The sequence below is a fragment of the Kribbella orskensis genome (assembly GCF_004342085.1).
GTDB lineage: Bacteria > Actinomycetota > Actinomycetes > Propionibacteriales > Kribbellaceae > Kribbella > Kribbella orskensis.
The window spans coordinates 1-54,265 of sequence record NZ_SLWM01000031.1 but is presented as its reverse complement, the minus strand read 5'-3'; the positions used below and the strand labels follow the sequence as shown (position 1 = coordinate 54,265).

The 54,265-nt window shown below is 66.6% G+C and carries 59 protein-coding genes and 9 pseudogenes (1 of these 68 cut by a window edge); 33 read left to right on the top strand and 35 right to left on the bottom strand.

Annotation, left to right across the window (positions count from 1 at the left end; translation table 11 throughout):
• Positions 1–238 carry the beginning of a TetR/AcrR family transcriptional regulator gene (locus EV644_RS40150; RefSeq protein WP_132196286.1) on the bottom strand. 392 nt of this gene lie to the left of the window's left edge, so only the first 238 of its 630 coding nucleotides appear in the window; the start codon lies at positions 236–238; its stop codon lies beyond the left edge, outside the window.
• Between the two features lie 74 nt (positions 239–312).
• Between EV644_RS40150 and EV644_RS40145 the strand changes: the two genes are divergently transcribed.
• On the top strand, positions 313–525 hold the full coding sequence (locus tag EV644_RS40145) for a hypothetical protein (RefSeq protein WP_132196284.1): 213 nt from the start codon (positions 313–315) through the stop codon (positions 523–525).
• Between the two features lie 114 nt (positions 526–639).
• Here EV644_RS40145 and EV644_RS40140 read toward each other — a convergent pair whose 3' ends face one another.
• The 10 genes and pseudogenes from EV644_RS40140 to EV644_RS40105 form a co-directional block, all read right to left on the bottom strand.
• Positions 640–1,512: a universal stress protein gene (locus EV644_RS40140; protein ID WP_132196282.1), complete on the bottom strand. Its 873-nt coding sequence runs from the start codon at positions 1,510–1,512 to the stop codon at positions 640–642.
• 3 nt (positions 1,513–1,515) lie between these two features.
• On the bottom strand, positions 1,516–2,724 hold the full coding sequence (locus EV644_RS40135; protein WP_241999368.1) for an NAD(P)(+) transhydrogenase (Re/Si-specific) subunit beta: 1,209 nt from the start codon (positions 2,722–2,724) through the stop codon (positions 1,516–1,518).
• The gene (locus EV644_RS46955) at positions 2,679–2,948 is read right to left on the bottom strand and encodes an NAD(P)(+) transhydrogenase (Re/Si-specific) subunit beta (RefSeq protein WP_241999367.1); all 270 of its coding nucleotides are present in this window, start codon (positions 2,946–2,948) and stop codon (positions 2,679–2,681) included. Before EV644_RS46955 ends, EV644_RS40135 begins: the two co-directional genes overlap by 46 nt.
• An 11-nt stretch (positions 2,949–2,959) precedes the next feature.
• Positions 2,960–3,271 carry an NAD(P) transhydrogenase subunit alpha part 2 gene (locus tag EV644_RS40130; RefSeq protein WP_132196280.1) on the bottom strand — a complete coding sequence of 104 codons (312 nt, stop codon included), beginning with the start codon at positions 3,269–3,271 and terminating at the stop codon, positions 2,960–2,962.
• Positions 3,249–3,809 carry a Rossmann-fold NAD(P)-binding domain-containing protein gene (locus EV644_RS40125; RefSeq protein ID WP_158293081.1) on the bottom strand — a complete coding sequence of 187 codons (561 nt, stop codon included), beginning with the start codon at positions 3,807–3,809 and terminating at the stop codon, positions 3,249–3,251. Before EV644_RS40125 ends, EV644_RS40130 begins: the two co-directional genes overlap by 23 nt.
• Positions 3,810–3,862: 53 nt before the next feature.
• A complete protein-coding gene (locus EV644_RS40120; protein ID WP_255511462.1) occupies positions 3,863–4,231 on the bottom strand; it encodes a DUF779 domain-containing protein in 369 nt (122 codons plus the stop codon).
• A gap of 20 nt (positions 4,232–4,251) precedes the next feature.
• Positions 4,252–5,482 (bottom strand): annotated as a pseudogene (locus EV644_RS40115) (aldehyde dehydrogenase family protein).
• Positions 5,483–5,555: 73 nt separating this feature from the next.
• Positions 5,556–5,666 (bottom strand): annotated as a pseudogene (locus tag EV644_RS48235) (aldehyde dehydrogenase family protein); the annotation flags it as partial.
• Between the two features lie 529 nt (positions 5,667–6,195).
• Positions 6,196–6,651 (bottom strand): PPC domain-containing DNA-binding protein, encoded by a 456-nt coding sequence (locus EV644_RS40110; RefSeq protein ID WP_132196274.1) that lies wholly within the window; start codon positions 6,649–6,651, stop codon positions 6,196–6,198.
• Positions 6,638–8,041, bottom strand: coding sequence for an XRE family transcriptional regulator (locus EV644_RS40105; RefSeq protein ID WP_132196272.1), 1,404 nt, complete (start codon positions 8,039–8,041; stop codon positions 6,638–6,640). The genes EV644_RS40110 and EV644_RS40105 overlap by 14 nt, the downstream gene beginning before the upstream one ends.
• A gap of 441 nt (positions 8,042–8,482) precedes the next feature.
• On the opposite strand from EV644_RS40105, the gene EV644_RS40100 reads away from it, so the two are divergent.
• A complete protein-coding gene (locus tag EV644_RS40100) occupies positions 8,483–9,064 on the top strand; it encodes an XRE family transcriptional regulator (RefSeq protein WP_241999366.1) in 582 nt (193 codons plus the stop codon).
• Positions 9,064–9,540: an NUDIX hydrolase gene (locus EV644_RS40095; RefSeq protein WP_132196268.1), complete on the top strand. Its 477-nt coding sequence runs from the start codon at positions 9,064–9,066 to the stop codon at positions 9,538–9,540. The genes EV644_RS40100 and EV644_RS40095 overlap by 1 nt, the downstream gene beginning before the upstream one ends.
• Here the strand turns inward: EV644_RS40095 and EV644_RS40090 are convergent.
• Positions 9,523–10,101: an HD domain-containing protein gene (locus EV644_RS40090; RefSeq protein WP_199240296.1), complete on the bottom strand. Its 579-nt coding sequence runs from the start codon at positions 10,099–10,101 to the stop codon at positions 9,523–9,525. The two genes, EV644_RS40095 and EV644_RS40090, sit on opposite strands and share 18 nt — an antisense overlap.
• Positions 10,102–10,155: 54 nt before the next feature.
• Positions 10,156–10,893, bottom strand: coding sequence for a helix-turn-helix domain-containing protein (locus EV644_RS40085; RefSeq protein WP_132196266.1), 738 nt, complete (start codon positions 10,891–10,893; stop codon positions 10,156–10,158).
• Between the two features lie 168 nt (positions 10,894–11,061).
• On the opposite strand from EV644_RS40085, the gene EV644_RS40080 reads away from it, so the two are divergent.
• From EV644_RS40080 to EV644_RS40070, 3 genes are all read left to right on the top strand, one after another.
• On the top strand, positions 11,062–11,421 hold the full coding sequence (locus EV644_RS40080; RefSeq protein WP_132196264.1) for a hypothetical protein: 360 nt from the start codon (positions 11,062–11,064) through the stop codon (positions 11,419–11,421).
• Between the two features lie 153 nt (positions 11,422–11,574).
• Complete coding sequence (locus EV644_RS40075; RefSeq protein WP_132196262.1) at positions 11,575–12,375, top strand: class I SAM-dependent methyltransferase; 801 nt, start codon at positions 11,575–11,577, stop codon at positions 12,373–12,375.
• 130 nt (positions 12,376–12,505) lie between these two features.
• Positions 12,506–12,970 carry a hypothetical protein gene (locus EV644_RS40070; RefSeq protein WP_199240302.1) on the top strand — a complete coding sequence of 155 codons (465 nt, stop codon included), beginning with the start codon at positions 12,506–12,508 and terminating at the stop codon, positions 12,968–12,970.
• Here EV644_RS40070 and EV644_RS40065 read toward each other — a convergent pair.
• The 4 genes from EV644_RS40065 to EV644_RS40050 form a co-directional block, all read right to left on the bottom strand.
• Complete coding sequence (locus EV644_RS40065) at positions 12,913–13,086, bottom strand: helix-turn-helix transcriptional regulator (protein ID WP_241999370.1); 174 nt, start codon at positions 13,084–13,086, stop codon at positions 12,913–12,915. The two genes, EV644_RS40070 and EV644_RS40065, sit on opposite strands and share 58 nt — an antisense overlap.
• 410 nt (positions 13,087–13,496) lie before the next feature.
• Positions 13,497–14,489, bottom strand: a complete 993-nt coding sequence (locus EV644_RS40060) for an ArdC-like ssDNA-binding domain-containing protein (RefSeq protein ID WP_132196258.1) — start codon at positions 14,487–14,489, stop codon at positions 13,497–13,499.
• Positions 14,490–14,521: 32 nt separating this feature from the next.
• Positions 14,522–15,880, bottom strand: coding sequence for a hypothetical protein (locus EV644_RS40055; RefSeq protein ID WP_132196256.1), 1,359 nt, complete (start codon positions 15,878–15,880; stop codon positions 14,522–14,524).
• A complete protein-coding gene (locus EV644_RS40050) occupies positions 15,864–16,211 on the bottom strand; it encodes a hypothetical protein (protein WP_132196254.1) in 348 nt (115 codons plus the stop codon). The genes EV644_RS40055 and EV644_RS40050 overlap by 17 nt, the downstream gene beginning before the upstream one ends.
• A gap of 785 nt (positions 16,212–16,996) precedes the next feature.
• Here EV644_RS40050 and mobF point away from each other — a divergent pair.
• Together mobF and EV644_RS45750 are read left to right on the top strand one after the other, a co-directional pair.
• Entirely contained in the window at positions 16,997–20,614 is a 3,618-nt protein-coding gene (mobF, locus tag EV644_RS40045; RefSeq protein WP_158293080.1) for a MobF family relaxase, read from the top strand.
• A gap of 306 nt (positions 20,615–20,920) precedes the next feature.
• Positions 20,921–21,160 (top strand): hypothetical protein, encoded by a 240-nt coding sequence (locus EV644_RS45750; protein WP_199240294.1) that lies wholly within the window; start codon positions 20,921–20,923, stop codon positions 21,158–21,160.
• Positions 21,161–21,254: 94 nt separating this feature from the next.
• On the opposite strand, the gene EV644_RS40030 is transcribed toward EV644_RS45750, so the two are convergent.
• Positions 21,255–21,572: an antibiotic biosynthesis monooxygenase gene (locus EV644_RS40030; protein WP_132196250.1), complete on the bottom strand. Its 318-nt coding sequence runs from the start codon at positions 21,570–21,572 to the stop codon at positions 21,255–21,257.
• 126 nt (positions 21,573–21,698) lie between these two features.
• Here EV644_RS40030 and EV644_RS40025 point away from each other — a divergent pair, with 126 nt between their 5' ends.
• Positions 21,699–21,998: a helix-turn-helix transcriptional regulator gene (locus EV644_RS40025; protein WP_132196248.1), complete on the top strand. Its 300-nt coding sequence runs from the start codon at positions 21,699–21,701 to the stop codon at positions 21,996–21,998.
• Between the two features lie 590 nt (positions 21,999–22,588).
• Here the strand turns inward: EV644_RS40025 and EV644_RS40020 are convergent.
• Positions 22,589–23,083 carry an Hsp20/alpha crystallin family protein gene (locus tag EV644_RS40020; RefSeq protein WP_132196246.1) on the bottom strand — a complete coding sequence of 165 codons (495 nt, stop codon included), beginning with the start codon at positions 23,081–23,083 and terminating at the stop codon, positions 22,589–22,591.
• 374 nt (positions 23,084–23,457) lie between these two features.
• Between EV644_RS40020 and EV644_RS45920 the strand changes: the two genes are divergently transcribed.
• From EV644_RS45920 to EV644_RS45745, 3 genes and pseudogenes are all read left to right on the top strand, one after another.
• Positions 23,458–23,733: a hypothetical protein gene (locus EV644_RS45920; protein ID WP_206751515.1), complete on the top strand. Its 276-nt coding sequence runs from the start codon at positions 23,458–23,460 to the stop codon at positions 23,731–23,733.
• Positions 23,734–24,286: 553 nt separating this feature from the next.
• Positions 24,287–24,567, top strand: a pseudogene (locus tag EV644_RS46950) (Tn3 family transposase); the annotation flags it as partial.
• A gap of 3 nt (positions 24,568–24,570) precedes the next feature.
• Entirely contained in the window at positions 24,571–24,861 is a 291-nt protein-coding gene (locus EV644_RS45745; RefSeq protein WP_199240293.1) for a Tn3 family transposase, read from the top strand.
• Between the two features lie 324 nt (positions 24,862–25,185).
• On the opposite strand, the gene EV644_RS40000 is transcribed toward EV644_RS45745, so the two are convergent.
• The gene (locus tag EV644_RS40000; protein ID WP_132196240.1) at positions 25,186–25,368 is read right to left on the bottom strand and encodes a hypothetical protein; all 183 of its coding nucleotides are present in this window, start codon (positions 25,366–25,368) and stop codon (positions 25,186–25,188) included.
• An 18-nt stretch (positions 25,369–25,386) separates the two neighbouring features.
• Between EV644_RS40000 and EV644_RS39995 the strand changes: the two genes are divergently transcribed.
• Both EV644_RS39995 and EV644_RS47380 read left to right on the top strand, forming a co-directional pair.
• Positions 25,387–25,830, top strand: coding sequence for a vitamin K epoxide reductase family protein (locus EV644_RS39995; protein WP_241999365.1), 444 nt, complete (start codon positions 25,387–25,389; stop codon positions 25,828–25,830).
• Between the two features lie 95 nt (positions 25,831–25,925).
• Entirely contained in the window at positions 25,926–26,051 is a 126-nt protein-coding gene (locus EV644_RS47380; protein ID WP_255511461.1) for a hypothetical protein, read from the top strand.
• Positions 26,052–26,404: 353 nt separating this feature from the next.
• Here EV644_RS47380 and EV644_RS39990 read toward each other — a convergent pair whose 3' ends face one another.
• Positions 26,405–28,615, bottom strand: coding sequence for a PEP/pyruvate-binding domain-containing protein (locus tag EV644_RS39990; protein ID WP_158293079.1), 2,211 nt, complete (start codon positions 28,613–28,615; stop codon positions 26,405–26,407).
• Positions 28,616–28,766: 151 nt separating this feature from the next.
• Between EV644_RS39990 and EV644_RS39985 the strand changes: the two genes are divergently transcribed.
• The 5 genes from EV644_RS39985 (at position 28,767) to EV644_RS39960 (ending at position 31,703) form a co-directional block, all read left to right on the top strand.
• Positions 28,767–29,105, top strand: a complete 339-nt coding sequence (locus tag EV644_RS39985) for a PadR family transcriptional regulator (RefSeq protein ID WP_132196236.1) — start codon at positions 28,767–28,769, stop codon at positions 29,103–29,105.
• Positions 29,087–29,809, top strand: a complete 723-nt coding sequence (locus EV644_RS39980) for a permease prefix domain 1-containing protein (protein ID WP_132196234.1) — start codon at positions 29,087–29,089, stop codon at positions 29,807–29,809. Before EV644_RS39985 ends, EV644_RS39980 begins: the two co-directional genes overlap by 19 nt.
• The gene (locus EV644_RS39975; protein ID WP_132196232.1) at positions 29,796–30,374 is read left to right on the top strand and encodes a DUF2306 domain-containing protein; all 579 of its coding nucleotides are present in this window, start codon (positions 29,796–29,798) and stop codon (positions 30,372–30,374) included. Before EV644_RS39980 ends, EV644_RS39975 begins: the two co-directional genes overlap by 14 nt.
• Before the next feature lie 20 nt (positions 30,375–30,394).
• Positions 30,395–30,976: a DUF402 domain-containing protein gene (locus tag EV644_RS39970; protein WP_132196230.1), complete on the top strand. Its 582-nt coding sequence runs from the start codon at positions 30,395–30,397 to the stop codon at positions 30,974–30,976.
• A gap of 505 nt (positions 30,977–31,481) precedes the next feature.
• Positions 31,482–31,703, top strand: a complete 222-nt coding sequence (locus EV644_RS39960; protein ID WP_132196229.1) for a hypothetical protein — start codon at positions 31,482–31,484, stop codon at positions 31,701–31,703.
• 46 nt (positions 31,704–31,749) lie between these two features.
• Here the strand turns inward: EV644_RS39960 and EV644_RS48015 are convergent, their stop codons facing one another.
• From EV644_RS48015 to EV644_RS39945, 4 genes and pseudogenes are all read right to left on the bottom strand, one after another.
• Complete coding sequence (locus tag EV644_RS48015; protein ID WP_369410615.1) at positions 31,750–31,917, bottom strand: hypothetical protein; 168 nt, start codon at positions 31,915–31,917, stop codon at positions 31,750–31,752.
• Positions 31,918–32,053: 136 nt separating this feature from the next.
• Positions 32,054–32,299, bottom strand: a pseudogene (locus tag EV644_RS48010) (ATP-dependent DNA ligase); the annotation flags it as partial.
• 322 nt (positions 32,300–32,621) lie between these two features.
• Positions 32,622–33,032, bottom strand: coding sequence for a (R)-mandelonitrile lyase (locus tag EV644_RS39950; RefSeq protein WP_132196225.1), 411 nt, complete (start codon positions 33,030–33,032; stop codon positions 32,622–32,624).
• Positions 33,033–33,044: 12 nt separating this feature from the next.
• On the bottom strand, positions 33,045–33,920 hold the full coding sequence (locus EV644_RS39945) for a helix-turn-helix transcriptional regulator (protein WP_132196223.1): 876 nt from the start codon (positions 33,918–33,920) through the stop codon (positions 33,045–33,047).
• A 159-nt stretch (positions 33,921–34,079) separates the two neighbouring features.
• On the opposite strand from EV644_RS39945, the gene EV644_RS39940 reads away from it, so the two are divergent.
• The 8 genes from EV644_RS39940 (at position 34,080) to EV644_RS39900 (ending at position 42,540) form a co-directional block, all read left to right on the top strand.
• On the top strand, positions 34,080–35,099 hold the full coding sequence (locus EV644_RS39940; protein WP_132196221.1) for a zinc-dependent alcohol dehydrogenase family protein: 1,020 nt from the start codon (positions 34,080–34,082) through the stop codon (positions 35,097–35,099).
• 248 nt (positions 35,100–35,347) lie between these two features.
• On the top strand, positions 35,348–35,698 hold the full coding sequence (locus EV644_RS46945; RefSeq protein WP_241999364.1) for a cyclophilin-like fold protein: 351 nt from the start codon (positions 35,348–35,350) through the stop codon (positions 35,696–35,698).
• A gap of 26 nt (positions 35,699–35,724) precedes the next feature.
• The gene (locus EV644_RS39930; protein WP_132196217.1) at positions 35,725–37,041 is read left to right on the top strand and encodes a multidrug effflux MFS transporter; all 1,317 of its coding nucleotides are present in this window, start codon (positions 35,725–35,727) and stop codon (positions 37,039–37,041) included.
• A gap of 91 nt (positions 37,042–37,132) precedes the next feature.
• Positions 37,133–38,095: an aldo/keto reductase gene (locus tag EV644_RS39925; RefSeq protein ID WP_132196215.1), complete on the top strand. Its 963-nt coding sequence runs from the start codon at positions 37,133–37,135 to the stop codon at positions 38,093–38,095.
• A 479-nt stretch (positions 38,096–38,574) separates the two neighbouring features.
• On the top strand, positions 38,575–40,233 hold the full coding sequence (locus tag EV644_RS46940; protein WP_241999363.1) for an alpha/beta fold hydrolase: 1,659 nt from the start codon (positions 38,575–38,577) through the stop codon (positions 40,231–40,233).
• Positions 40,234–40,286: 53 nt separating this feature from the next.
• Positions 40,287–41,093 carry a strictosidine synthase gene (locus EV644_RS39910; protein ID WP_132196213.1) on the top strand — a complete coding sequence of 269 codons (807 nt, stop codon included), beginning with the start codon at positions 40,287–40,289 and terminating at the stop codon, positions 41,091–41,093.
• Positions 41,094–41,145: 52 nt separating this feature from the next.
• Positions 41,146–41,880 carry an SDR family oxidoreductase gene (locus EV644_RS39905; RefSeq protein ID WP_132196211.1) on the top strand — a complete coding sequence of 245 codons (735 nt, stop codon included), beginning with the start codon at positions 41,146–41,148 and terminating at the stop codon, positions 41,878–41,880.
• A 57-nt stretch (positions 41,881–41,937) separates the two neighbouring features.
• Positions 41,938–42,540, top strand: coding sequence for a TetR/AcrR family transcriptional regulator (locus EV644_RS39900; protein WP_132196209.1), 603 nt, complete (start codon positions 41,938–41,940; stop codon positions 42,538–42,540).
• 171 nt (positions 42,541–42,711) lie between these two features.
• Here the strand turns inward: EV644_RS39900 and EV644_RS47375 are convergent, their stop codons facing one another.
• Positions 42,712–42,846: a hypothetical protein gene (locus tag EV644_RS47375; RefSeq protein WP_255511459.1), complete on the bottom strand. Its 135-nt coding sequence runs from the start codon at positions 42,844–42,846 to the stop codon at positions 42,712–42,714.
• A complete protein-coding gene (locus EV644_RS39895) occupies positions 42,846–43,391 on the bottom strand; it encodes an ATP-dependent DNA ligase (RefSeq protein WP_199240292.1) in 546 nt (181 codons plus the stop codon). Before EV644_RS39895 ends, EV644_RS47375 begins: the two co-directional genes overlap by 1 nt.
• Before the next feature lie 396 nt (positions 43,392–43,787).
• Between EV644_RS39895 and EV644_RS39890 the strand changes: the two genes are divergently transcribed.
• Together EV644_RS39890 and EV644_RS39885 are read left to right on the top strand one after the other, a co-directional pair.
• On the top strand, positions 43,788–44,021 hold the full coding sequence (locus EV644_RS39890; protein ID WP_132196205.1) for an RNA polymerase subunit sigma-70: 234 nt from the start codon (positions 43,788–43,790) through the stop codon (positions 44,019–44,021).
• A gap of 8 nt (positions 44,022–44,029) precedes the next feature.
• Positions 44,030–44,698 (top strand): Clp protease N-terminal domain-containing protein, encoded by a 669-nt coding sequence (locus EV644_RS39885; protein WP_132196203.1) that lies wholly within the window; start codon positions 44,030–44,032, stop codon positions 44,696–44,698.
• A 635-nt stretch (positions 44,699–45,333) separates the two neighbouring features.
• Here EV644_RS39885 and EV644_RS39880 read toward each other — a convergent pair.
• From EV644_RS39880 to EV644_RS39855, 7 genes and pseudogenes are all read right to left on the bottom strand, one after another.
• Entirely contained in the window at positions 45,334–45,567 is a 234-nt protein-coding gene (locus EV644_RS39880) for a hypothetical protein (RefSeq protein ID WP_132196201.1), read from the bottom strand.
• A 19-nt stretch (positions 45,568–45,586) separates the two neighbouring features.
• Positions 45,587–45,781: a helix-turn-helix domain-containing protein gene (locus EV644_RS46935; RefSeq protein ID WP_241999369.1), complete on the bottom strand. Its 195-nt coding sequence runs from the start codon at positions 45,779–45,781 to the stop codon at positions 45,587–45,589.
• A 33-nt stretch (positions 45,782–45,814) separates the two neighbouring features.
• Positions 45,815–45,932, bottom strand: a pseudogene (locus EV644_RS46930) (hypothetical protein); the annotation flags it as partial.
• Between the two features lie 409 nt (positions 45,933–46,341).
• Positions 46,342–47,187: pseudogene (locus tag EV644_RS39870) on the bottom strand (cytochrome P450 family protein); the annotation flags it as partial.
• A gap of 269 nt (positions 47,188–47,456) precedes the next feature.
• Positions 47,457–47,819 carry a hypothetical protein gene (locus EV644_RS39865; RefSeq protein WP_132196197.1) on the bottom strand — a complete coding sequence of 121 codons (363 nt, stop codon included), beginning with the start codon at positions 47,817–47,819 and terminating at the stop codon, positions 47,457–47,459.
• The gene (locus EV644_RS39860) at positions 47,816–49,048 is read right to left on the bottom strand and encodes an NAD(P)-binding domain-containing protein (protein ID WP_132196195.1); all 1,233 of its coding nucleotides are present in this window, start codon (positions 49,046–49,048) and stop codon (positions 47,816–47,818) included. Before EV644_RS39860 ends, EV644_RS39865 begins: the two co-directional genes overlap by 4 nt.
• A 28-nt stretch (positions 49,049–49,076) precedes the next feature.
• Entirely contained in the window at positions 49,077–49,637 is a 561-nt protein-coding gene (locus EV644_RS39855; protein ID WP_132196193.1) for an OsmC family protein, read from the bottom strand.
• Here EV644_RS39855 and EV644_RS39850 point away from each other — a divergent pair.
• Positions 49,630–51,552: an AfsR/SARP family transcriptional regulator gene (locus tag EV644_RS39850; protein ID WP_199240291.1), complete on the top strand. Its 1,923-nt coding sequence runs from the start codon at positions 49,630–49,632 to the stop codon at positions 51,550–51,552. The genes EV644_RS39855 and EV644_RS39850 overlap by 8 nt on opposite strands.
• Positions 51,553–51,717: 165 nt before the next feature.
• On the opposite strand, the pseudogene EV644_RS45740 reads toward EV644_RS39850, so the two are convergent.
• A pseudogene (locus EV644_RS45740) lies at positions 51,718–52,808 on the bottom strand (cysteine desulfurase family protein).
• A gap of 87 nt (positions 52,809–52,895) precedes the next feature.
• Between EV644_RS45740 and EV644_RS48005 the strand changes: the two are divergent.
• The 3 genes and pseudogenes from EV644_RS48005 to EV644_RS39835 form a co-directional block, all read left to right on the top strand.
• Positions 52,896–52,967: pseudogene (locus tag EV644_RS48005) on the top strand (ABC transporter ATP-binding protein); the annotation flags it as partial.
• 194 nt (positions 52,968–53,161) lie between these two features.
• Positions 53,162–53,401 (top strand): annotated as a pseudogene (locus tag EV644_RS39840) (DUF8746 domain-containing protein); the annotation flags it as partial.
• Positions 53,401–54,165, top strand: coding sequence for an ABC transporter permease (locus EV644_RS39835; protein ID WP_132196189.1), 765 nt, complete (start codon positions 53,401–53,403; stop codon positions 54,163–54,165). The pseudogene EV644_RS39840 and the gene EV644_RS39835, both read left to right, overlap by 1 nt.
• The last annotated feature ends 100 nt before the right edge of the window (positions 54,166–54,265 follow it).

The window sequence follows — 54,265 nt, the reverse complement described above, 5'->3', positions numbered from 1 at the left end:
CCGCGACATGAGCCTCGAGCCGAGCACACATGCGATCCAGAACCGACTGATACAGCTCGTTCTTGGAGTCGAAATGCCGGTACACGATCGCCCGGGTCACCCCGGCCGCCGCCGCGATGTCATCGAGGCTGGTCGCCACAAAACCCGACCGCACGAACGCCTCCGTGGCCGCGGCCAAAATCTGCTCGCGCCGCTGCTCACGAGTCAACCGCCGCGTCGGCTGGTCCGAAGGGCTCACGCACTCTCCCTGCTCTCAGATGTATCCTCTAACAAGTACATCTCAGAGTATACTTCAGGCGCAAGGGTCCGCCGATGACTCCTGGATCCACATCCCAGACACGCTCGACGACAAGCTCCGGCTTCGCCAACGTCGCGGGATCGTCGAGTGCGTCGACGGCCTTTATCCGCTCGGCCGCGCATGGCAGCACACCACCCGGATCCGCCCGGCTCGGCTTCGTCCAGCACGACGCCGCATGGCTAGCCGACCAGATCACGACCCGCGCGGCTTCGCTGACCGGCGAGTAGGCCAATCCCTGGCCGACTTGACGAGTTCAGTGAAGGGCTAGTGTGCTGCCCAGCGTTGTCCACGCGGCCATGGCGAACCTCCCACTGGTTACTCGCCGACGAGCGGATCGACGGTTACCGCGACTTGTCGATTGCGTCGTGCACGATGGCGAGTGGCGTTGTCGCGTGGTGCAGGACTCCGCGGGTGACCGAACCGAGCAGCATCGTCGAGAGGCGCCTGGCGTGGACCGCGCCGACGACGATGAGTCGCGCCTGCGAGGCGTCTGCTGCTTCCAGGAGGTTCTCGACGGGATGTCCTTGGCGGAGTTCGAGGTGGATCTCCAGGCCCGGACCCTGCCGGCGTGTCCGTTCGGCGATGGTTTCGAGGTGTCGCTGTGCGGTTCGGAGATGGCGTTCCGTCGCGGCGATGTTCAAGTGGGCGACGTTGTAGATGGGCGGAAGGTGCCAGACATGCACCATCCGGAGCGGCACGTGTCGCTCGGCGGCGAGGACGACAGCGAATCCGATGGCGTCTTCGTTCTTATCCGAGGCGTCCACACCGACCAGGACCGGGGCCTGCTGTCGAGGGGCTTGCCAGTCTGCGGGCACTATCACCACAGGCTCTTGTGCCAGGTTGGCCACTGCTTCTGAGGTGGAGCCGATCAAAAGCCGCTTGAAGCCTCCCAGACCCCTGCGACCGACGACCAGCATCTCGCTGTCGGCCGCCAGCTTGGCCAAGGTGGACGACGGTAACCCAACTGCGAGCTCGGCTACCGAGGTGGCGGCGGCGCTGCTGTTGTTCAGCAGCTGTTGTACGTCCTCGACGAGTCGTTCACCAGACGACTTGAGCACCTCCGGTGCATCGCTCGAGTCATGCAGCTGGTCGACGACGTGGATCGCGCGGACAGGTACGCGTCTCACGGCGGACTCTTCGCAGGCCCACTCCAGTACGCAGGCGTCGCGCCAGGACCCGTCGATGCCGACATAGATGAGGTGCTGCGCGTCCATGGTTCACCTGCGGATTCTGAGGGGAGAGATCAGTTCATGGTCAGCTGATGAGTGTCTTGGCGGCCTGGGCGATGTCGTTGAGGGCGGACTTGGCGTCGTTGAACAACATCCGGGTCTTGGGGCGGTGCAGAGAGGGTTGTCGATGTCGGCGTACCCGTGGCCCATCGACCGTTTGACGACGATCACCGTGCCGGCCCTGTGGGCGTCGAGGATGGGCATGCCGTAGACGGCCGAACCCGGCGTACGGGCGGCTGGGTTGACGACGTCGTTGGCGCCGACGACCAGGGCCACGTCGGTGTGTCCGAAGGCGCGGTTGGCGGCGTCGCGGTCGAGCATCTGCTCGTAGGGCACGTGGCCGGACATCCGTCCGGCGACCGGGTGGATCGCGTAGGAGACGGTGATCCCTCGGGCGATGAGGGTGTCGGCCAGATCGACGAGTTCGCTCTGCGCACGGGCCGCGGCCAGACCGTACCCCGGAACGACGATCACAGAACCGGCGTAGGCGGGTTGCAGCGCGACGTCGTCGGCGGTGACTGATTGAACGGCGCAGCTGTCGGCGCCAGTGACGCTGGGGGGCGCGGTCTGGTCTCCACTGCCGAATCCGCCGGCGATGATGTTGCCGAGCGATCGGTTCATGGCCTTGGCCATCAGCGCTGTGAGGATCGTGCCGGAGGCGCCGACGAGGGCACCGGCCGTGATCAGGACTGTGTTGCTGAGCAGCAACCCTGCCATCGCGACGGCCATACCGGTGCAGCCGTTCAGCAGGGACACGACGACGGGTATGTCGGCGCCGCCGATCGGCAGCACGAAGGTGACGCCGAGGACGGTCGTAGCCAGACCGGCTATCGCGAGCGCCCAGCCAGGGCTGGTTCCGGCGATCGTGAGAAGTGCCGCGGCCAGCACGGCGACCGCGAGCACGAGGTTGACGCCACGGGCGCCGCGGAAGACCACCGGCCGTCCCGGGACGAGGCCCTCGAGCTTCGCGGCGACGAGGGAACCGGTGAAGGTGAGGGCGCCGATACTGATGTCGGCGACCTGCACGAAGCCGGTTCCGCCGCTGATCGCGCCAAGCCCTGCTGGTCGTTGCTGTGCGTCGACGATCGCGACGAGCGCAGCGGCGCAGCCTCCGACGGCGTTGAACAGACTGACCAATTGGGGCATGTCTGTCATGTTGAAGCGGCGTGCCGCGGCGAATCCGGCGACTCCGCCCACGACAGCGTCCGCGGCGAGGGCGACGAGCCCCCCGACGTGTGCGGTGCCGTGCCGTCGTAGAGAAGTGCGATGACGCTCGTCGCCAGTGCGAGGACCATTCCCGCGCCGGAGGCGAAGTTGCCACGTCTGGCGGTGCGTGGAGAGTCAATCAGGTGCAGGCCGATGATGAACATCGCCGCCGCGGCCAGATAGGCGAGGTGTCGGCCGGTCTCGAGGTCAGTCATGGCGAAGTCCGTCAGGTTGGTCGGTGATTGCGGGCGGTGTGCTTCCGTGGTCGAAACATGGCTAGCATCCGATCGGTGACGACGTACCCTCCGGCCACGTTCGCGGCGGCGAAGGCGGTGGAGACGAACGTCAGTAGGTAGCTCCCGGTGGCAGCGGCCCCTGCGGCGATCGAGACGGTGCCGACGATGACGATGCCGTGGATCGCGTTGCCAGCCGACATGAGCGGCGTATGGAGGGTGACCGGAACCTTGCTGATCACCTCGATGCCGACCAGGACGGCGAGGACGAACACCGCCAGATCAGCGAACAGGCTGTAACTCATCACGAGCCTCCTTGACGAGTACCTGGTGTTCGTGGGTCAGCACAATGCCGGCCTGCACCGGGTCGCTGCGATCGATCGAGACCGCACCGTTGACGAGTAGGTGGTCCGCAGTGGCAACGATGTTGTGCGAGTAGACCGACGACGCGGCCATCGGAACGGGCGAAGCGAGGTTGCGGGCGCCGATGACGGTGACGCCGTTGGTGGTGGTGATCGTCTGCTCCGGTACCGAGCCGGCGACGTTGCCGTCCAGGTCCCTGGCGGCTAGATCGATCACCACGGAGCCGGGCCGCATCCCGGTGAGGGCCTCGTCGGTGACCAGTAACGGTGGGATTCGGCCGGGAACCCGCGCCGTCGTGATCACGACGTCCGCGTCAGCTAGAACTCGCTGCCTCGAGGCGATGCGAGCGCCGGATGCCGCGTAGTCGGAGTCGGTCGCACCGGCATCGGACTCGACGAGTAGGTCGACGCCGGCCGAGCAGAGACTTCGGACGCCGTTGGGTACCAGGGCCGTTCGGTGTTCGCCGGGACGTTCAGCCACCACCGCCACCACCGCGGACCGGCGCGTAGCGGTAGAGGCGGACGGCTCCTGACTCATAGTGGCCTTTTCCCTGTATCCGAGGTGGTTGGTGCCCTGTAACGGGTGACGAAGTGCAGATCAGGGCCGGCGGCAAGGGAGAGGCCGTCCGAGTAGCCGGGTTCGACGTCAAGGACCATGTCGGTGTGTGCCCAGGCATCGAGTTGGCGTTGATCGATGTATACCGGGCATCCCATCACCTCGCCGATCAAGATGTCCTGGTCGCCGGTGAGGAACTCCCCTTGCTCGAAACACATCGGGGCGCTGCCGTCGCAACACCCGCCCGACTGGAAGAACATCAGTGGTCCCCGGGCGCCGACGAGGTCCGCGACTGCTCGTTCCGCGGCGACGGTTGCCGTGACTGCTGGGGGCCTACGTCCGTTCACGACCTGCTCGCTTCCGCCCGTCAGAACAGTCCGACGGGATTCTCGTCGGTGCTGACCAGGACGTTCTTCGTCTCGCTGTAGAGGTCGAGCATCATCTGGTGGTTCTCCCGCCCGATGCCGGAGATCTTGTAGCCACCGAATGCCGCGCCGGCGGGGTACCTGTGGTAGCAGTTCACCCAGACGCGGCCGGCCTTGATCTTGCGACTCATCCGGCTCGCGCGGTTGCCGTCACGAGTCCAGACTCCAGCTCCGAGTCCGTACTGCGTGTCGTGGGCGATCGCCAACGCGTCGGCCTCGTCGGTGAAGGTGGCGACGGCCAGGACCGCGCCGAAGATCTCCTCCTGGAAGACCCTCATCTTGTTGTGTCCCTTCAGGACGCTCAGCTCGTAGAAATAGCCGTCGGCGTATTCGCCACCGATGTCCGCCGGTCGTCCGCCGATCAGAACCTCAGCTCCTTCGGCCCGCCCGATCTCCACGTACGAAGCGATCTTGTCGAGTTGCTGCTTCGACACCTGGGGGCCGACCATGGTGGACTCGTCCAGCGGATCGCCTTGCTTGATCGCGGCGATCCTGGCCAGGCAGCGCTCCATGAACCTGTCGTAGATCGACTCCTGCACCAGGGTGCGGGACGGGCAGGTGCAGACCTCGCCCTTGTTGAAGGCGTACAGCACCAGGCCTTCGATCGCTCGATCGAGATAGGAGTCGTCCTGGGCCATCACGTCGTCGAAGAAGATGTTCGGCGACTTGCCGCCGAGCTCGAGCGTCGCTGGATCAGGTTCTGGGATGCGTATTGCATGATCAGCCGGCCGGTGGTCGTCTCGCCGGTGAAGCCGATCTTCGCGACCTTCGGGCTGGTCGCCAGCGCCTTGCCGACCTCGCCGCCCGGACCAGTTACGATGTTGATCACCCCGGCGGGACGATGTCCTGGATGACCTCTGCCAGCTTGAGGATCGACCATGGCGTTGGCGAGGCCGGCTTGATCACCGAACAGTTGCCTGCGGCAAGCGCCAGCGCCAGCTTCCAGGCCGCCATCAGCAGCGGGAAGTTGAACGGGATGATCTGACCGACCACGCCCAGCGGCTCGCGGAAGTGGTACGCCGTGGTGTGATCGTCGATCATGGTGAACCGGCCCTCCTGGCTCCGAGCTGCCGCCGCGAAGTACCTGAAGTGGTCGGCGGCCAGCGGGATGTCCGCGTTCAGCGTCTCCCGCACCGGCTTGCCGTTCTCCCAGCTCTCCGCGACAGCGAGCATCTCGCGGTTTCGTGTCGATCGCGTCGGCGATCCGGTTCAGTACTGCGGCGCGCTCGGACTGACTCGAGCGATTCCAATCCACCGCCGCGCGGTGTGCCGCGTCGAGCGCCTCGTCCACGTCCTCGGCGGTCGACCGTGCCACCTCACAGATCGGTTTGGCGGTGACGGGACTGAGATCGGTCATGTACTCACCATTGTGTGGTGCCACCCACTTACCGCCGATGAAGTTGTCGTGGCGCTCGGCAACTTCCACGAGACTTCCTGCGGTGCCTGGGATGCGTAGATCATGGATCCTCCAGATGCGATCGGGCCGGACAGATCCAGGCTTCGCCGCTCGGGGCGGCACCCGCAGGGCCCGAGGTCACGACCTGGCCGGGACCTTCGGCCCAGTGCGCCTGGCACCTGTCCAGCTTCGTCTTGTCCTGCACCCGAGGCCGACTCAGCGCACCGGGCGCTCTTCTCGCAGGGCGTGGATCGTCGACTTACCGCATTACTGGGGATCTTCGACCCTGCTTCCCAGGTTGTCACCGCCGGTGGTGGCCACGCCGACAACCTCGACTGGTTGACCGAGCGCCTAGCCCTCACCCTCCCTCACCCTCAAGAGTCTCTCCGACCGAGCTCTCGATCGGAGATCACGTTGTGGCCCGGCCGAGCTGTCGCTGCTGGTGAACTTCCTGATCTCGGAGATGGCCAGTCCACCAAACGTCGTCTCCTCAGAACCTCAACAGAGGAACATCAAAGAGATCCTTCTGACGTGAACGCGTCAGCCTGGGCTGGCTCACCTCAACCAGGTACATCTCAGTTAGGAAGTGAATCCTTGCCGCGAGAAGGTGGCTTGTGTGCGCGGTGGCTGACAGTGCCTTGAGGCCCACGGAGACGTGTATATGGGGCTGCACAGTCTCGCTCTCCTCGTCGTATGCGAGGGTCCCAGCGCCGATGGCCTCGATGTTGCTCAGATGGACCGCGCTCCATACCGGCGCATCGGGATCCTCTAGCTGCTCGCACGTGCCGACGAGTTCGACCTCGCGCATGCCGGCGATGAACATCGGGATGAAGCCTTGTTTTACGTCATGTTCGCGGCAGAAGTCGGACAGCGCGGAATAGAAGTCTTCGCCGTGGTCGAAGTGGACTACGAATGACCGGCCCATCGTGACTTCAGCTGCGCGCAAGGTCGTCTCCTTGGAGTGAGGTGGTCTTGTCGAGGTAAGCAACGTAGCGAATCGCCGTCGCGAGGCCTTCGGTGGACAAGAGGCGGCTGCGGGGGCGGGCGATGCCGTCGACGCCGGCGTAGGTGAGATCTCGGCAGCGTCGACGGAACCACGACCAGGGAATGTTAAGGTAGCCGGCCATCGCTTCCAGGCGCCGTGCCGACGTTGACTGGGCGATGATCGACCGGGACGAGCTCCGGTGATCGACTTCGGCGTAGACCGTACGTCGAGACCGTGGAGCGCTGGTCTCGACGTACCAGAGACCGGGTGCTCGGAGGAAGTTCGCGACGATCGCGGCATCGCCCAGGACGAAGCCCTCCACGTCCGCTAGGTCCGGCTCTGCGTTGACCTCGACGGTGATGCCGAAGGCCTCCATGAGCGCGATCGCGAGCAGGAGAACGACGCGCTCGTACCGCGGCGACGACTCGAGCTGGTGCTCGGGAACGCAGAAGCCTCTGCGGGCAGAGGGCAGCGTCCTGGCGGTGTGGCGGAGGTAGTCGAGTTTGTGGCTCCAAAGGAGCCATGAGGCCGCCTCTTCACCGCGTTGTTCTCTGGTCCAGAACATGGGGTGCGGCGAAAGTCGGCTGAGATTTCTCGAGATGTGACTGGCGCAGAAATACGAACCCAGCCATCGCTGGGACACGCTGTTGAGTTCCGGTGCCTCGCTGGTCGTAGCCGCTGAGGCCGTCAGTTGCTCGTAGCGAGTGAGTCCTCGCTGGTACGTGTCCAGTGCCGCGTCGTCGGCCAGGATGGCCGTGTCGGTATTCGTGATTGCCCAGATCAAGCCGACGGTGAAGTCGTCGAGGACGAAAGCCGCCGGGATCTGACCCGGTGTAGGTCGCTGGCCGGCGAACTCTCGGCCGTCGCTCAGGTAGAGGTCGCCCTCGTCGAGGTCGGGTACCTGCGCGATGAGCATCGTCCGGAAGTCAGGGCGGTTCAGTACGGTCGCGGCATCCTCGGTCAACTGCGGCGTGACTCGGCCGTGCTCACCGACCTTGGCCGCGCAGTAGTGAACGACCATGCCCGCTCCGAGAAACGACTGCCCACCAGGAATCTCGAGATACCCAACAGTTCCGAACGGGATCCCCTCGTTCGACGTCGCGGCGGCGATCAACGACTCCTGCAGGGGAAGCGGGACGTGCTGCTCGGCGCGATCCTGCCGCGGAGTACGGCGTCGGTGAAAGCCAAGTTCTTCGGGGCCTGCAACATCGAGGACCTTGGACAGCGCCGATCGGACATGCTCTCTCGGCAACGTGTACCAGCCACGCTCCCAATCGGAGATCGACTTCGCGGTGATGGCACCGACCTGGCCTGTTGATCGGTAGATCTCCGCGTTAACCAGCTCGGCCAAGCTTGCCTGCGACAGATCACCACGTGCTTGACGAAGCAAGAGATTCGGCTGTCGCTCGTCCCTGCTCACGAGCGGCACGTGCCCTGGCGGGACGACTGGCCAGCGCAAGGCGCTGTACCCGGCGAAGGTCCGTCGCTCACACTGCGCCTCACCATCACGCTCTCCTCGTAGCCACACCGCAACGCTGCTACGAAGAGTAAGGACGTCACCACGGCACGGCTAGACTTCTCGTAGACGTCCCGCTTAGGCTGAAGACGTCCCAAGATGTCTTAGGTTAGGTGCATGGCGAACGAACGACTCCGAGCGGCGCTCCTCGAGCGAGGCCTGACTCCGACCGCGCTCGCTGCAGAGCTCAGCGTCGACATCAAGACCGTCGAACGATGGGTCAATGGCCGCACACCCTACCGACGTCACCGGTACGCCGTATCAACCCGGCTCGGAGTGGACGAGTACTACCTCTGGCCGGACGCGCTGCCTCGTGAGCAGGTGGCCGCGGCCTCCGAGAGCGAGATATTGGCAGTTCACCCTCGCCGGTCCGAGGTCCCGCGCGACGCCTGGCGGCGGTTCTTCGAGAACGGTGAGCAAGAGATCGGCGTCCTAGTCTACGCGGGTCTGTTCCTGGCGGAGGACTCAGGCCTGTTGAAGGTCATTCGCAAGCAGGCCGAGGCTGGGGCTCGCGTCCGCGTGCTCGTTGGCGAGCCCGATGATCCGCATATCGCCCAGCGCGGCGAGGAGGAGGGCGTCGGCGACGCGATTGCGTCGAAGATCCGAAACGCCCTGGTTCTTTACGGCCCCATTCGCGGCACCAAGAATGTCGAGTTCAGGATGCATCGAACCGTTCTCTACAACTCGATCTACCGCGCAGACGATCAGATCCTCGTCAACACGCACGTGTACGGCCTGCCGGCCACGCACGCTCCCGTGTGGCACCTTCGCAAGGTTGCGGGCGGTGAGCTCGCGAGCATCTACCTGGAGAGTTTCGAGAGGGTCTGGGATTCCGCAGTTCCGATTTCGGAGGCTTGATGGCGAAGAGGACCGACTACTACGACGACCCGACGGCGCCTGCCGCGAACAGCATGGTTCCATCGGTCAACGTGATGATCGAGAACGAGGCTGGCCAGATTCTCATGATCCAGCGCTCCGACAACGGCAACTGGGCGATTCCCGGCGGAGCCATCGACCTGGGAGAATCCCTGAGCGATGCCGCGATTCGTGAGACTCACGAGGAGACCGGCATCGAGTGTGCCATCACCGGCATCGTCGGCATCTACACAGATCCCAAGCACATCATCTTCTACACGAGCAATGGCGAGGCTAGGCAAGAGTTCTCCATCGTCCTGACCGCCCGCGCGGTCAGTGGCACACCAACAACCAGCTCCGAGAGCACCAAGGTGGAGTGGGTATCGCGCGCTGACCTGGCGGACCGGCAGATGGACAGATCGATGCGGCAGCGAATCGAGCACTACCTCGACGGCTCGACGTCACCGCACCTCGATTGAACGGTCAGCCAGAGAGAGAGCTCGCTGCAGCCGTTCCACCGTCTTGTGAGTTGCCGCGCGTAGAAGCGGCGCGGACTTTTGAATCGAACGATGGACGACGTGCTCAGCGGGATACCGCTCCAAAATCTCGTCGAGGCGTTGCTCGATATCGACCACCTGCCCGTCGACCGAGGCCGTCATGTCGCAGTAGGTGAGGGCTTCCAGATGGCCGCAGGGTGGCGGTTGAAACTCAGACGTGGTGGCAGGCAACCCGCGTACTTCGGCCTCCACCTCCGCGCCAGTGTGATACGCAACAAGCCGACAGATCATCTCGTCCGCATTGGTCTCACCACGGAGGTACCGAGCACCGTCGACGGGGTGGAAGCCGACACGGGCGATCGTCTCGGCGTACCCGATGTCGTGGAGCCACGCAGCCGACTCGATCAGTGCCGCGTCTTCGCCAAGAATCGAAGCCAGGCCGCGCGCCCGGCTCGCGACGCCCTGGGTGTGCGCCCAGCGGCGGGGAAGCGAATCACAGAGCATCTGTCTCGCGAGAGACATTGCCCAGTCAGGATCGATCACGCTCCCGACGTTACGTCCACTGCAAGGCTGCGGAACAGGGGCCTCCGGCAAGTCTTACGGCATCTTGTCCGGAGGCGTAGCGCCGGCCCAGATTCGTCCGAAGCTGTCCAGATAGAACCCGTACATCTCTCCTCCGGACGCCTTGCGAAGGTGGTAGGTCGGAGCCTGGGCCGCGGGAATCCCGTAGATGTGCTGATTGACGAGCAACTGATCATCGGCTCGGTAGAGCGAGTTGTACAGCACGGTGTCGTGTAGCCGCAGCTCAACCCCCGGACGCCCGAGCAGCGGGCGGAGCAGAACCAGAGCGTTGCGAACCTTCGCGGCCAGAGCCACACCGATTCCCTCCTCCCGGCCGCGCTGGGCAATGTGCAGGCCGTTCGGATCCCCTAGAGCGATCCGAACGCGAACCCCCGCGTTGGCTCGCTCACCGATCAAATCAACCAGCTCGAAGTTCTCTGCGAGGAACAGGGCTGCGAAGGCCAGGACATCGATCTCTTGCTTCGCACCGGCGAAAAGCGAAGTCCAGCCCTCCCTGTTGATGGCTGACCTGCGCGGATACACAGCAACGATCTCCGCCGGCCGAGACTTCGACGCCTCCAAAGCCTCGAGCTGGGGCCACAGCTGATACTCGTCGACCTCCAGCAGCCGAGCCAATACTCCGCGATGACGTGGATAGGGCATCCGGCCCTCGAGCCAGCGCCTCACAGTCTTTGGATCGACCTCCATCCGCGATGCCAGATCCTCTTCCGACAGGCCCGCTCCAAACATCGCGCGCCGAAGAATGCCGTTCACCCGTTCTCCCACCTGACACCTCGAGACGTCCCTAGTCGTCCCACTGAGGTTAACACAAGAAGTCCCTAGACGTCCCAACGGAGAGTATTGGCGTCCTTACTCGATCGCCCACTGTTGAGCCAGGCCCTGACTTCGCCGGGCATCACGACTTTCCAGGTGGAGCAACACGTGAGCAGTGAGCTTGAGACGTACGCAGACAGTCCGGTTGCCAGGACCACGCCGTCCGCAGTCGGATATCTACGCCGCGATCTCCTGGGCACAGACGACGAACTCGACCGGGCCAAGATCGCTCTGGCGGTTTTCGCTCAGCGTGTGGGCCTTCGGCTGTCCAGCGTGTACGTCGAGCAACTGGATCAAGGCGACCTCGACGGCCTTCGGCATCTGGTCGACTCCGCCTTGGACGGGCATACAACGGCTGTAGTCGTGCCGAACCTGTTCCACTTCATGGGCCTCGGTCATGTCGGCGGTTTTGTAGCCGCCTTCGAACACCTCACCGGCGCCCGAGTTTTGACGATCGCCTCCTCCTGACCGGTGTCCTCGACGCACTGCTACCGGAGCTCCCCACCGGCTGCACCCCGAATCCGAGGACACCGCCTTACCGGTGGGCGCACGCGAGACCCCGCTCCGCGTGCGCCCGCCGCTCCAACATTCGAAAGGCTGTCAATGTCGACCGTCGAGGTCATGGAACGCATTAGGGCGCACTACACCCAACAACACAACGAGGTGGCGCGGCTGACCTCCACCCTGAAGGGCCGGCTCGAGCTGCAAAGAGTCCAGGATCTGCTCAGCGCCTACCTCCCATCAGCGCCAGCGCGAGTTGCCGACGTCGGCGGAGGTCCGGGTGTTCATGCCAAGTGGCTGCAAGACCGCGGTTACGACGTAACCCTGCTCGACCCCATCGAGCGCCACGTCGACGAGGCACGCGCGACCGGGGTGAACGCCGTACTCGGCGACGCCCGCCGTCTGCCGTGGCCGTCAGAGAGCGTGGACGCACTCCTTATGGCCGGGCCGATCTACCACCTTCGCGAGCCATCAGACCGAGGGCTAGCTCTGCGTGAGGCCGCACGGGTGCTACGTCCCGGAGGGCTGATCGCAGTCGTCGCCATCAACCGCGCCGCGAACCTGATTGGCTCGACTCTCGCCAACACGCTTACTCAGCGGCTCTCCGTCGTGGAGGAGATTCTGGAGACTGGCTACAGCGAGGCGAACGAGCGCATGGCTGAGACGTGCTATCACTCCGTTGCCCAGCTCCGCGGTGAGCTCGCACAGGTCGCCTCAGCCGTCACGGTCCATGGGCTGACGGGCCCCGGCGGCTGGCTCACCATGATTGCTGACGCGCACTTCTCCGATTCAGCGATCCCGACGACCTTCACCGATCCCGATCCTTTGGAAACGGCGCTCCTCTGCACTCGCCTGGCCGATCGGCACCCCGAACTCGTCCACTCCAGTTCCCTCCTGTTCGCGGTCGGCCGACGTGCCTGACCGCCGCACCCGCACGCAGATCCGGACTGCAGTCGAATACGTGAATCACGGCTGGCCGGTCTGCCGTCTTGCGGTCCCACGCGGCGGCCGCTGCCCGTGTCCTCTGCGGACCTGCGTTGATCCGCATCTGATGCTCAAGCAGCCACTGGCAATCACCACCGCCGACCAAGTCCATGCGGCTTGGTCGCAAGGCGTCTGGGGCATCGCGCTAGTCACGAAGCCATTCGACGTGTTCGAGGTGCCGGCGGCGATAGGGGCACCTCTCCACCATCTGCTGAAGACCGCGTGCCCGACGGCCTTCCTACCTGCAACGAAACGCTGGCAGTTCTTCGTCGCGCCAGGCTCGATCGCGCTCGAGGTGGCCCAATCAGTCGGTGGCGATCTTGTCAGCGGGGCATCCAGGTGGGTGCCTGCTCCAGGAACGTGGACCGAGGCAACCAGTACGACGCGCTGGCTGGTGCCGCCGTACATAACTCATTGGACGCCGTACGTGCGTCGCGACCCCATCGACATCGTCATCGGCTCTGGCCCGGCGATCTACTCGTCCTCGTCATCGGGTCTCGCGAACCAGTCGTACACGTCTCCAGCCCTGTAGCGCACGTACCGTCCAACCCGTCTGCCGCGTGGACCATAGTTCCTAGTGCGCCAGGCGTAGATCGTTTGCTTCGGCACGCCGAGGTATGCGGCCACCTGGTCGATGGTCCACAACATCTCTCGATCGTCAGTCATGGCCATTGGGATCTCCTGCCTCATCGGGCGGCGACGAACTTGCCCTGCGTCGCGTGGTACGGGGAGGCAGATCCGCGTCCGATTGGTGATCGACCTCCGATTGAGCCTTCACCACCCGGCGTATCTCGCGAGTGCTCCAGCCCAGGATCTCGGCAGCCGCCTCGGCCGACCCGCAGACCCGCGCGAGCTCCGCCGTGTCTGCCGAGGCGCTGGCCTCTGCCTTGGCAACGCGATCGTCATCCCTCTGCGCGGCCGCCTCGCGTGCCTTGATTGCTCGGTCCACCGCCGCGTGTGCACGTATCGCTCGACCTGTTGCAGCCTCGATCCGTGCCTGACGCTGCCTGGCCCGGCGGAGTGCCGCGACGCGTTCGCTTCCACTCATCGTGTTCTCCTCAAAGCCCTGGGCCGACCGGTTCGGCGCTCGCGCCATCCGCCTCCACGGCCAGGCCAAGCGGATCGCGTCTGACGCGGCGAATCGGCCTCACTGGCGTGCCGTCAGACTCGGTTGACTCGATGAGATCCTGAGCTGCCTCGACGACCCTCTGGCCGGTCTGTTGAAGAACCTTGTCCGGAGCCTTCGGATCGACCGAGGCTGCCCAACCCGCGATGTAGGGAAATGAGGCACCCTCCATCGTCATGCCGTGGCGGGTGAGTAGCACGTACGCCACCGATTCGGCCTCCACCTCGCGTGCGCCCCGGCACATGATGCTGCCGGCCGCTGCGACCTCCTCAGGAGAGTGCATACGCATGTGGGCGACCTCGTGAGCCAAGCGGGCGACCGCAGTCACCCCGTCTAGGTGGTCGCCGATGACAATCTGCCTGTTCAGATGGTCCGTGTAGCCCTCGACAGTCGGATCCCCGGTAGGGCCGACGGACAGCTCGAATCCATCAGCTTCGACTTCCCTGGCGAGCGCATCCCAGAGGCCAGAGGGAGCAGAACCGATTACAGCTTCCGGCACCGGCGGACGAGCGAGCGGCTCACCCACTGTCTGCGAGATGTCGAAGACCGATGTCACCTTGAAGCCGACGAGAACACGTCGATTCCTCGGCTGGTTCTTCGGAGTCGATGAAGTCCTCTCGCCTTCGGGAGTCCTGCCGTCCTCACCAACAGCATCCTTCTGAAGAACGTAGATCGGTGCCAGGATCCTAATGCCGGCTTCACCTCTCACCACCTGGCGATCTAGCTTCTGCCAGTCGCGGTATCCCGCGACGGTGGTAGCGGCCGGCTTCTGGAGCATGATCAGGATGACGTTTCGGAAGCTGTACCGATGGAGCGTTGCAGTTGCCTTGAGCCACCGCTGCCAATCCTCGCCGGACTTCAGCCGACGCATCGCGTTTTCGATGCGCTGCTGCAGCTCTTCGGCGGTTGCCTTCGACTCAACCACTGTGCCTCCCGAATCTGGTCTGGGTTACACGCTCAACGCCCGGGTATCGGCAGACTCGGCGGCGACGCCGAACGATCGTCGCGGGTAACAGCTCGCCGCCGGCGAGAGCCACCCGCGGGAAACGGCATCGGCGTCCGCGCCGCGACCTGGCCGCCATACGGACGTAGATCATCGGCGCTTCCGCTGAGCTTTCGCGTGATCAGGGAGGCTTCCGCGAGGTGCTCGGTGATCGAAGCAAGGGTGGTGGTCACCTCATCGAAGCAATCCGGCCGGGCCGTGACTGCCCACGGCCTCACCGGATGTCTCCATGCACCTCCAGCCTTGTGGAGGTACTCCGGGTCGCGCGGCACCAACACCTTCAGCGGCACGAAAAGGCGACCTCGCGCGATCAGATCTCCCGTGGCGTGCTCCTGGAGCTCGGCGACTCGATGGGTGGAGTAGGTCAGCTCATCCAGGGCATCAAGCATGCGCGCGAAGTGCTCGCGACTAGTGATGAGCTCCCTGGGCGTGACGAGCTGGCCACTCCACTTGAGGCGCTGGCACAACGCGGCGAGTAGATCCTTGAATGCAACCTCGCCGGGCAACGTACTCTGACCGCCGACGTCGGACAGCCGGCGCTGCCAACTGCGAGCGCTCCGCTGTGCACCGGCCTGAGCGCTGCGAAGGCCGAACAGCACCCCCTTCAGCGCCTCCGAGTGCTCGTCGGGTCTGACAGGCGAATGGAAAAGGCAACCCGCGATATGCCAGGCGTACCCGCTGACGGTGCGCACCTGCGCGGTGATCGATCGGAGATCGCGAGTTAGCAAGCTCGCGCCGTCCGTAGGCTCATGAGCCTGCTGCCAACGAACGCTGGCTCGCGTGATCCACGAAGTCGCGTCGGTCGCGATCGCTGGGGATCCAGCCGTCAGACTCCGCAACGCGCCGACCTCCGAACCACGCGCGAAGCCCTCGGAGATCTCCCGGAGTTCCGTCATCGAGTCCCGGAGGTTCGCAGTGAAGCCTTCGTTCGCGTTGTCCCGCGGCTTCTTCAACAGCGCGTCCGAGACGGCGACCGCCGCGGTCAGCGCGATGCTCGCCACCTCAGCACGGGCCGCCGCCAGCTGCTCGACGTCATCGAAAGCTGCTGCAGTGGCCGCATCTTGAGCCGCCAGTAGGTCAGCCCCGGCCCCCAGAGCGCGCGCGAGTGCAGCCAGCCTCGCATCCGGCGCAGCATCTCCTGCCACTTCCAGGTCGGCCATCTGGAGCCCCCCGCGCAACCAGGCAAGGTGCTGACGGCTGACCTTCAGCACAATGGCCCACCCCGCAGCGAGATCGCCATACGCGCCGGGATGACCGACCTCGACCGCTCGTTGTCTCGCGACTCCGAGGAGGTCTTCATACTTCGCGCGCATCGCGGACCATCCGCACGTCGGCTGCCGCTGATCTCAGTGCGTCTCCGAGCGCCAGGCGCCAACTGACCTCGTCAAGTGCCACATCCATCTCGTCGACGAGGCGGGCGGCCCTGTCGAACAGATCGGCTGGATCAGATCTGAGTTCGCCCCCGTATCGTCCGTACGGTGCGATCCCCAGCAACTCGCAGACTCGGTAGCGGCTGAACGCGGTCATTGCCCAGCGCCCTTGCAGTGACTTCGCCTCGAGTACCTCGACGGTGGCCTCCGCTTGCGTCACCAGCGCGATCACCCGGGCTCGGGCGTCGTCCTTGGTGGTCTCGGTATCGGTCATCGACACACTCCTTTCGTCCCTGACAGGGTTGAGGTCCCCTGGCTGTTCTCGGCCTCACTGGCTGAAATCTGTGGACAACTCGCTGGCGGCAGATGGACCAGCCGACTGCCGACCTCGTCGACCAAGCGGTCGAGCATCCCGACCGTGACCCGAGCCGCCCGGCGGACCGTCGTACGGCTGGTCTGTCCACGTCCGGTCGTCACGGCTTGATCAACGGCTGTCCCCAAGGCGGGTCGCCGGCCGCTTCGGAGGACCGGCGCGAGCTGGCGCTCTCCGGCACGACTCCTCCCCGGCGATAGGGCAGCACTGTCACACTTCTTGCACTCAAGGCGTTTCAGCAGCCGAAACGGCCGGAACGGCGCACAGCAGGGGCGCCCGTTGAGCCATCGTGAAGACCGGTGAAGGTAGCGATGACCGCACTTCTGGCAGCCGTCTACGGGCGTGTGAGTGCTGCGCAGCACCCTTCGTGGCAGCACGTTCTGATCGGCGCTTCTGCTCCGATCGCTGTCGATTGAAACAGTGGAGGCGTCTGTCTGCGGCGACCTGCTACGCGGTTGGCGAGGACGATCCGCACCTTCGAGCGATCGCGATTGTCCGCTCAGCCATGGAACGTTGTCAGGCGGATGGACGCTCTGAGATCGCCCGCGCGGAGCTATCGGCACTCCTCGTCGAGCTCGAGTCCGCGCGAAGCGAGCGCACAGAGCTCAGGCGAGCCTGCGCTGTCATGCAGCACGCCCTCAAAGCACAGCACACACCGACAACACGCCGCGCTGCGGAGTAGGGACTTGCTCAGCATCCACCGGCTGACGGCCGGCGATGGATTCAGGTATCTGCTCAAGGCAGTCGCGAGCGGCGACGTTGACCGACGGATGGCGACACCTCTCACGGCCTACTACACGGCAGCCGGCTATCCCGCCGGGCGCTGGGCCGGAAGTGGCCTCACTGGCCTCGGCAATGGACAACTGCACGCCGGACAGGAAGTCACCGAAGCCCAGATGACGGCCCTGTTCGGGCGTGCAGAAGATCCGCTGACCGGCCGAACACTTGGTCGGCCTTACCCCGTCTTTCCGAGCGCGTCGACCCGCATCACCGCGCGGGTCGACGCTCTGGAGAAGAACCTCGGACAGACCGAGCGCGAGAACGCAATCGCCACGATCCGCAGCGAAGAAGCACGTCGCCGAACCAAGCAGGCAGTTGCTGGATTCGACATCACCTTCTCCCCCGTGAAGTCGGTATCGGCGCTGTGGGCAACAGCCGATGTCGGCGTACAGGAGCAGATCGCAGCGGCGCATTACCGGGCAATCGACGAAGTCATTGGCCTGATCGAGAGGCATGCGGCGTTCACCAGGACTGGCGAAGCTGGCGTCGCGCAAATCGACACGCAGGGAGTCATCGCAACCGCCTTCGACCACTGGGACTCACGAGGTGGCGACCCGCAACTTCATACCCATCTGGTGATCGCCAATCGCGTCCAAGGCATAGATGGCCGCTGGCGAACCCTCGACGGCAGGGTGCTCTTCGGCGCTGCGGTCGCCCTGTCTGAGATTCACAACGTCCTGCTGGCCGACGAGCTCACCCGCCGTCTTGGGACACAGTGGGAGCTTCGAGACCGCGGGCCGCGCCGCAATCCTGCCTTCGAGATCGAGGGCATTCCTGACGAGCTCATCCGCGAGTTCTCCTCGCGAACCGAACAGATCGAGACGAACCTCGCAGCCCTGTTGGTGGAGCGCGCCGCGGACGGACCACTACCGGGGCGCAGCGAGATGTACATCCTGCGCCAGCAGGCGACCCTCATGAATCGACCGGCCAAGCACGCGGCCAGACCGCTCGCCGATCTCATGCACGACTGGTCGAAACGAGCCGAGCAGGTGATCCCAGGACCCGTGGCATCGCTCATCTCTGACGCGCTCTACCGCCACGACCGACGACTTCTAGTGGAGGCAGACATTGAGAGCGGCACCATTGATGCGTACGGCGCAGCGGTGGTGCTCGCCCTACAGCTGAAGCGCTCGACCTGGACGCGGTGGAACATCCTCGCTGAAGCCGCACGACAGACTCGGCTCCTCCGCATGAAAGACACCGATGCTCGGCTCAATCTCCTGTCGTCCATCGCGAAGTCTGCCGAGCGGCACTCGATCAGCCTCAGCGCCCCGGAACTCGTGCCTCTCCCGATCCAACGCCGCGACGGCGAGAGCGTCTACACGGTGCACAACGGCCAGATCTACACGTCTCCGGCAGTTCTGGGTGCCGAATCCGTCCTCCTTGACCTTGCCGCGACCGTCAACGGGCCTGTCCTGTCCGGCTACCAAACGTCCGAAGCCCTTGGTGAGGACAAGGCTGAAGTGCTGCATCGGGTAGCCAGCAGCGGACAGCGAATCGAGGCTGTTGTCGGGCCAGCGGGCACCGGCAAGACACGGCTCCTTGCGGAGCTCAAGACAGCTTGGAATGCCGAGTTCGGCGAAGGGTCCGTCGTCGCACTCGCCCCTTCCGCTGCCGCCGCCGAGGTACTGGCCGACAGTCTCGACCTTTCCGCGGACAATGTCGCAAAGTGGATCCACGAATCGATCGGCATTGGCGCCGAGCAACGACGGACATGGATCGCCGAGAACGAGAAGGCAGCACAATTGGCCCTCACCGCTGGCCGCCGTCGACGGGCCCAACGCCTGTACGCAACTGCGGCTGCAGCACGAACCGAACACGACAGCTGGCGCCTACGGAGCAACCAGCTGGTGATCGTCGATGAAGCCTCCATGGTGGGCACCATGGAGCTCGCCAGCCTAGCCCGTGAGGCAGACAAAGCCGGCGCCAAGCTCCTCCTCGTCGGCGACGACAGCCAACTCGGCGCCGTCGACACAGGAGGCGCGTTCCGCCTCCTCGTCAACGAAACCCACGCAGCACAGCTCACCGAGATCTGGCGTTTCCAGAACACCTGGGAGCGCCAGGCCAGCCTCGACCTGCGCGCAGGTAACCTCGAAGTCCTCGATGTCTACGACAACCACGATCGACTTCACCACGGCCCGGCCGAGGACACCGACGTCACGGCGTACGCCGCATGGCAAGCGGACCTAGCAATCGGCCGCACCAGCCTGCTCATCGCCGCAGACAACGCAACCGTCGCCCGCCTCAACGCCCGCGCACACCTAGACCGCGTCCAGACCGGTGAGGTCGAGCCTGACGGCGTGGACCTCCATGACGGCACCAGCGCCGGCCTCGGCGACACTATCGTTACCCGCCTCAACGCCAGGCGCCTCCTCACGAATCACCGCAACTTCGTTCGCAACGGAGCCACCTGGAGCGTGATCCGCCGCTGGCACGACGGCTCCCTCACAGTCCAGGGAGCCAACGACGAGACAGTCACGCTCCCGTCCGACTACGTCCGCCAAAGCGTCGAACTCGGCTACGCGACCACAGCCCACCGAGCCCAAGGCCAAACCGTCGACACAGCACACCTCATCGTCACCGACCGCCTCACCCGCGCACTCCTCTACGTCGGCATGACCCGCGGCCGCACCGCCAACCACGCCTACGTCGTAACCCACAAACCCGACCAGGACATGCACGAACCCACGACCGATCAGACCATGCAGGATGTCCTCGAAGCCGTCCTCGACCAAGAAGGCATCGAGCGCTCAGCCCACGAAGTTATGCGCACCGAACTCGACAACGCAACCCGCCTCGATTGCCTGATCCCACTCCACGAATACCTGTGCCAGATCGCCACCGGCAACCAGTACCAAGCTGCCCTCGAGTCCAGTTCGCTAGACCCACCCGACCAAGCCGCAGTCAAGGCATCCGCGGCCTACGGCCCCCTTCTCGCAGCCTTGAGGCGCGCCGAGACGCTCGGCCTGGACGGCACCGGAACACTGCACCGCGCCATCGACCAGTCCTCCCTCAACAACGCCACCGACATCGGCGCCGTCCTGCACTCTCGCGTCGAACGACTAGTGACCAGAGCCGAACGCCGAAGCTCCTCGCCGCCCACCTTGATCGCCGGCCTAGTCACCGCAGCAACCAACGTCACCGACCCCCAGTTCATCGCCCCCCTCCGCGAAATCGAGTCCCTCATGACCCAACGCGCCGACTGGCTCTCAGACCAAGTCATCCACGAGGAACCACCTTGGTACCAACTCTTGCCAACGCCAACGAATCACCAGGCACACAAAGGCCTCGTTCGAGAGCTCGCCGCGTACCGCGAGCGATACCAAGTCAATGGCGACGAGACACTTGGTCCGCGGCCCCAACCAGCGGCCTACAGCCAGCTTCGAAGCCACGAACGCTTGAGTCGTCTACTCGACACTGAGTCCCTAGCGAACGAGTCCGTTGGACACCACTCAAGCGAGCCTCCTACGGCTCAGGACGCATCAACCTCACTCCAGGTTGGCCTTGGTCCGGACATCAATTGATCTGATTCTCCATCGCATCCAACGTCGCGTCGCCACCTCGATGGCTCGTCCACCGATGTTCCGTGGGGATAGGACTCGAAACCTGCGACCAGGGGATTATGAGAGCCATGGCAACATCACCGCTGGACAACATCAGACTCCGCTAGTCCGATTTCTCACCCCATCTAGCCCCTCTGCCACCGCCGTTTGACACCATTTCGCGTCACGAGCCGAGTCACGCCGCAGCGAGCTGTGTCGGCGTCAGGCCAGAGCTTTCCTGGCTGCCGGCTCTGCCGAATTGGACCTAGACATGCAGGTGGCCGGTAGATGAGCTCTTGGGTGTGGCCGTCGAGCGTCCGGCTCTCGATCAACTCGAGGTCGAAGTCGGCCGCACCCTGGAAGATCGGGTCCTCCCCGGTCCTCCTTGGACTCCTCGGTGCTCGGGCCGAGCACCTGCAGCACGTCCCGGATGGGCGGCGCGAGGTCGCCCTCGGACAGGATCCCGGTCGCGACCTGGTAGAGCAGCAGCGGGGACAGATGGTGGTTGGTGCGGTCGATGACGGGTGACGTCGACGTCAGCACGTCGCAGCGCCTTGGCGGCGGACAGACGGAACGGGGCGAGCCCCGCCGCTATGCGCGGGGGGCTCGCTACCTGGACGATCTAGTGGGTGATCGGCATCGGCTCGCGATGGCCGGTGTCGATGGCGAGGTCACCGACGTAGTTGTCGCGCAGGGTGAAACGGTCCCGACTGTTGGCCTTCACCCAGTCCGCGGCCTTTGCCGTGGCTGCGTCAGCCTGCGCGCGGGTTTCCCAGGTGCTGATGGAGACGAAAGCGTCCTTGTCGACCTGGGCAACTCCGTAGGACACGAAGCCGTTGCTGTCCTTGAACAAGGGAACCATCCCGGACTTGGCCTGGCTGACTACCTCCTCGAAAGTGCCGGTCTTGATGTCGTAGAGAGCGACGCGCGTGCAGCGCATGGTGTGCCTTCCTGTGGTGGAGCGGCTTGCGCAAACCCGCAAACCAGTTCCACAACTGAACCTACGCTAGTATTTCAATACTAGCAATAGAATTCCTAGATCTAGACATCCGGTATGCTCTCTGTCATGACGACTTGGGGCTTCCTGACGAACCACGCGCGGGCGCTGCTGTGCATCGCCCACGACCCGGGCGTGCGGCTGCGGGAGATCGCGACCACGCTCGGCATCACCGAGCGGGCAGCGTTCGGCATCGTCACCGATCTGGTGGAAGGCGGATACGTGGTCAAGGACAAGAACGGCCGCCGCAACCGCTACGGAGTCCAGGTCGACAAACCCCTGCCAGAGGCTCTGCTGCGACAGCGAACGGTCGGCCAACTGGTGGACCTCCTCGCCCACACCGAACTGGAAACGCGCGACCACTCCTGAGCTCACTGACATGGCCGCCATGCGGGAGCGTCAGCGACGTCACAGTGCGACCGAGGCAGCCAAGTGCTGACGCTCCTCGTCGTCGCGGACGATTGACTGGCACCAGGGACGTCCGGATCTGCCGCTGGTCGCGCGGTCGTGTCGATCGGCCGGAGGCTGCGAGCGAAGGATTCTGCCCGCTGCGGGTGTGGGTTACCAACGCTCCCGGTGAGCAGTTCGGGCGGACATGCCCCATGCCGAGGAGCCCGTGACTGACCGGCGTACGGGTATGGTCAGGGATAGTCCAAGGTCGGGATTGACCCTCTCGTGCCTGACTTCCGCAGAGCAGCGAGCTTGGAAGCAGGGCAACGCCGCGAGCGCTCCGTTACCAGTGCGACGACCGCAGCAGCCGCTACCAGTTGCGGCAATGGTGCCAGAACTACGACAAGCCCTGCGGGCGCCTCGGCCCCGGCGGCGAGTGTCCCCGCTGCGGCGTGCCGCTCGCCTCGATGCCGACGCATGAGGTCGCACGTGAACCCGACACGTGAGGTCGTACGCCGCCAGGCGCGGCGGTGGATGGCCAGCCGACGACGGTGAGTTCACAGTCGCCCTTAGCCGGCGACGTCCGTGCTACCGGCGGGCGCGTCACTCTGCTCGACGGTGCTCCCCGAGATGGTGCGGCTAGCGCCGCTCGCATGGGTGATCTCGACCCTGCGGGGCTGGCTCCGCGGTGACACGGGAAGGGTCACGTGCAGGACACCGTCAGCGTAGTTGGCACTGAGGTTCTCCGAGTCCACGCCCTCGCCGAGGGAGAGTTGCCGGGTGAACGACCCCTGGGATCGCTCGGCGACAATGACCTGCTGGCTCTCGCGGTAGGGAGGCGTGCGCTCGGCCTGGATGGTCAAGGCGCCGGAGTCGACGGTCACCTCGATGCTGTCAGGGTCGACGCCGGGCAGGTCGGCCTCGATGTGGTAGCTGCCGTCCTCGCCGCGGTAGACGTCCAGCGGCATCGCGAGAGGGGCGCGCGTCCCGCTCGCGGCCATCGACATGAGCCGGTCGAGTTCCCGGGAAGGGTCACGGAAAGGCTCAAACCTGAACACTGACATCGCAGCCTCCTCCTTAATAGCCGTCAGCTCGGGGACCACGTACCGCCTCGGGTGACGCCGTCTCCCTCAGGACATTGTAGTTCTCAGGGGGCCGCGCGTTCCTGCCTCGTAGCCCCGGATGTCATGAACGGCGAGGCTGCCGGGCCATGTGTCAGCGAATGCACCAGACGCACCGACGAGCGGGCGGCGCTACCTGCAGATGTGAGGCGTCAGACGCACTGCACCTGAACGGGTGAACGCACCGACATAGCCGCGATCCGGAAGGCGCCGATGGTCCTCGTCAGGAGCCTGCTTGCCGTCGACCCAGGCAGCTCCACTTCCACATCGGGGTGTCGCACACGTACTGATCAACACCCTCAACACGACAGTGCGCGATGCCGCTAGAGACCCCGACGAAAGCCTTCAAGAAGGTGACGGGGAAGGAGAACATCTTGTTCTCCATCGCAGAGGCGGCGCTCGACGCGCCGGATGATCCTGTGCGGTCTGTCGTCCTCCCGGCTGTCAGTGGCGGTGAGCAGACGCTGCGGGAGCTGGTGCACGAGTACCAGACGAAGGGGCGGGTGTACCGGGCGCGGCCTGATCGAACTCCTCGACGTGCTGGAGGTCCGATCGTCCAACATCGCGCACCGACCCGGCGCTGGACGCGCTGAACCTGGTCGCTCGGCACAAGGACGGCCGGTTCACGTTCTATCCAGCCGGTGAGCACGTTCCACAAGGGGGTACTCGGTGACTGGGCCGACCTGGTGACGCGCACCGACGACAAGGGCCGCACCAAGGTGATCCGGTCGACGTACGAGGTGTGCACCTTCGAGCGCTGTAGGAACGGCTACGCTGCAAGGAGATCTGGGTCGTCGGCGCGGTCCGCTGGCGTAACCCCGACGAGGATCTGCCCCGCGATTTCGAGTCTCGCCGCCTCGAGCACTACACCGCCCTGCGCGAACCCGCTGGATCCAACCGCGTTCATCGACCAGTTGCGGACCGAGTTGCGTGCCCAGCTCGGCGCCTTGAACGACCAGGTTGATCAGCTGGGCTGGGTTGAACTCCGCGACCGTGGCAAGCACGGCGCGATCAAACCTGACACCGCTGGATCCAGCACCGGAGCCGAAGAATCTCCGCGCAATGAAGGCCGAGATCCGATCACGCTGAGGGACGGTGCCGCTGAGCGACATGTTGAAAGAAGCAGCACTGCGGACCGGCTGTCATTTCGGGGCGTTCGACCAAAACATCTTCACCGAGTGGCATTCGCGCTACGTCGGCCGCGGCGTCCTCATCTACTGGCACGTCGAGAAGAAGTCGATGGCGATCCACTCGCAGGTGATCAACTGCTAGGCCTCTGAGGTCGCGGCGATGATCGAGGGCGCGATGCGGCACGGCACCTCGATGGAGGTCGACGGCAACTACGTCGATTCCCACGGCCAGTCCGAGGTTGGCTTCGGTCTCACCCGGCTGCTGGGGTCGATCTGCTGCCGCGGATCAGGCGGATCAACATGGTGAGATGTACCGCCCGGCCGCCGGCGATCCGGACGCGTACCCGCGGCCGCGCCCAGAAGACACTCTGCGTCGCGCGCGGGAACGGCGGGAACTCGGTCATCTTCTTCGGCCGAGGCGGCGACATCGCCTCCAGCCGCCGTGACGAACAAGATCTATCGGTGCTGTGCCTGCGGGTCTTGCAGTCAGTGCTGGTGTACGTCAACACCCTGATGGTGCAAGACGTTCTGGCTGACGACGACTGGGCAGACCGGATACCGACGTCGACCACCGCGGCCTCACCCCGCTGATTTGGACCCACCTGGTGGGTGGCAGGCTCTGTCTGCTGCGTTGGGCTGCGTGAGGATCTGCCTGCGCCACCGAAGCAGCGGCAATAGCCCGACGAGTGCTCGACCGGCTGCTCGACGAGCACGACGCCGTGGGTGCGCCGGCGACCGGTGTTCTCACCGATCACCACGATGACCTCGGTGTCCGACGACTACTCAGATGGGGTCCGGGCTGCCGACGGCGGCAGCCCGCCCTTCTGTCTCCGCGTCGCCGCGGCCGGACCGCTCCCAAGGAAAGGGACCGCTTGCGAATCCGGGCGTCTCGCCTTGCGAACTCCGGACTGAGGATCACGAGTCGCGCCGGAGCAGGCGGTGGACGTAGAACTCCCGACGGGTCTCGCCATCCTCGCGGACACCGACGAGCTCATCGCCCCACACCTCCCGCGGCGGCAGTGCCAGGTCTGCCAATGGCGCATCGTCGGGGCTGTGGATGATCCACCGTTCAGCCTGGGACGCGACTAGGCGATTCACGACAACTACCATCGCGTCGTGGTTGTCCCTAGACCGAGTAAACCCCAGGCCGAGGCCTTCGGGTTCCCCAACCCGCTGCTCGGCATTGCCGGATTCGCCATCGTCACCACAATCGGGGCGGCGCTGCTGGCCGGCGCGTCCTTCCGGCGCTTGTTCTGGCTCGGGCTGCAAGCAGGCGTGACGTTCGGGGTCGTGTTCGTCCACTGGCTGATCTTCCAGAGCCTCTACCGGATCCAGGCGCTGTGCCCGTACTGTATGGCGGTGTGGGCAGTCACGGTCCCGATCTTCTGGTACGTCACGCTGCACAACCTCAACCGCGGTCACCTGCCTGTGCCCACCGGCGCCCAAAAGGCCGTGGCAGCGGCCACCCCGGTTCCACACTGTTGCGCTGACGATCTGGACGGTTGTGCTGCTCACACTGATAGGCGAGCAGTTCTGGACGTACTGGAAACCCTGCCCTGAACACGCGCCCGGCGGTCGCGACACGGCGCGCGTGCCGAGGGGGGTGATCAGTCGGTCGGCAGCGTTTCGACGTCGCTGGCATCGAGGTCGGCGCGGTGACGCACCAGCCGCAGGGCGTGCCGGTAGTGGCTGCCCTGCATCGCGGCGTCGGCCGCGACCTCGACGCGACAACTGTGGGCCGGACCTTGATGATCGGGGTCTTGTTGCCCTGGCCCCAGTGAGTGCTGATCTGATCTGGCCACGGATGGCGGGCACTGGCCGTCTTGAGCAGACCGCCGATCGCCGCGGCTTGGGCGGGCTTCAGCGGCACGGTCCGGCCGACCGCCTCGAGCACCTTGCTCCGATACCGCCCGACGACTAGGACTTCCGGGTGCTTCAGCGACCCCGTGACGGCTCCGATGATGGCCTCGACGGTGTCGCGGCGCTTGACCTTTCCTTGGGGTAGCTGAGGATGTCGCGGGCTGTCGCGCTGAGGGCATTGTCGGACACGTGCACGACACCACTGAGGAGGGCCAGGGACGCTTTGCGACGCCTGGATTCCGATGCGGCCGGGGCGTCGAGCTCCGGGCGGTGCTTATTGCGGTGGGCCAGCGGTGCGTGTGTCGACGGTTACCACGCCCGTGGTTCCGTCAACGGTCACGAGCTGTCCGGTGTGCAGCCAGCGGGTGGCGTCGCCGGCTCCAACGACCGCGGGGATCCCGTATTCGCGGGCCACGAGGGAAGCGTGCGCGGCCAGGGTGCCGCCGTCGGTGACGACGGCAGCGGCACGCGCGAACAGTGGTGTCCACGCCGGCGCGGTGGCCTTGGCGACCAGCACGTTGCCGTCGGCGAAGCTGGCGAAGTCGTCCGGGCCGTGCACGACATGGACCTGTCCGGTGGCGCGTCCTGCGGATGCGGGCTGCCCGACGAGTGCACCCTCAGGAATCTGGCGAGCGCCGCGCGCGACCTGTACGGCACGGTCGACAACGTCGCCGATGAGCCGAGGCGGTCGACCGAGAGTCAACGGCGCGGTCAGGCGCCGCTGACGCTGCCACAGGTTGCGCCGCTCGCCGAGCTCGACGATCCGGCTGCTGTTGCCTGCGAGTGCGGCTGTCAGCTCGTCGCGGGTGCAGAAGTGGACGTCATCAGCCGTGTCGATGGCGCCGATGCCGGCCAGGTGTTCACCGAGGCGCCGCGCGCAGGTCCGCAGCACCGGCCAGGCGAGGGTGAACTCGCGGGCTTGCTCTTCACGAATGACCGCGTAGCGCTGATTGGTCAGCAGGAGCTGGTCGAACTCGGCGAGCAGCCGCGGCCGGTCGGCCAGTGCGTGTCGGCAGCGGCGCTCGGCGTCGGTCCGCTGATCGGAAAGGTCGACCCGACGACGGGCGACCGCGCCTTCGGGGCCGCCGAGTGTGGGTAGTTCGCCGGCAACCGGGTGGTACCAGTCGAGGCTTTGGACCGCATGCGCACCAGTTACCGGTTGGGCCAGGCCCCGCAGCAGCACTTGGGCTCCACCGTCACTTTCGGGCAGTGCGCTGCCGAGGTGCTGCCGAGTGAAGCGGGTCAGGCGGGCTTCCATCTTCCACGCCGACCCGCCGACGATGGCGAGGAACCACAGCCAGATCCCGGCTTCGCGGCCGAGCGCGTCGACGAGCTCGGCGAGGCGTTGTGGCGTGGCGGTGTCCGCCTCGGCGGCCGCGGTGGTGACGAGTCGCCGGTAGCGGGGCGCGTGGTTGTCACGCCATTCGCGTTCCAGGCCGGACAGGACCGCGCGGTCGGCGGCGGCTGGGTCCCGACTGACCTGGATCAACGCGTTGTACAAGATCTTCACTGCCCGGAGGCCGCCGTGCCGCAGTACCCGCGCGAGGACTTTCGGCGAAAGGATCGGAGTGGCGTTGTAGTACCAGCCGTTGACCAAGTCGTACCGGAACGGCACCCGCACCCCGACGGTTGCGTGCATGCCGTCCAGGTAGCCGTCCTCCAGTACCGGCAGCAACCACGTGGCGAACAGCGGTGTGGCCGCCTCAGGCAACCATTCGCCGAGCCGGAAGTTGCGCATCCACAGTCCCGGCCCTGGTGCTGTCCAGGACACCGGCTCCGGGAGGGCCGTCATCGGTCTGGCCTGCAGCAGCCACAGTGTGCCTTCCCGGTCGATGGCCCACTCGATGTCCTGCGGCCGGTCGTCGTAGCGGTCCGCCACCCGCCTGGCCAGCTGCGCCACCGCCGCCGCTTGCGCGCCGGTGAGCATCGCGTCACCTCCGGGACCCTGGCGGGTCATCGCGGCCGGGGCCCCTTCGGTGATCGTCCACTCCTCGCCGGTCGTCTCACCCGAGACCAGCGAATCACCAAGCCCGGCTACGGCGGTGACGACGGTTTGGTTGCGGTCGCCGGCGACCGGATGGGCGGTGAAGGCCACGCCCGCGCAGACGGCGTCGACCATGGTCTGCACCAGGGCCGCCATCGCCGCGGCCCCGCCACCGCGCCAGTCGTGGTAGGCCGTGACCCGCTCGCTGCCTGCGGCCGCGAAACACCGCCGCACCGCGTCACCCAGCCCAGTGGACGGAACGTTGAGGTAGGTCTCGTACAGGCCGGCGTACGAAGCCTCTACGAGGTCCTCGGCCGCAGCTGACGAGCGCACCGCGAACCGATCACCCCTCACGCGGCAAGCCATGGACACCAACTGCGTGTCAAGGGCCGGATCATCGACCGCCGCGGCAGTCACCACGAAACCGGACGGCACCGGGAAACCAGCGGCGAGCAGCTCGGCCAGCACGGCGGCCTTGCCGCCGAGCACCGTCCGGTCCATGGCGCTCGCCTCAGCGAGTGCTACAAGCGCGTCGTTTGAGCCCATCGGACACCGCCATAGGTAGCATCACAAACTATTGCGATGCTACAGTAGACGCGTTAGACAGGGTCGGCAAGAGCCGCTCGGCGGAGGAGGTTCCGAAGTGCTGCCGATGCGACCGGAAGTGCTCAAGGGTCACCTCGACGCCTTGCTGTTGGCCGTCCTGGAAGCCGGGCCGCAGCACGGTTACGCCGTCATCGAGGCGCTGCGCACCAGCAGCGACGGCACGCTCGATCTGCCGACCGGCACGGTCTACCCAGCTCTGCATCGGCTCGAACGGGCCGGTCTGATCACGAGCGACTGGGAGACCGTGGGCGGGCGCCGTCGACGCGCCTACCGTCTCACCGCGTCCGGGCACGCTGTCCTCGGCGAGCAGCGCATGATCTGGGATCAGTTCTCCACCGCGGTCACCGCGGTGCTGGGCAGGCGGCCATGGGCGGCCACGGTCTGACCCCGCAGGCCAGCACGCATGCCCAGGCGCGGGTTGATGCCTACCTGGGCGAGCTCACCCGCCTGCTGCGCGGCCCACGACGGCGGGTCGCGCAGATCCTCGCCGAGCTGCGCGACGGACTCGACCAGGCGATCGCCGATCGGACCACCGACGGGCGCACGGAGGACCAGGCGGTCGATTCCGCGATCGACCGTTTTGGTACGCCACAGGCGGTCGCCGACGCGTTCGCGGGGGAACTGGTCACCGCCTACGACCGACACACCATCGCCTGGTACATCGCCACCGGACCGCTGGTCGGCATCTGGTGGCTCCTGCTGTTGCAACCGCATCCCTGGCGCGCGGGGCTGGTCGCGTTGCTGACCGCGATCCCGGTCCTCCCGCTGATCGCCGCTGCGATCGCCACAGCCGCCGGGACGTTCGCCACCACCGGCCGCCTGATCCGCTGGCTGCCAGAAGCCAGCCCCGATCGCGCCCTGACCGCCACCATCGCCATCGTGGCGCTCGCCCTGGCGGGCGACCTCACCGTGATCACCCTCTACCTGTGGTCCGGCGCACCGCTGCGGGCGTCGGCGATCCTGGCGATCGGCGCGAGCCTGATCCGCATCGCCTGCAGTGTGGTCGTCCTCCGCCACGCCGCCCTGATGCGCCGCGGCAGCACAGGCGCGGATCCAGGGCCTACGGGGAGGAACGATGCTCACCGGTGACATCTTCGGCCTGCCGATCCCGAACGCTGGCCCGGTCTTCGCCGCAGCGCTCGTGCTTCACGTCGCCTGCGGGCTCACCGCGGTCGTCGCCGGCGCGCTTGCCGCGACGGCGAAGAAGCGTCCCGGCCGGCATCCTCGAGCTGGCCGCGTCTACCTGTGCGCGCTGGCCGGCATCTTCACCACCGCCACCATCATGGCCACCATCCGCTGGCACGAAGACGCCTACCTGTTCGCCATCGCCGTCGTCGCGTCCGGCCTCGGCCTCTACGGCTACCGGGCCCGCCGACGGCACCGGCGCGGCTGGCCGCTCCACCACGCCATCGGCATGGGCGGCTCCTACATCGCCCTGCTTACCGGCTTCTACGTCGACAACGGGGCCTTCCTCCCGGTGTGGGATCGGCTGCCCTACATCACCTACTGGCTACTGCCGACCATCGTGGGCACACCACTCATCTGGCTCGCGCTCCACCGCTTCACCACGAGGGAACCAGGCGACACGGTCATCACGCCGCGTGCCGCCAGCGCGACTGCCAGGTCCCGCGGACGACCTCCCGGCCGCCGCTGATGCATGATGACCGCGTGCTAATGGACTACGACTTCCACCCCGACGAGTCGTCGGTCCGGATCTTCCGCACACCCGACCGAGGCGTGCTTCGACTCGACAACCAGATCGTCGTAACCGAGGCGCTCTACGACGATGCCGTCCTGCGGCACTACGCGTTCGCCGACACGTGGTTCAAGGTCAATGTGACAACCGACCTCGCGGGCAACCTCGTCGAAACCGGCGACGCCGGCCAACGGTTCGCCTTCAACTGCGACATCGCAACCCCGATGGAGCGAGCCGCCGCCAGCACCTTCGGTGTGGATCTGTTCATCGATGTTCTCGTTCGCGATGACGCGACGTCCTACATCGTCGGCGACCAAGACGAGTTTGAGCAGGCGATCGAGCACGGCCTGATATCCCGCGCGGAGCAGCAAGGCGCAAGAGACGGTCTGCGGCACCTCCTCGAACTCATTGAGCGCGGCCGACTTCTTGTCTGGCTGCACGAAATCGCTCCGTTCGCCGCCTGCCGGCCTCCGACGTCGCCGCCGATGACACGCGGCCCTGTTCCCCGTCGCCTGCAGCCGGAAGTGCGCCGAACCTGGGCTAGCTCGCCTGTTTCGTAGTGGCCGTTTCGCACCTTCGGACACGATCGCCCGTTGACCGAACTGCTCGTCGTTGGCCATGCACGCGTCCGGCTCGTGCGCGGCGGTGGTGTTCGTGGGTTTCGGGCTTCGCAGCAGGCCTAGAGTGAGGGAATCCGGTGAAGGAGGTTGGCGCCGTGTTGGCACGAGCACCTCGTCTGCGCATCACGGGGCATGGTGAGCGACTCCGGCTCCGACAGCATGGCCGTTGGCAGCCGGCGCCGCTGTAAGCCGTGGGTGAGTGTTGTCGGGCATCGACGGCCGTTGACAAGGCAATGGGTGAGGCGATTCGCGGCGCGGTCGCGGCGGGTGCCTCGTGGCGCGACATCGGTCGGGCACTCGGGGCGGCGGAAGGCGCAGAGACTGAGCAAGACGTCATCGATGCGCTTGCTGACCAGAAGCGCGAGCTCTGGCGACGATTCTGGACATAGCGCCGACGGTCGAACAGCCCCGCTCGGGCCGTCTGCGCCTCGGGCACACCGAGGACATGGCGCTGCTCGGCAGATTGCCCAAGGCCTACGAACGGGAACGAGCATGGACGATGCTCTCGCATGGCTTCGCCCACACGACCGAGGCAGGCCTCGCCGAGTTCTTCGAGGCCTATATCCGGCTCCTGCAAAAACACAGCCACCGCCCCGAGGACGCACCCCCCCCCCGACGCCCGCCCGTCTACATCCGCCTCTTCACTCTCCCCGCCGACGAAGACTGACCCGCCCAGTAGGGACCGCCGCCACCGTGTGAGCGACAGCTGTCGCTCACACGGTGCCTTGCCGAGGATGCGCCATGACCAGGCGAAACCCGGGCGAAGCACCCGAGCGGACAACGCCGACCCCCACAGAATTGACCTTGATCCAGTCGCGGCGGCCAGGGTGGTACCTGGTCGAGGCACCTTTCACCACCAGGCCTTCGATCCCGCTGGACATGAACGCTTCGAGCCATTCCCGCGCCTCGTCCGGGTCGGCGGTCGCAGGCGACAGTTGCAGCGGCGGTGTGCCAGTTCTGCGCGATCGACTCCAGCCGGCCACGGCGGACTGTCCAGCGCATGGGCCGGATGTCACCGCTGTCGACCGCGAGGACGTCGAACACGACGAACGACGCCGGCTTCAACCGCGCGAGCCGGCTGCGGACCGTCACGGCGGAGTTGACCATCCGCTGCTGCAGCGCGTCGAAGTCCAACCGCTCCCCGGTCCACACCACCAGCTCGCCGTCGAGGACGCAGTCCACAGTGACCTGCCGGGCCAGCGCCCTTTGCAGATCGAGGAACTTCGCGGTGAAGTCGTCGCCGTTGCGCGACCACAGCCGCACCTCGCCACCACGGCGGACCGCTCCAGCGCGGCTAGTTGACTGAACTCTTCAGCGCGCCGATTGGCATCTTGGAGCGGTGGCTGGAGAGGGTGGTGCCGGTGGTTGCTGACGTGGGCCGTGTGGCGGAGTTCGGGGTGGGGTCGCGATGGCGAGTGCTATTCCCGGAGCTCGAGCAGGCTGCGGCGAGTGGGTTTCTCCGCGACCTGGCGGCTTCGGACTGCTCGCCTGGAACGCTGCGCAGCTGGAGGCGCCGGGCCCGCAGGTTCGGTCGGCAGGCCGGCGGCTGTTGAGCCGGACGCTCAGATCCCGGGTGGTCGGCTGATCAGGCGAGAGGCGGCGCAGCCTGGTATTCCTCGTCGGTGACGGGGTCGAGCCAGTGGACGACGTCGTGGTCGGCGTCGGCCTCGTTGATGGCCAGGTGGACCATGAGGCGGTTGGGAGCGGCGCCGTGCCAGTGCTCCTCGTCGGCCTCGAAAAGGACTCGGTCGCCGGGGCGGATGACCTCGACGGGACCGCCTCGACGCTGGCACAGCCCGATGCCTTCGGTGACGAAGACGGTCTGGCTCAGCGGGTGGCGGTGCCAGTGGGTACGGGCGCCGGGCATGAAGTGGACGAGGTTGGCTGCGACCCGGGACGGCGGCGGGGCCGCGGCTACGGCGTCGATATAGACATCGCCGGTGAACCAGTCGGCGGGTCCTTTGGCGGTGTCGATGGAGCTGTGAGTGATCTGCACAGGTTGGTTCCTCTAGCTGTTCTTCGTCGGGGTTTCTACCGATGCTGCCCACGAGGCGAGCAGTTGGAGTCGTTCGGCGGACGGCGAGCCGGGTTCGGCGGTGTAGACCAGGAGCACCAGTCCTGGCTCGGCGGTGACCGCGAGTTCTTCGTAGGCGAGCGTGAGCTCGCCGACGACGGGGTGGTTGAAACGCTTGGTGCCGGATCCGTGGGTGCGGACGTTGTGGTCCGCCCAGAGGTGGCGGAAAATCTCGCTCTGGGTGGAGAGTTCGCCGACGAGGTCTTGGAGGCCGCGGTCGTGAGGGTCGCGGCCGGCTTCGGCACGCATGATGCCGACACACATCTGGGCGAACAGGTCCCAGTCGGGGTAGAAGTCTCGCGAGGCGGGATCGAGGAACTGGAACCGGGCCAGGTTCGGCGTGCGCCCGTTGTCGCCGATGACCGGTGAGTAGAAGGCGCGGCCCAGGGCGTTCGTGGCGAGCAGGTTCTGATGCGAGTCCCGGACGAACGCGACGCCGTCTTTGATCGCGTCCAGCGCCCACTGCAGGCTGAGCCGCGACGCCGCCTTGCCCGTCGTCCGGCGGCGGGGACGACCCGAGGTCGGGATCCCGTCTGCGGCCCGGGCGAGGTCGAAGAGGTGGGCTCGTTCGGTGTCGTCCAGTTGCAGCGCTCGCGCGAGCGCTTCGAGCACACCGGTGGAGGCGCCGGCGATCTGGCCTCGTTCGAGCCGGGCGTAGTACTCGACGCTGAGCCCGGCGATCGTCGCCACCTCGCTGCGCCGAAGACCGGGGACGCGCCGGGGACCGGTGGTCGGGAGCCCTGCCTGGTCCGGAGTGATGCGGGCGCGGCGAGTCGTGAGGAACTCGCGTACCTCCTGACGGTTGTCCACGACTACGACAGTAGTCCGCCGGGAGCGGCGGCAGAGCGGTGAAGGGTGCCCTGTCAGTACACCCATCAACAGTGACTTCTCCATCGATGGCCTGCCGAGTTCACTCGCTATGTGGCCCCTTTGCTGGGGTCTCAACGTCAACATGAGGAGGAGCGCGCGATGCGCCAGGTAGTCATGCACGGCCCCGGGAACGTACGGGTCGAGGACCGCGAGGACCCGAAGATCGTCGAGCCGACCGACGCGATCATCCGGCTGTCGGCGACCTGTATCTGCGGTAGCGACCTGTGGCCCTACCGGGGCGCCGAGCCCGTTGACCACCAGGTCATGGGCCACGAGTACGTCGGCGTCGTCGAGGAAGTGGGGTCGGACGTGCGCAACGTCAAGGTCGGCGACTTCGTCGTCGGCTCGTTCTGGGCCTCCGACAACACCTGCGAGATTTGCCAGGCCGGCTACCAGGCGTACTGCGTGCACCGGGTCCTGATGGGCACGATCGGTACCCAGTCCGAGCGGGCGCGCATCCCGCTGGCCGACGGCACTCTTGTCGCCACGCCAGGAATGCCCGACCCGGACCTGATTCCGTCGCTGATGGCGGCCTCGGACGTACTCGGAACCGGCTGGTTCGCCGCCGTCGCCGCCCAGGCCGGCCCGGGTAAGACGGTTGCGGTCGTCGGCGACGGCGCCGTCGGGCTGCTGGGGATCCTGGCTGCCAGGCAGCTTGGAGCCGAGCGGATCATCGCCTTCAGCCGCCACACCGATCGCCAAGCCCTAGCCAAGGAGTTCGGCGCCACCGACATCGTCGAAGAGCGCGGAGACGACGGCGTGGCCCGCGTCAAGGACCTCACCGACGGACTCGGAGCCCACTCGGTCATCGAGGCGGTCGGCACGCAGGAAGCCATGATGCAAGCCATTCACTCAACCAGGCCCGGTGGCCACGTCGGGTTCGTCGGCGTCTCCCACGACGTCGCCATACCCGGTGACGAACTGTTCATGGCCGGCGTCCACATCCACGGCGGCCCCGCCCCGGTCCGGCAGTACCTGCCCGAACTCGTCCAGCTCATCTGGGACCGCAAGATCGACCCCGGCAAAGTCTTCGACCTCACCCTGCCCCTGGACCGCGCAGCCGAGGGCTACCGAGCCATGGACCAGCGGACCGCCACCAAGGTCCTTCTCACCGTCTGATCCAACCGAACTTGCCTGCCACGAGAGGACCGATGAAGGCCGTCCGCAGGACCGCCGCCGTCTTACTGACCTCAACTGTCGTGTTGGTAGTGGCTGCCTGCGGAACCGACTCAACCACCGGCGACGTCGCTCGACCCGCGACACCGACCCGCAGCGCTCCCGTCGACCCGCCGACCGGATCGCCAGCCGACGGTCAGCAATCGACCCGGCCCAGCTCACAGCACACGCGCAGTACCGAAGAGGACCGGATGAGAATTCAAATCACGATCGGTGATCAGCACTTCCAAGCCACACTCGACGACAGCGCCGCCACTCGCGACCTAGCTCCCCAACTTCCGCTCACCGTCGAGATGAGCGACCACGGTGCCGTGGAGAAGACAGGTCCCCTGCCCACCCCACTGTCCCTGGACGGTCAGCCGGCCGGCGCGGACCCCGACGTCGGCGACGTCGGCTACTACGCCCCCGGCAACAACCTCGTCCTCTACTACGGCGACCAGTCCTACTACGACGGCATCGTCGTCCTGGGCCACATGCACGATGACGCCGCCGAGCGCATCGCGAACATGGACGGCTCCATCACAGTCCAGCTCCAGCGTTGACACCACCCGCTACCTGAAGAGGCTTGATGCAACAGGTTCCGTTGCCCCCGGATGTCGCTTGGTCGACGCCACCGCTGCTGAAGGCACGCCGCCAGGCCCGGCTGACCGCTGGGCTGGTCGCGACCGTGGTGTTCTTGACCGCGATCGCGCCGCTGGCCACCGACATGTACGTCCCGGCGTTCCCTAGGGTCGCCGGGGAGCTGTCCTCCACCGCGACGCAAGTCCAGCTGACGCTGACGACGTTCTTCGTCGGCATGGCACTCGGTCAGTTGATCGGCGGGCCCGTTTCGGATCAACGCGGCCGGCGGATCCCGCTGCTCACGGCGCTGCTAGCCATGACCGCGGCCTCGATCGTGTGCGCCCTCGCGCCGACCATCGCGGTGATGACAGTGGCCCGGCTCGTCCAGGGATTCGCCGGTGGGTGGGCGATGGTGATTGGGCGGGCGATCATCGTCGACCTGGCGACCGGCGCCCAACTCGTCCGGGTACTGAACGTCATCGCCGCCGTCGGCGGCATCGCTCCTATCGTCGGCCCGCTCCTCGGCGGGTTGATCCTGCAGCTGTCCCACTGGCGGGTCTCGTTCTGGCTCGTTGCTGCACTGGGACTCGCGATGGCCTCGGCCGTCGTGGTGACAGTGCCCGAATCGCTGTCGCGCGAACGCCGTCACGCCGGTGGCCTGCGGAACTTCCTCATTGTCGGGCGGATCGTTCTCGGCAATCGCGAGTACGTCGGCTACCTGCTGGTCGCCGGGGCCGCGATGGGCGCGCTGTTCGCCTACGTCGCTACCTCGGCGTTCGTGCTGCAGACCATGAACGGCCTTTCACCGGTCGCGTACTCCATCGACTTCGCGGCCAACGCCGCCGGGATGACAGTGGCAGCGCTCGTCGCCGCCCGACTCGCCGGACGGGTCTCCACCCGCAAGGTCATCCTGACTGGACAGCTCGCCGCTCTCTGTGCGGGCGCGGCCATGCTGACCGGAGCCCTGTGGTTCGAGACACCACTGAGCCTGGCAATCGTGTGCTTCTTCGTCCTGATGACAGCCCAGGGACTCATCATTCCCAACGGCGGCGCTCTCGCGTCGACCGCCGTATCTGATCATCCCGGCACCGGCTCTGCCCTGCAGGGCTTCGTCCAATGGGTCGCCGCCGGAACGATCGCGCCGATCGCCGGCCTCGGCGGCGCCACAACAGCCGTTCCGATGGCCGCGCTGATGACCGCCGGCATCACGGCGTCCGTTGTCGGCCTGCTCGTCGCCGCCCGCGCTACTCGAGACCCTCGCCCAACGCATCGGCGTCCACGGGAACCGCTACGACCCGACCCACCCGAGCTAGTCAACCGCTAACCCAGATGCCCGGCGGAGAGGGTGACGTGCGACCGTTCACGGGAGTCCGCGGCGAGCTGCGACACACCACAGACACTGACCGGAGGGCAGGATGGACCAGCGACGACTTGGACAGACTGGTTTGAAGACCAGTCGGATCGCGTTGGGGTGTATGAGTTTCGGCGACCCGGGTTTCCACCAATGGACTCTGGACGAGGAGGCGGCGCAGCCGTTCTTCCAGCAAGCCGTCGAGCTCGGGATCACCTTCTGGGATACCGCCAATGGGTACGGCGGCGGCAGCTCGGAGGTATACGTCGGGCGCGCGATCAAGAAGTACGCCCGCCGCGAGGACATCGTGCTGGCCACGAAGGTCTACGGAAAGATGCATGACGGCCCGGGCGGATCCGGCCTGTCCCGAAAAGCCATCCTCGAACAGGTAGACGCGTCCCTGACGCGCCTAGGCACCGACTACATCGACCTCTACCAGATACATCGCTTCGATCCTGAGGTGCCAGTCGAGGAGACGATGGAAGCGCTGCACGATGTGATCAAGACGGGCAGGGTCCGCTACATCGGGGCGTCCTCGATGTGGGCGTGGCAGTTCGCCAAGCTCCAGCACGCGGCCGACCTCGGAGGTTGGACGCGGTTCGTGTCCATGCAGGACCAGTACAACCTGCTCAAGCGTGAGGAAGAGCGCGAGATGCTGCCGATGTGCTCAGACATGGGCGTTGGCTGCATACCGTACTCACCGCTGGGCAAAGGCCGGCTGGCCCGACCCTGGGGCCAGCACACCCAGCGCAGTGACAGCGACCACGTCGCCAAGACCTTCGACCTCGACGTCGATCGCCCCGTCGTGGACGCCGTCCAGCAAGTGTCCGAAGAACGCGGAGTGCCCATGGCTCAGATCGCCCTGGCCTGGCTCCTGTCCAAGCCCGTGATCTCCGCCCCGATCGTCGGGGCAACCAAGCCCCACCACCTCGTCGACGCGCATGCAGCGATGGATATCGACCTCACCCGCGAGGAGATCCACCGTCTCGAAGAGCCCTACACCACACAGCCCGCCTACTGGTGGTGACCCGATCCCCACAGCCGCCACCAGAATGAGGCGCCCGTTGCCATTCCGCGCGGGCGATCGAACAATTCCGGCCAACCCGAGGCACGGCGACCGCGATCCGTCGACCGGCTGGACGAGGTTCAGTGAAGGAACCCATCCCACTTCAACTCGAAGCGGGATCCGCCTGGCTGGCCCTGCTCGCCGGGGCAGCTGCTCCACCACCCTTGGCCAGCTCCAGGCCCACCGGTCCGGTGAGGTCAGCCGACAGATCGTCCACAACGCCAGTCTGAGCCACCAGAGATCCGGGTTCCGCCACGGGCATATTCCACAACCACCTCGGCCCGTCGTGGTCGCGGAGCCGACGCCCTAACCCCGCGCAGCCGCCAGCGTCCGACCGCCTCTTCTGTGGGCTCCCTTGACAAGTTAACTGAGTCTACTCATTATTGAGTTAACTCAGATTATTGGTTCAGGGCACGTCAAGGAACGAGAAGGAAGTCGCCATGCGGGCGTTCGTCGTCAGTCAGTACAAGGGACCGCTGCAGCAAGCGGATGTGCCCGAGCCCGTGGTCGGGGAGCACGATGTGCTCGTACAGGTCCAGGCTGCCGGGCTCAACATGCTCGACGAGAAGATCCGGGCGGGCGAGTTCAAGCAGATCCTCCCGTACAAGCTCCCGCAGATCCTCGGCAACGACGTCGCCGGAACGGTGATCGGCGTCGGCGCGAAGGTGCGGGGATTCGCGCTCGGCGACGAGGTGTATGCCCGGCCCGACAAGGACCGCATCGGAACGTTCGCGGAGCGCATCGCGATAGCCGAGGCCGACCTGGCGCTCAAGCCGGCATCGGTCAGCCTCGAGGCAGCGGCCTCGCTGCCGCTGGTGGGCTTGACCGCATGGCAGGCGCTGGTCGAGCGGGGCAACGTGCAGCCGGTGCAGCGGGTCCTCATCCACGCCGGCGCCGGCGGAGTCGGGACGATCGCGATCCAGCTCGCCAAGCATCTCGGCGCCACAGTCGCCACCACGGTCAGTACCGGCAACGTCGACTTCGTGCGCGAGCTCGGGGCGGACATTGTCATCGACTACCGCACCCAGGACTTCGAACAGCTCCTCAACGGGTACGACCTGGTACTGGACAGCCTCGGCGGGAAGAACCTCGAGAAGTCGCTCCGCGTACTGCGCCCCGGCGGCAAGGCGATCGGGATCGCCGGCCCGCCCGACTCGGCGTTCGCCCGCGAGCTCGGCGCGGCAAGGCCGTCATCAGCAGGGCCTGACAAACATCACGCACGACCCACGGAACAGGAGAACGTCATGAACACGAACGACCACGTCATCACCGCCTACAAAGACGCGCCCGCCCGCACCGTCGACGCCAACGGCGTCACCTACGCGTACCGCGAGCTGGGGCCGAAGGGCGGGATCCCCGTCGTCTTCTTCGTCCACCTCGCCGCGACCCTCGACAACTGGGATCCCCGGATCATCGACTCCATCGCCGCGGAGCACCACGTCATCGCCTTCGACAACCGCGGCGTCGGAGCCTCCACCGGCCGCGTTCCCGACGGCGTCGAGGCGATGGCCGACGACGCCGTGACCTTCATCAAGGCGCTCGGCTACGACAAGGTCGACATCTTCTCCTTCTCCCTCGGCGGCATGATCGCCCAGGCCCTCATGGTGAAGCACCCCGGCCTGGTCCGCAAGCTCGTCCTCACCGGCACCGGCCCCGCGGGCGGGAAGGACATCGACAAGGTCGCCGGCACCACCTACTACGACATCCTGCGGGCGACCCTGACCCGGTCGGACCCGAAGGAGTTCCTGTTCTTCAACCGCAACGCCACGGGCAAGCCGGCCGCCCGCGCATTCGTGCAGCGCCTCGAGGAGCGCACCACGGACCGCGACGCGCCGATCGCGCTGAAGGGGTTCCAGACGCAGCTCAAGGCGATCAAGAAGTGGGGACGCTCGGCCCCCGCCGACCTGTCGAAGATCACCCAGCCCACCCTGATCGCCAACGGCGACAACGACCGGATGGTGCCCTCGGTGCTCTCCGAGGACCTGCACCGACGCATCAAGAACAGCGAGCTGATCATCTACCCCGACTCCGGTCACGGCGGCATCTTCCAGTACCACGAGAAGTTCGCCCCCGTCGCGGTCGAGTTCCTCGCCCGATGACCACCCGAACACTGCAACCGCACGTTCCCGACCAGGAAAGGAAGGGCAACACCATGAGTACGTCACCGTCCGCCGCGCAGCTGGGCGTGAAGAAGCACCTCACCTCCTCGATTCCACTCTGGGTGCGCACCGATCAGCCCCGCCAGACCGGCATGGACTACTGGAAGGGCCCGCACTCGAAGATCATCTCCGCCACTCCGCGCTTGGAGGAGTACCGGCAGATCCACCTGGCCGAGGACAACCCGGGCCGGTGGCCGGTGACCGACGAGGTGGAGACCTCGATCCCCGTCGACCGGAAGATCGACGGCGTCGCGGAAGTCACCTTCCACTCGGCGCTCTCACCCCTGCTAGGGCGCAAGCAGACGCAGCTGGCCTACAAGGACGAGATCAACGTGTTCCGCCGTACTCTCCTCTACACCGGCCCACCGAACTCATCGCGCTGGTACGACGTCGCGGGCCCAGGAGAGACAGTCGGTGCCCGCGCCCTGGTCTACCTCCGCCGCAGGGACGGGGTCGGCGCCGGCGAGTTCCGGAAGTTCATCAAGAACCAGCTCGTTCCCGCACTCGCCGGCACCGGAGTGCTCAACGAGCTGCGTACGCAGACGTTCCTGCCCTGGATCGAAAAGCTCTGGGACACCCCGAACGTCGCACACGACAACCCCCACGACCAGCACTTCCACGCCTCCCTCATCCTCGGGTTCACCGACACCGCATCAAGGGACGCCTTCCTCACCAGCAACGTGATCGAGGAACTGTCCAACCAGCTGACACCGCTCGCCTCCGCGGTCCACGCGTACGACGTCACCGCCGCCCTGACCTATGTCAAGAACGGCGACATCCTGCCGCACTACCAGCAATAGCGGCATCGCTCGCCCGCATGCGGCGACCCCCACAACAGAAAAGAACATGAACATGCCTTCGCTCAACGGAACAGTCGTCCTGGTCACCGGGGCAAACGGCGGTATCGGAACCCATTTCGTCCACCAGGCTCTCGCCCGCGGCGCGGCGAAGGTCTACGCCACGGCCCGCACTCCTCGCACCTGGGACGACGACCGCATCGTCCCCCTCACCCTCGACATCACCGACGCCGAATCCATCGCCGCGGCCGTGGCCGCAGCGCCGGACGTGACGGCGCTCATCAACAACGCGGGCGCCCTCCCGCCGAACGCAAGCCTGCTGGAGGTGACCGAGACCGACATCCGGGCGAACATGGAGACCAACTTCTTCGGGCCTGTGCTCCTCGCCCGTGCGTTCGCGCCGGTCCTCGCCGCCAAGCCGCGATCCGTTCTCGTGGACGTGCACTCGGTTGCGAGCTGGTACGGGTTCGGCGGCGCCTACAGCGCCAGCAAGGCCGCGCTCTGGTCGGCCACCAATTCGCTGCGGCTCGAGCTCGCACCCCGAGGCGTCCACGTGACCGGTGTGCACATGGGCTACGTCGAGACCCGCATGGCCGCGCACGCGGACGGGCCTAAGATGCAGCCGACAGAGCTCGTGACCAAGGTCTACGACGCCGTCGAGGCCGGTGAGTACGAGGTCATCGCCGACGAGCTGACCGCCCAGGTTAAGGCGGCACTGAGCGGTCCGCTCGAAGCGCTCTATCCGGAACTCCGCGACACGACGGCTCCTCTCGTCGCCGTGGAAGAATGAGCGCCGGCACATTCGAGTCCACCCAGCAGGAGCCCACAGCAGACAAGGACGGCAGGCATGCCCCTCGACTCCCAATCAGTCGGCCGACGCGAGCGGAACAAGCAGCAGAAGCTCGACCGCATCACCGCCGCCGCCCGAGAGCTCTTCGCCGAGCGCGGCGTCGACGAGGTCACCACCCAGGAGATCGCCGACAAGGCCGACATCGGCGCGGGCACGCTGTTCCTCTACGCCAAGACCAAGGGCGAGCTCCTCCTGCTCGTGCAGAACTCCACCTACGCCGAGGCACTCTCACAAGGTAGGTCGGCGGCCGAGAAGATCCCCGACATGCTCGACGCGGTGATGGCGATCATCCGCCCTGTCGTGGAGTGCAACCGCAAACAGATCGACAACGGGCGGACCTACCTGCGGGAGATCGTCTTCGGCGACCCCGAGGAGCCCCACCACCGCGATGCGCTCGTCCTGACCGTGCAGACCGAACAGGCGATCGCCGACGTACTACAGCGAAACGAGCGCATCAGCTCCGTCGACGCCGCGACGCTCGCGCACATCATCTCCGCGATCATGTTCGTCAGCATGGCCGCGACAATCAACATCGCCAACCCGGTCGACGACATCGTGCAGGAGATCAGAAACCAAGTTCGCGTTCTGCTACATAGGTGATGTCGTCGGCGGGTCACGCAACCGGGTCGCTCGCACCCGATACGCTCATTAGCCCCGCCCGACCTGTCGCCTCCCCCGACAAGGACGCCCGCGTCAACCTGCTCAATTGGGCTGGGAGGAGTTCCAGCGGCCTATCCGAAGTGGCCGGACCGGGTGACCTGCTTGACAGGTTCAGTGAAGGAAGCCATCCCACTTCGGCTCATACCTCGACCCGCCCGGCAGCACCTTCTCCCCAGGCAACGCCTCCACCGCTTGAGCCAGCTCGAAGTCCACCGGCCCAGCCAGCCCCACCGGCAGATCCACCATCACGCCACCACCGCAGGTCCGCGACACCTGTCGCGCACAGCAACCCACCAGACGCCAGCCACCTGACCAGGCACAAGGCACCCCCGGCGACGTGACCGTGCACTACCCACCCCTAGAGAATTCACCTTCAGCCACTCGCGGCGGCCTCCGACGTACCGGGTGGCCGCGCCCTTCACGACCAGACCCTCGACGCCCATCGCCGCGGGCAATACGTCAAACCACTCCCGGGCTTCCTCGAGATCCGCGGTGACCGGTGTCAGCTGCAGCGGGGGCGCAAAGCTGGTGGCGAGCTGCTCAAGTCGGCCGCGGCGGACAGTCCACCGCTGGGTGCGCAGGTCGACCCCGGCCACCGCGAGCAGGTCGAACGCGACGTACGACGCCGGTACGGCGGCGACCAGCTGCCTCGCTTTGGCCGGTGCCGTGACGAGGCGGCGCTGCAAGGCGTCGAAGGACAGCCGGCCGTCGACCAGCATCAGCAGCTCGCCGTTTATCTTGAGTCGGTCGCTGGATGCTGCCGTATTACCGGTTGTGAGCGTCGTGGACATGTCCACGACGGCGTGGTTGATCTGGTTGCCGCCGCGCCAGGGATTCTGATCTGGGCTGGCGGGGTGACACTGTGGCCATGGGCAACTTGTCCCTCGGGTAGTCGAGCAGCTGCCTTGTAAGCACGGCATGCTGGGCGGTCGAGGTATCAGCTGAAGTGGGACGGCCTTCTTTACTGAACTTGTCAGGCGTGTCCGGGTTGCTTGCCCCGAGGTGGTGGTCGGAGGCTGGACCAGCCGACGGCGGCTGCGGCGAGGAGGGCTGCGCCGAGGGTAGTAGACGGCGCGGATTCCGAGGGCGTCGGCGAGGAGTCCGCCGAGCAGTGACAGCAGCCGGCATGCCGAAAAGGGCGTCAAAGAGCCTTGACGATTCAGAGAGCGTCAATCTAGCTTGACGGTGTGGGTGTCGAGCTGGATGAGGCGAGGCAGATGGTGGAGGCGGCGACAAGCCCGGACCCCGAGACCGGCTTGGCCGCGCTGGTGGCGCTGCGCGGTCTGGTCGAGGTGCTCGAGGTGCTGCAGGTCGACAACGCCCGGGCGCAGGGCTGGTCTTGGCGGGACATCGCCCGCCGGCTGGGTGTGACCAAGCAGGCCGTGCACTACAAACATGCCCTGCGATTCCGGGGCCGGTGAGGGCCGTGATGGATCGGCTCACCCCTGCGGCGCGGCGCGTGATGGTCGCCGCGCAGGACGAGGCCGAGGGACTCGGCCACGGCTACATCGGGGACGAGCACGTCCTGCTCGGCCTGCTGGGTGATGACGCGGGGTCGGCCCAGCGGTTTCTGCGTGACCACGGCTTGGACCTCGCGGCCGCGCGCACCGATCTGCTGCGCCTCACGGCGGACGGGCGCACCCCGCAGTCGCGTGGCGACGATGCCGCAACCCTGCGCGCGGTGGGGATTGACGTCGGCCAGGTCGAACACCAACTGAAGGCGGCGTTCGGCCCGGACGCGGTCGCTGAGGCGGTCTGGCGAGCCAGTCGACGGCCGTGGTGGCGTGGCGGTGGTCGACGCCGCAACCCGCTGTGTGGGAAGCCGTTCTTCGCCAAGCGGGCCTTGGCCCTGGCGGTCGAGTCAGCGGACAGGCAGGGACGGCGCGACGTAGATCCGGAACACCTGTTGTACGGGGTATTGCTGGATGCGGCTGATCCGTTCGGCACCGGCTTGGGTCGGCGTGGCCGCAAGCGCCAGGCGCAGTTGGGATGGCGCATCGGCACGTGCAACCCGGCTGCCGCGATCCTGGCAGCGCACGGCCTCGACCCCGGCTGGCTGCGTGCCCAGCTGTCCGCCGACATGGGATCCGCGCCATGACCCTGGCAGCGCAGATCACCACACCCCACCCACGCTCACCTTGGCCTCCCTCGACGGAGGCATAGTGCACAGTCTTGACAATGCGCATTCCCAGCCCATCGCACAGACCTTGATCGCGGCGATGTCGAGACTCTCACGCAGCAGACCTAGCCGTCTTGCAGCCGGCGCTGAGACAGGTCCACCACGGACGAATCGACCGGTCGCCGCCAAGCTGCCCTGAGTTCGCCGCGAGCAGTGGCCAGCTTGTCGCGCAGCTCGGCGACCGTGTTCGGCAACCGCCGCTGATCACTCAGGTGCCGACAAGAACTGCTCGACCGGCAGCACCAGCCTTCGCCCAGCATTGGTCTACGACTCCTCGCGGCATCGAGACCAGCCACCCGCTGTACCCCGCATGGCTCTCCCGCAGCGTCGTAGACACCGCGAACCTAGAGCGCCCACAACACAAACTGGACCTTCATCGGCAAGTCGTCGACGTGCTGTACGGCACTCTCAAGACCTCAGATAACGCCGTCCAATACGACGCCGGCTTCCACTGCCGTAAGGCGGCGGCCGCGATGTCGGGGAAGCGATCGGTCAGGTTGCGCTGCAGTGACCACAGCCTCGCTTGGTCACCGCGCCGAACGATGGTGCAGCGGCTAGTCAAACTTCGGCTCGTACCGGCTGCCGCCGGGCAGCGCGTTCGGGCCCGGGATGTCCTCGACTGCACGGGTCAGCTCGACGTCGACCGGCCCAGCCAGATCCGGCGGCAGCCGGACCGCGGCGGGGTCAGTCCGCCGTACCGGGGCATCGTCTCGCCTCGCCGCTCGCGGATCGGCCAGCTGCCCGAACGGCGGCCACACCACCAGGGGTGCTGGTAAGGAGCGTGTCACCAGCGGCAAACGAGGTCGGTTAAGCGTCAGTGGTGCTGGCGCGGTGGCGTTCGAGGACTCGGTAGACGGTGGGCCGGGAGACAGCGAACAGCTCGGCCAGTTCGGCGATGTTGTGTTCACCGGCGGCGTGCAGCTGCACCAGGTGAGTCTGCTGGCGGCCGGTTAGCTTGGGCTGCTTGCCGCGTAGCTTGCCCTTCGACTTGGCGATCGCCATCCCTTCTCGGGTCCGGAGCCGCAGCAGGTCGACTTCGAACTCGGCGAAGGTGGCCAAGATGTTGAAGAACATCTTGCCCATCGGGCACGGACCGGGCGAGCCGGTCGAGCTTGGGGACGACGAGGGTGTCGCCGGGCCGGACAGCGGCCAGGGCATGGTCGAGACCGGGGGCGGTTGCGGTTGGTGCCGGTGAGGCCGTGGTCGAGGTAGATCCGTACGGCGTCGACGCCGAGCTCGAGCAGGGCCTGGCGCTACGCGGTGAGGTCTTGTTTGTCGGTTGAGCAGCGGGCGTAGCCGATCCGGATCGCGGTCATGACCCCCAAGCGTACGGATAGCCCCGGACAGTGAGACAAGTCAGCGGACACCCTTACTGAGACACCGCGCCACGGTCAGCGGGGTGGGCGCGCCGATCGCTGCAGCGGCGTCCGTTGAGGGTTCCCTTGTGGGGCGAGGATGACCGGCAGCTCGGACAAGCCGCGTAGGACCAGTCCGTCGCCGTGGCTCCAGCGCAGCGCCGACCGTGGGAGGGCCATCCGCATGGTGGGGAAGCGGCCGTGCAGGGTGGTGAAGGCGATATCTGCTTCGAGCCGGGCCAGTCGGGCACCCAGACAATGGTGGATGCCGTGGCCGAAGGCCAAGTGGCTGGTGTTCGCCCGGGCGATGTCGAGGGTTTCGGGGTTGGCGTAACGGTCCGGATCTCGGTTGGCGGCGGCCAGCGAGATGATCACCTGAGCGAACGCCGGGATGACGGTCCCGCCGAGGGCGACGTCCTCCCGGGTGTATCTGAACGTCGAGTGCTGGACCGGTGCGTCCCATCGCAGGATCTCCTCGCTCGCGTGCGGCACCAGGCTCGGGTCCGCGACGAGCGCGTCGCGCTGTTCGGGGTGCAGGAGCAGCGCGACCGTCCCGTTGCCGATCAGGCTGGTCGTGGTGTCGTGCCCGGCGACGACGAGCTGGAAGATCGTGGAGAGCATCTCCTGCTCGGACAGCGCGTCGTCCTGATCGGCGGCGTGCACGAGGTCGGTGACTAGGTCCTCGCCGGGGGTGGCGCGCTTGCGGGCGAGCAACTCGACCAGGTATCGCACGATGCTCTCGGAGGCCGCGACGGCCTCGGCCGGAGGCTCGGGCGCAGACGACGGCGCTAGCAGCGTGGTGAACCAGCTCCCGACGTCGTCCCGGTCTGATTCCGGGACGCCGAGCAACTCGCTGATTACCGTGAACGGCAGCGGGAAAGCGAAGCCCTTGACCAGGTCGACCACTGCGTCGCCGCGCGCCTCGAGGTCGTCCAGCAGCCCGTCGACGATCGCCTGGACACGTGGCCGAAGAGCCGCGATCCGCGGCCGGCTGAACGCAGCCGAGGCGAGTCGGCGCAGCCGGGTGTGGTCCGGCGGGTCGACGCCGAGCATGTGCCGGGCGAAGGCGGGGCCGGGCAGGCCTTCGGCGACCACCGCTCCGTCGCGGGCGAGCGCGGCGTGCATGTCCTTGGACAGGCCGGCGTGGTTGAGAGCGGCCTTCGCCTCCTCGTAGCGAACGATCAGCCACGCCCGGTGGCCGTCAGCTAGCGTCACCTCGTGCACCGGACCGCCCGCGCGGACCTGCGCGAACAGTGGGTACGGGTCGTCCCGGTCGTAGTCGCCCCATTTCTCGAGGGCAGGGTTGCGCATCTGGACCACCCCTAGATCTCGCGGAAGCCCGAGCAGAGCAGATCGATTGTGGCCAGCCGGCCGTCGTCGATCTTGCAGATCGCGGTCTGGGTGCAGGCCCAGCGGGTGCCACGCTGGGCCAGGTCTAGCCGGTAGTGGATCAGCAGCAGATCGGCCACCGCCTCTCCGGCCGACTCCACCAGATCGACGGTGTCCATGTCGGCGAACCATCCACCGACGCGGGCGACGACGGCCTCGCGGCCGTACTCTTCGATCGGTCCACCAGGCAGTAACGCCCGCAGCCGGACAGTGTCGGTGACTGCAGCGGCCAGCTGGACGGTGTCCCGCCCGGCCACGGCCACGGCCATCGCCGTGGCTTGGGGATGCTCGTTCATGACGCGCTCCTTCCGTGGTGGCCGGCCAGGCCGTCGAGATGGCCGGCGAGGTGCATAGTCAGCTCGGTGGCGTCCTTCGCCGCCCCGTCGATCAGGCTCGACTTGCGGCGGCGAAGGAACGGCATACCGATCAGGTACAGGCCCGGGCAGGCCGTCACGCCGCCGTCGTGGACGACGCGGCGCCGGTGGTCGAGCACCGGGACGTCGAGCCAGGCCAGATCGGGCCGGTATCCGGTCGCCCATACGATCGTGGCGATCTCCCGGGACCGGAGGTCCAGGGTCAACGGTGTGGTGGGCACCACCGTCGGCGCGAACCGCTCACCGCGCGCCCCGTCCCAGGTGTCGATCGTGTCCAGCAGCCGCCCCAGCTTCAAGTCGGCCAGCGCGCACACGTTGGGCAGCGAGCCGGAGAACTGAGCGACTCCGTTCTCGATCCCGGCCAGCCGGCCGACCAGCCGCACCCCGGCCGAGGTCAATGCATTCAGGTCGACCGTCCGGCCCGGCGCGCCAACCAGCTGCATGGACGGGAGTTTCCGCGCTCGGACCAGATCGTCGACCTCGTCGTAGCGCTCGTCCAGCACTCCCGCGGCGTCCAGCCACCACAGGATGTCCCGGCCGCGGTAGGTGCGTGGCATGCGCACGTGCTCGCCTACGGCGAGCGTGACCGGGCGCCCGGAGCGGTGCAGTTCGTCGGCGAGCTGAACTCCGCTGGCCGAAGCGCCGACCACCAGCACGCCGCCCGGGGGCAGTTGGCTGGGACTGCGGTAGCCCGCTGGGGTCACGGAGGTGATTCCGGGCGGCACCCGACACGCCAACGCCGGCACCGCGGGCATCGTCGCCGCCCCGCAGGCGAGCACCACCGTTGGCGCGCGCCAGGTGCCCTGGTCGGTCCGCACCACGTAGCTGCTTCCGGCTGCCCGCATCGACGTGACCGTCGTGCCGGTCAATATCGGCGCCGCGGATACATCCGCGTACTCCTCGAGCATCGCGGCGACCTGCTTCGCGCTGAGGTAGCCGTCCGGATCGGCACCCCGGTAGGCATAGCCGGGCAGCCGGGTCATCCAGTTCGGGGTGAGCAACCGCAGCGAGTCCCACCGCTGCGTGTGCCACGAGTTCGCGATCTCGCCACGTTCGAGAACCACGTGGTCAATCGAACGAGTGGCGAGGCAGTGACTCATGGCCAGCCCGCAGTGGCCAGCACCGACGATCACGGTGGTCGTGTTCGGCACGGGTGCGCCTCCTGCTCGCTCGAACCGATCAGGCGACGTCAACGGTGACGCGCGTCGGGTTGGTGAGGATGTCGTAGACCGCGGAGCGCTTTTGCGACTGGGCGACCAGCGCTCGGATGTCCTCGGCGGTGGCGTCGGCGTCGATCTGGTAGCTGACGGTTACGCCGCTGAAGCCGTTACGGACGTCCGGGTCGGCGCCGAGAATTCCGTGCAGGTCCATCTCGGCGGTGAGAGTAGCCTGCACCGACCGTAGCTGGATCGACCTCTGCTGGGCGACGGCCGCGACGCCTGCGGTCAGACAGCCGCCGAGGGCGACCAGGACGTACTCCACCGGCGTGACGCCGTTGTCCTGTGCGGCGAACTGCAGCGGGTGGTCGACGTCGTAGCTGAACGTCGCGTGGTGCTGCTGGTCGTCGCCGAAGCCGTAGAAGGTCTCGACGTCCGAGCGGCTGTGCGTGCCGTTGACCCACGACACCGTCGACCGCCACTGGAACTGGGCGATCTCCGGAGTGTCGGCCAGGGCGGCGCGGACGCCGAGCAGCGCTTCGACGTTGACGCCGTTGTCGACAGGGATCTCCGTTGTGGTCATCTGGTGCCTCCTTGATGTGATGCATGGTCGTGATGTGGTTGTGCTGCAACATGAGCCGAACCTCTGTGACGTGGCCTGTGACAGGCGACGCTGGTGGGACAATCCGTCCATGGCGGAACCGCTCGCTATTCATCTGCTGGGTCCGCAGCCGCACGTGGTCAGGGCCGAGCATCGACAGCCGGCCCCCCGTGGTCGCAAGGTGTGGGCTCTGCTCGCGTATCTGTTGATCACGGAGTCGGCGCCGAGCCGCGAGTGGCTGGCACAGCTGTTGTTCTGCGACGCGAACGATCCGCTCAACGCTCTGAGCTGGAACCTGACCCAGCTGCGCCGGCTCCTGGGCCACGGATCGAGCATTGCCGGCGACCCGATCGTTCTCCGGCTGCCGCATGGGACATTCGTTGACGTTCACGCTCTGACAGCAGGCACCTGGATGCAGGCGATCGACGTGCCTGGCCTCGGTCGTGACCTCTTGGAGGGCAAGACTTTCTCGGCCTGCCCGGGCTTTGATGTGTGGCTGCTGGCGAGCCGACGACGGCTGGCAGGAGCAGCCGAGAGCGTGCTCCGGGAGGCAGCGCGAGCAAAGGTATCGGCGGGTGACGGTGCTCGCGCGGCGGAGCTCGCCAGTCGGCTTGTCACCGCCAATCCACTCGACGAGGATGCTCAAGAACTTCTGATCCGGGCGTATGTCGCGAGCGGTGATCGACCTGCGGCCGAGATCCAACGAGATGCCTGCATCGCGCTTTTCCGGCGCGAGCTCGGGACCGACCCCGGCGTCGGCGTTCTCCAGGCCGCGGAGCCAGAGCATCAGCGCGCCTTGCCGCATCGGCGACCGGCCAGGACCGCGACGGTTGCCCAGCTCGAGGCAGGTACGGGTGCCCTTGATGCAGGAGCTGTCGATGCGGCGATCAGCTTCCTACGACAGGCGGCGGCCGACGCGCACGACTTGAACGATGGTCCGCTTCAGGTGCAATCCCTTGTCGCGCTCGGATCGGCGTTGGTCCACAGCGTCAGGGGACGCGATGGCGAAGGTGCCGGTGTCCTGCACGAGGCAATCGGCGTCGCTGGTCGGATCGGTGCTCCGGAGTCAGCCGCCCAGGCCCATCGCGAGCTGGGTTACGTCGAACTGCTGAGGGGACGCTACGACCGAGCCCAACGGTGGCTTGGGAACGCCGCGAAGCTGGCCGGTGAAGAGTCAACCGAGCGAGCCTGGGCGCTCGCTGTCCAGGGCGTGGTCTCGACAGATGTCGGTCGCTACGACGATGCCTTGAAGGCCTTCAACGAAGCCCTGGGTCTGGCGCAGGCGAGACGGCTTGGCCAAGTTGAGACGTGGGTGTGGACGTTCACCGGACGGGTGCATCTGCTGCGCCAGGATCTCGAGGAGGCACGCAAGTGCCTCACCGAGGGACTGGCGTGCGCGCGCGCCGTACGCTGGACGGCGTTCGTGCCGTTGCCCGAGGCATTGCTCGCGGATGTCGATCTGGCCGAAGGCCGGGTCGACGCGGCATCGGCCGCTTACGAGCACGCACATGCTCTGGCGCTCCAGTTGGGCGATCCGTGCTGGGAGGGCTGCGCGGGTCGCGGCCTCGGCCTGGTCGCCGCGCACCGCGGCGACACCACAACCGCGCTGCGCTGGATCACCGAGGCCCGCCACCGTTGTGTGCGCCTGCCCGACGCTTACCTGTGGGTGGAGGCCTACTGCCTCGACGCCCTGTGCACGCTCGCCATCGAGCAGCGATGCGTCGACGCCGCGCAGTGGATCGACGACCTGGAAGCACTGGCGACCCGCACCGGAATGAGGGAGCTCGTCGCTCGCGCCTACGCCCACCGTGGCAAGCTCGGAGACCGCGCGGCAGGCGCAGCGGCGCGAGTCCTGGCCGCAGAGGTCGACAACCCCGCACTACGACGCCTCGAATGACTTCGAAGTCGGCCCGGCCACCTCGCAAGCGCCGCTTGACGCCGTCCCCACCGCTGGCTCAAGACTGCTTCGGCGATCTCGGCGGTCGTGGCCTGCATCTGCATTCGGGTTGACATCGAGGTTCCACGCGGGAGTGCTGTGTGCTCGTTCTGGGGAGGCAGCCGCTCAGCCACCGGTGGTTGTCATTGCGGCAGCCAGGGAGTCAGTGGCCGCGGTGACCTGCTGCGGTGTCGTCCATCGGCCAACTGACACCCGCAGTGCCGATGCCGCTTGCCGAGGAGTCAGGCCCAGTGCGAGCAGGCTCTCTGATGGCTGGTCGTCGCCGGAGTGGCAGGACGAGCCGGTGGAGCCAGCGACGTCCGGTGCGGCCGCTAGCAGTTCTCGGCCAACCACATCATCGATCCCGATGTTCAGGGTGTTGGGTAGGCGAAGGGTGGGATGACCGTGGAGGTGGACGCGAGCGGGCAGCCGCTCGGTGAGTTCGGCCTGGAGTTGATCCCGCAGCCTGGTGAGGCGGGCGGCCTCATCGGCAGCGAGGCCACGTGCAGCGAGGTCGGCGGCCGCCCCGAGGGCGGCGGCGAGAGCGACGTTCTCGGTGCCGGCGCGCAGGCCGCGCTCCTGCCCGCCGCCGCCGATGAGTGGTTCGAGCGTGACATCCTCGCGGATATAGAGTGCGGCTATGCCCTTCGGGGCGTACATCTTGTGACCCACGGCGGTGAGTAGATCGACTCCGAGCTCGTCGACGTCGAGGTCGACCTTGCCGGCGCTTTGGGCGGCGTCGGTGTGCAGGAGGACGCCGCGCGGCCGGGTGATCTCGGCGATGTCGGCGATCGGCTGCAAGGTGCCGGTCTCGTTGTTGGCGTGCATCACGGTCACCAACACCGTCTCGGGGGTGATCGCGGCCCGGCCGTCACCGGGGTCGAGGCGGCCGAAGCGGTCGACAGGCGGGTAGGTGACGTCAACGTCGTGCCACCGTTGCAACGTCGACATGCGGCCAGGACCGCGGGATGCTCAGTGACCTGCGTGATGACGTGCGGTCGGCCTTTGACGGTGTCGGCGCGGGCCAGCACCGCACCGCGGACGGCCAACGCGTCGGCCTCAGTGCCGCTGGCCGTGAACACAATCGTGGCTGCAGCCGCGTGGAGCAGGGCGGCGACCTGATCGCGCGCTCGCGCGAGCAACCGACCGGGTCCCTCGGCGTATGCGTGAGCGCTGGAGGGGGTACCGAAGTCCGTCGTCAGCGCTGCCTGGATCACATCCACAACGCGCGGATCCACCGGAGTGGTGGCGTTGTAGTCCAGGTAAACCGGTCGGCTGGTCAACGGCTCGCGCTGGCTGTCGCGATGCTCGGTGACCCGCAGGTCTTGGTGCTGGACGAGCCTGCCAACGGGCTGGACCCCGAAGGCATTGTGTGGATGCGGCGGCTGCTGCGTGAGCTGGCCGGCCAGGGCCGGACGGTGCTGGTGTCCAGTCACGTCCTGACCGAGATGCAGCAGGTGGTCGATCATGTCGTGATCATCGAGAAGGGGCGGCTGCGGTTTCAGGGACCGATGGCCGAACTGGTCGGGTCGCAGGGCGCTGTGGTTGAGGTCCGCACCCACCAGCCCGACGACTGCGCGCCGCACTCGCCGACCGGGCTGGCGCGGTGGTCGACCAGGACGGTGACGGGCGGCTGCTGGTCAGTGGCCTGGACGCGGCGGCGGTGGGCAGTGCGGCGTTCACCGCCGGCGTGGAACTGCAGTGGCTGTCCGAGAGCGACGGCGATTTGGAACGGCTGTTCTTCACCTTGACCGGCGACACCGCCAACCGGGACCAGGCAAGCAGCAACGCTTCGGAAGTGGGGGCCTGATGACCCGGCTGATTCGCGGCGAATTCGCCAAACTGCTGTCCACCCGGCTGTGGCTGTGGTTGCTTCTTGCCACCATGGCATTGACCGCGTTGTTCGCGAGCCTGAACATCGCCTTCAACAATGACCCCGACACCCTCGCGCCGCCATTGGCGACCGCGGCCGGTCAGCGACTGCTGTTCGGTACCGCGGTCGGAGGCGCGCAGACGCTGGTCGCGGTCCTCGCGGCGATCGGCATCACCAGCGAGTACCGCCATCGCACCGTGACCACGACTTTCCTCGCCACGCCCCACCGGGCACGCGTGGTGATCGCCAAGCTGATCACCTACGGGCTAGTGGGTGCCGCGTATGGAGTCGCCTGTATCGCGGTCGTGACCGCGATCGCGTGGCCGTGGCTGAAGACACGCGGGATCGATCCGACGCTTGTCGGCAACGGGATCCCCGCAACCTTGGCCAGTGTCATTGCCGCGGTCACCGCCTTCGCCGTACTGGGGGTGGGGCTGGGCGCGTTGCTGCGTGACCAGGTCGCTGCCGTGGTCGGTCTGCTGGTCTACCTGTTCGTCGCCGAACCGATCGTCACCCGCATCCCAGCCCTGACCGACTGGACCGTGTACCTGCCGGGCCCATCGGCCAGTGCGCTGACGCAGATCACCTTGACCGACCAGGACATCCTCCAACCCTGGCAAGGCGGCGTAGTCCTGGCCCTCTACGGACTCGTAGTCGCCGCGACCGGGCTGTGGCACACGACCCGGATAGACCTCACTTAGACCGTATCCACCGATGAGGGCGTTTGAGGGAGCGGGTCGGAACGCGAGAATGCCCTTACGTACTGGAAGAATTTGACTTCTCTAGGGTCCAATTCGCACC

Bases quoted from the DNA above. Each gene is read 5' to 3' on its own strand.
- EV644_RS40070 (WP_199240302.1), top strand. From the start codon at position 12,506: ATGCTCAAGCAGCCACTGGCAATCACCACCGCCGACCAAGTCCATGCG.
- EV644_RS40095 (WP_132196268.1), top strand. From the start codon at position 9,064: ATGGCGAAGAGGACCGACTACTACGACGACCCGACGGCGCCTGCCGCG.
- EV644_RS45750 (WP_199240294.1), top strand. From the start codon at position 20,921: ATGAGCTCTTGGGTGTGGCCGTCGAGCGTCCGGCTCTCGATCAACTCG.
- EV644_RS39835 (WP_132196189.1), top strand. From the start codon at position 53,401: ATGACCCGGCTGATTCGCGGCGAATTCGCCAAACTGCTGTCCACCCGG.
- EV644_RS40050 (WP_132196254.1), bottom strand. From the start codon at position 16,211: ATGACCGATACCGAGACCACCAAGGACGACGCCCGAGCCCGGGTGATC.
- EV644_RS39865 (WP_132196197.1), bottom strand. From the start codon at position 47,819: ATGAACGAGCATCCCCAAGCCACGGCGATGGCCGTGGCCGTGGCCGGG.
- EV644_RS39895 (WP_199240292.1), bottom strand. From the start codon at position 43,391: ATGTCCACGACGCTCACAACCGGTAATACGGCAGCATCCAGCGACCGA.
- EV644_RS39970 (WP_132196230.1), top strand. From the start codon at position 30,395: ATGGACTACGACTTCCACCCCGACGAGTCGTCGGTCCGGATCTTCCGC.
- EV644_RS39975 (WP_132196232.1), top strand. From the start codon at position 29,796: ATGCTCACCGGTGACATCTTCGGCCTGCCGATCCCGAACGCTGGCCCG.
- EV644_RS39905 (WP_132196211.1), top strand. From the start codon at position 41,146: ATGCCTTCGCTCAACGGAACAGTCGTCCTGGTCACCGGGGCAAACGGC.
- EV644_RS45920 (WP_206751515.1), top strand. From the start codon at position 23,458: ATGCCGCTAGAGACCCCGACGAAAGCCTTCAAGAAGGTGACGGGGAAG.
- EV644_RS39980 (WP_132196234.1), top strand. From the start codon at position 29,087: ATGGGCGGCCACGGTCTGACCCCGCAGGCCAGCACGCATGCCCAGGCG.
- EV644_RS40075 (WP_132196262.1), top strand. From the start codon at position 11,575: ATGGAACGCATTAGGGCGCACTACACCCAACAACACAACGAGGTGGCG.
- EV644_RS39930 (WP_132196217.1), top strand. From the start codon at position 35,725: ATGCAACAGGTTCCGTTGCCCCCGGATGTCGCTTGGTCGACGCCACCG.
- EV644_RS46935 (WP_241999369.1), bottom strand. From the start codon at position 45,781: ATGGCGATCGCCAAGTCGAAGGGCAAGCTACGCGGCAAGCAGCCCAAG.
- EV644_RS40055 (WP_132196256.1), bottom strand. From the start codon at position 15,880: ATGCGCGCGAAGTATGAAGACCTCCTCGGAGTCGCGAGACAACGAGCG.
- EV644_RS39925 (WP_132196215.1), top strand. From the start codon at position 37,133: ATGGACCAGCGACGACTTGGACAGACTGGTTTGAAGACCAGTCGGATC.
- EV644_RS40140 (WP_132196282.1), bottom strand. From the start codon at position 1,512: ATGGACGCGCAGCACCTCATCTATGTCGGCATCGACGGGTCCTGGCGC.
- EV644_RS45745 (WP_199240293.1), top strand. From the start codon at position 24,571: ATGGTGAGATGTACCGCCCGGCCGCCGGCGATCCGGACGCGTACCCGC.
- EV644_RS40025 (WP_132196248.1), top strand. From the start codon at position 21,699: ATGACGACTTGGGGCTTCCTGACGAACCACGCGCGGGCGCTGCTGTGC.
- EV644_RS40145 (WP_132196284.1), top strand. From the start codon at position 313: ATGACTCCTGGATCCACATCCCAGACACGCTCGACGACAAGCTCCGGC.
- EV644_RS40130 (WP_132196280.1), bottom strand. From the start codon at position 3,271: ATGAGTTACAGCCTGTTCGCTGATCTGGCGGTGTTCGTCCTCGCCGTC.
- EV644_RS39910 (WP_132196213.1), top strand. From the start codon at position 40,287: ATGAGTACGTCACCGTCCGCCGCGCAGCTGGGCGTGAAGAAGCACCTC.
- EV644_RS39960 (WP_132196229.1), top strand. From the start codon at position 31,482: ATGGCGCTGCTCGGCAGATTGCCCAAGGCCTACGAACGGGAACGAGCA.
- EV644_RS40020 (WP_132196246.1), bottom strand. From the start codon at position 23,083: ATGTCAGTGTTCAGGTTTGAGCCTTTCCGTGACCCTTCCCGGGAACTC.
- EV644_RS39855 (WP_132196193.1), bottom strand. From the start codon at position 49,637: ATGACCACAACGGAGATCCCTGTCGACAACGGCGTCAACGTCGAAGCG.
- EV644_RS48015 (WP_369410615.1), bottom strand. From the start codon at position 31,917: ATGTCCAGCGGGATCGAAGGCCTGGTGGTGAAAGGTGCCTCGACCAGG.
- EV644_RS40065 (WP_241999370.1), bottom strand. From the start codon at position 13,086: ATGTTGTGGACCATCGACCAGGTGGCCGCATACCTCGGCGTGCCGAAG.
- EV644_RS46955 (WP_241999367.1), bottom strand. From the start codon at position 2,948: ATGACTGACCTCGAGACCGGCCGACACCTCGCCTATCTGGCCGCGGCG.
- EV644_RS46945 (WP_241999364.1), top strand. From the start codon at position 35,348: ATGAGAATTCAAATCACGATCGGTGATCAGCACTTCCAAGCCACACTC.
- EV644_RS39900 (WP_132196209.1), top strand. From the start codon at position 41,938: ATGCCCCTCGACTCCCAATCAGTCGGCCGACGCGAGCGGAACAAGCAG.
- EV644_RS39885 (WP_132196203.1), top strand. From the start codon at position 44,030: ATGGATCGGCTCACCCCTGCGGCGCGGCGCGTGATGGTCGCCGCGCAG.
- EV644_RS39940 (WP_132196221.1), top strand. From the start codon at position 34,080: ATGCGCCAGGTAGTCATGCACGGCCCCGGGAACGTACGGGTCGAGGAC.
- EV644_RS39990 (WP_158293079.1), bottom strand. From the start codon at position 28,615: ATGGACCGGACGGTGCTCGGCGGCAAGGCCGCCGTGCTGGCCGAGCTG.
- EV644_RS40030 (WP_132196250.1), bottom strand. From the start codon at position 21,572: ATGCGCTGCACGCGCGTCGCTCTCTACGACATCAAGACCGGCACTTTC.
- EV644_RS47375 (WP_255511459.1), bottom strand. From the start codon at position 42,846: ATGGTGGATCTGCCGGTGGGGCTGGCTGGGCCGGTGGACTTCGAGCTG.
- EV644_RS39985 (WP_132196236.1), top strand. From the start codon at position 28,767: ATGCGACCGGAAGTGCTCAAGGGTCACCTCGACGCCTTGCTGTTGGCC.
- EV644_RS46940 (WP_241999363.1), top strand. From the start codon at position 38,575: ATGCGGGCGTTCGTCGTCAGTCAGTACAAGGGACCGCTGCAGCAAGCG.